The sequence below is a fragment of the Amycolatopsis melonis genome (assembly GCF_040064235.1).
GTDB lineage: Bacteria > Actinomycetota > Actinomycetes > Mycobacteriales > Pseudonocardiaceae > Amycolatopsis > Amycolatopsis melonis.
In genome coordinates this window covers 1-48273 of record NZ_JBDZYD010000016.1, presented here as the reverse complement: position 1 = coordinate 48273, position 48273 = coordinate 1, and the positions used below count along the sequence as shown (strand labels likewise).

47 protein-coding genes and 2 pseudogenes are annotated in these 48273 nt (G+C 71.5%); 36 read left to right on the top strand and 13 right to left on the bottom strand.

Translation table 11 applies throughout. The features are described 5' to 3' along the window. Positions 1 to 307 precede the first annotated feature (307 nt). The 3 genes from galE to ABJI51_RS36390 form a co-directional block, all read right to left on the bottom strand. The gene (gene galE, locus ABJI51_RS36400; RefSeq protein ID WP_348955653.1) at positions 308 to 1288 is read right to left on the bottom strand and encodes a UDP-glucose 4-epimerase GalE; all 981 of its coding nucleotides are present in this window, start codon (positions 1286 to 1288) and stop codon (positions 308 to 310) included. 99 nt (positions 1289 to 1387) lie between these two features. After that, positions 1388 to 2572, bottom strand: a complete 1185-nt coding sequence (galK, locus tag ABJI51_RS36395; RefSeq protein WP_348955652.1) for a galactokinase — start codon at positions 2570 to 2572, stop codon at positions 1388 to 1390. Beyond that, on the bottom strand, positions 2569 to 3285 hold the full coding sequence (locus tag ABJI51_RS36390; RefSeq protein WP_348955651.1) for an iron-dependent transcriptional repressor DtxR: 717 nt from the start codon (positions 3283 to 3285) through the stop codon (positions 2569 to 2571). Before ABJI51_RS36390 ends, galK begins: the two co-directional genes overlap by 4 nt. Positions 3286 to 3398: 113 nt before the next feature. On the opposite strand from ABJI51_RS36390, the gene ABJI51_RS36385 reads away from it, so the two are divergent. The 5 genes from ABJI51_RS36385 to ABJI51_RS36365 all read left to right on the top strand — a co-directional run bounded on the left by ABJI51_RS36385 (position 3399) and on the right by ABJI51_RS36365 (position 10550). Then, positions 3399 to 4244, top strand: a complete 846-nt coding sequence (locus tag ABJI51_RS36385; RefSeq protein WP_348955650.1) for a sulfurtransferase — start codon at positions 3399 to 3401, stop codon at positions 4242 to 4244. Positions 4245 to 4422: 178 nt separating this feature from the next. Then, the gene (locus ABJI51_RS36380) at positions 4423 to 5592 is read left to right on the top strand and encodes an acetoin utilization protein AcuC (RefSeq protein WP_348955649.1); all 1170 of its coding nucleotides are present in this window, start codon (positions 4423 to 4425) and stop codon (positions 5590 to 5592) included. Between the two features lie 2 nt (positions 5593 to 5594). After that, a complete protein-coding gene (locus tag ABJI51_RS36375) occupies positions 5595 to 8273 on the top strand; it encodes a bifunctional acetate--CoA ligase family protein/GNAT family N-acetyltransferase (protein WP_348955648.1) in 2679 nt (892 codons plus the stop codon). 3 nt (positions 8274 to 8276) lie between these two features. Beyond that, positions 8277 to 9410, top strand: a complete 1134-nt coding sequence (locus ABJI51_RS36370) for a serine hydrolase domain-containing protein (RefSeq protein WP_348955647.1) — start codon at positions 8277 to 8279, stop codon at positions 9408 to 9410. Between the two features lie 45 nt (positions 9411 to 9455). Further along, a complete protein-coding gene (locus tag ABJI51_RS36365; RefSeq protein ID WP_348955646.1) occupies positions 9456 to 10550 on the top strand; it encodes a DUF4037 domain-containing protein in 1095 nt (364 codons plus the stop codon). Positions 10551 to 10584: 34 nt separating this feature from the next. On the opposite strand, the gene ABJI51_RS36360 is transcribed toward ABJI51_RS36365, so the two are convergent. Then, positions 10585 to 11604 (bottom strand): acyl-CoA dehydrogenase family protein, encoded by a 1020-nt coding sequence (locus tag ABJI51_RS36360; protein ID WP_348955645.1) that lies wholly within the window; start codon positions 11602 to 11604, stop codon positions 10585 to 10587. A gap of 8 nt (positions 11605 to 11612) precedes the next feature. After that, positions 11613 to 12776 (bottom strand): acyl-CoA dehydrogenase family protein, encoded by a 1164-nt coding sequence (locus tag ABJI51_RS36355; protein WP_348955644.1) that lies wholly within the window; start codon positions 12774 to 12776, stop codon positions 11613 to 11615. 70 nt (positions 12777 to 12846) lie between these two features. On the opposite strand from ABJI51_RS36355, the gene ABJI51_RS36350 reads away from it, so the two are divergent. The 14 genes from ABJI51_RS36350 (at position 12847) to ABJI51_RS36285 (ending at position 25624) form a co-directional block, all read left to right on the top strand. Continuing rightward, positions 12847 to 13038, top strand: a complete 192-nt coding sequence (locus tag ABJI51_RS36350) for a ferredoxin (protein WP_348955643.1) — start codon at positions 12847 to 12849, stop codon at positions 13036 to 13038. 73 nt (positions 13039 to 13111) lie between these two features. Next, entirely contained in the window at positions 13112 to 13969 is an 858-nt protein-coding gene (locus ABJI51_RS36345) for a 3-oxoacyl-ACP reductase (protein ID WP_348955642.1), read from the top strand. Next, positions 13966 to 14727, top strand: a complete 762-nt coding sequence (locus ABJI51_RS36340) for a glucose 1-dehydrogenase (RefSeq protein ID WP_348955641.1) — start codon at positions 13966 to 13968, stop codon at positions 14725 to 14727. Before ABJI51_RS36345 ends, ABJI51_RS36340 begins: the two co-directional genes overlap by 4 nt. Before the next feature lie 70 nt (positions 14728 to 14797). Further along, positions 14798 to 15586, top strand: coding sequence for an MlaE family ABC transporter permease (locus tag ABJI51_RS36335; protein WP_348955640.1), 789 nt, complete (start codon positions 14798 to 14800; stop codon positions 15584 to 15586). Next, positions 15586 to 16428 carry an MlaE family ABC transporter permease gene (locus ABJI51_RS36330; RefSeq protein WP_348955639.1) on the top strand — a complete coding sequence of 281 codons (843 nt, stop codon included), beginning with the start codon at positions 15586 to 15588 and terminating at the stop codon, positions 16426 to 16428. Before ABJI51_RS36335 ends, ABJI51_RS36330 begins: the two co-directional genes overlap by 1 nt. Further along, positions 16425 to 17747, top strand: coding sequence for an MCE family protein (locus ABJI51_RS36325; RefSeq protein ID WP_348955638.1), 1323 nt, complete (start codon positions 16425 to 16427; stop codon positions 17745 to 17747). Before ABJI51_RS36330 ends, ABJI51_RS36325 begins: the two co-directional genes overlap by 4 nt. Next, positions 17744 to 18781, top strand: coding sequence for an MCE family protein (locus ABJI51_RS36320; protein WP_348955637.1), 1038 nt, complete (start codon positions 17744 to 17746; stop codon positions 18779 to 18781). The genes ABJI51_RS36325 and ABJI51_RS36320 overlap by 4 nt, the downstream gene beginning before the upstream one ends. After that, a complete protein-coding gene (locus ABJI51_RS36315; protein ID WP_348955636.1) occupies positions 18778 to 19809 on the top strand; it encodes an MlaD family protein in 1032 nt (343 codons plus the stop codon). The genes ABJI51_RS36320 and ABJI51_RS36315 overlap by 4 nt, the downstream gene beginning before the upstream one ends. Continuing rightward, on the top strand, positions 19806 to 20999 hold the full coding sequence (locus ABJI51_RS36310; RefSeq protein WP_348955635.1) for an MCE family protein: 1194 nt from the start codon (positions 19806 to 19808) through the stop codon (positions 20997 to 20999). The genes ABJI51_RS36315 and ABJI51_RS36310 overlap by 4 nt, the downstream gene beginning before the upstream one ends. Continuing rightward, entirely contained in the window at positions 20996 to 22159 is a 1164-nt protein-coding gene (locus tag ABJI51_RS36305; protein ID WP_348955634.1) for an MCE family protein, read from the top strand. Before ABJI51_RS36310 ends, ABJI51_RS36305 begins: the two co-directional genes overlap by 4 nt. Then, positions 22156 to 23391 (top strand): MCE family protein, encoded by a 1236-nt coding sequence (locus tag ABJI51_RS36300; RefSeq protein WP_348955632.1) that lies wholly within the window; start codon positions 22156 to 22158, stop codon positions 23389 to 23391. Before ABJI51_RS36305 ends, ABJI51_RS36300 begins: the two co-directional genes overlap by 4 nt. A gap of 8 nt (positions 23392 to 23399) precedes the next feature. Continuing rightward, complete coding sequence (locus tag ABJI51_RS36295; RefSeq protein ID WP_348955631.1) at positions 23400 to 23864, top strand: hypothetical protein; 465 nt, start codon at positions 23400 to 23402, stop codon at positions 23862 to 23864. Continuing rightward, positions 23861 to 24343 carry a hypothetical protein gene (locus ABJI51_RS36290; RefSeq protein WP_348955630.1) on the top strand — a complete coding sequence of 161 codons (483 nt, stop codon included), beginning with the start codon at positions 23861 to 23863 and terminating at the stop codon, positions 24341 to 24343. The genes ABJI51_RS36295 and ABJI51_RS36290 overlap by 4 nt, the downstream gene beginning before the upstream one ends. A 123-nt stretch (positions 24344 to 24466) precedes the next feature. Beyond that, positions 24467 to 25624 (top strand): HNH endonuclease signature motif containing protein, encoded by a 1158-nt coding sequence (locus tag ABJI51_RS36285; RefSeq protein WP_348955886.1) that lies wholly within the window; start codon positions 24467 to 24469, stop codon positions 25622 to 25624. A 461-nt stretch (positions 25625 to 26085) separates the two neighbouring features. On the opposite strand, the gene ABJI51_RS36280 is transcribed toward ABJI51_RS36285, so the two are convergent. Further along, positions 26086 to 26565, bottom strand: coding sequence for a hypothetical protein (locus ABJI51_RS36280; protein ID WP_348955629.1), 480 nt, complete (start codon positions 26563 to 26565; stop codon positions 26086 to 26088). Positions 26566 to 26628: 63 nt separating this feature from the next. Here ABJI51_RS36280 and ABJI51_RS36275 point away from each other — a divergent pair, with 63 nt between their 5' ends. The 4 genes and pseudogenes from ABJI51_RS36275 to ABJI51_RS36260 all read left to right on the top strand — a co-directional run bounded on the left by ABJI51_RS36275 (position 26629) and on the right by ABJI51_RS36260 (position 31036). Continuing rightward, on the top strand, positions 26629 to 27870 hold the full coding sequence (locus ABJI51_RS36275) for an aspartate aminotransferase type Ic (RefSeq protein ID WP_348955628.1): 1242 nt from the start codon (positions 26629 to 26631) through the stop codon (positions 27868 to 27870). Between the two features lie 116 nt (positions 27871 to 27986). Then, a complete protein-coding gene (locus ABJI51_RS36270; protein WP_348955885.1) occupies positions 27987 to 28961 on the top strand; it encodes a ferritin-like domain-containing protein in 975 nt (324 codons plus the stop codon). A gap of 66 nt (positions 28962 to 29027) precedes the next feature. After that, the gene (locus ABJI51_RS36265; protein ID WP_348955627.1) at positions 29028 to 30137 is read left to right on the top strand and encodes an FAD-dependent oxidoreductase; all 1110 of its coding nucleotides are present in this window, start codon (positions 29028 to 29030) and stop codon (positions 30135 to 30137) included. Next, a pseudogene (locus tag ABJI51_RS36260) lies at positions 30134 to 31036 on the top strand (aminoglycoside phosphotransferase family protein). Before ABJI51_RS36265 ends, ABJI51_RS36260 begins: the two are co-directional and overlap by 4 nt. A gap of 7 nt (positions 31037 to 31043) precedes the next feature. On the opposite strand, the gene ABJI51_RS36255 reads toward ABJI51_RS36260, so the two are convergent. Both ABJI51_RS36255 and ABJI51_RS36250 read right to left on the bottom strand, forming a co-directional pair. Next, positions 31044 to 31907 (bottom strand): LacI family DNA-binding transcriptional regulator, encoded by an 864-nt coding sequence (locus tag ABJI51_RS36255; RefSeq protein WP_348955884.1) that lies wholly within the window; start codon positions 31905 to 31907, stop codon positions 31044 to 31046. A gap of 45 nt (positions 31908 to 31952) precedes the next feature. After that, positions 31953 to 32093: pseudogene (locus ABJI51_RS36250) on the bottom strand (LacI family DNA-binding transcriptional regulator); the annotation flags it as partial. Positions 32094 to 32249: 156 nt separating this feature from the next. Between ABJI51_RS36250 and ABJI51_RS36245 the strand changes: the two are divergent. The 4 genes from ABJI51_RS36245 to ABJI51_RS36230 are packed head-to-tail and all read left to right on the top strand — an operon-like array spanning position 32250 to position 36728. Further along, entirely contained in the window at positions 32250 to 33524 is a 1275-nt protein-coding gene (locus tag ABJI51_RS36245) for an ABC transporter substrate-binding protein (protein WP_348955626.1), read from the top strand. Beyond that, the gene (locus ABJI51_RS36240) at positions 33524 to 34450 is read left to right on the top strand and encodes a carbohydrate ABC transporter permease (protein ID WP_348955625.1); all 927 of its coding nucleotides are present in this window, start codon (positions 33524 to 33526) and stop codon (positions 34448 to 34450) included. Before ABJI51_RS36245 ends, ABJI51_RS36240 begins: the two co-directional genes overlap by 1 nt. Positions 34451 to 34459: 9 nt before the next feature. Further along, positions 34460 to 35347 (top strand): carbohydrate ABC transporter permease, encoded by an 888-nt coding sequence (locus ABJI51_RS36235; protein ID WP_348955624.1) that lies wholly within the window; start codon positions 34460 to 34462, stop codon positions 35345 to 35347. Between the two features lie 16 nt (positions 35348 to 35363). Then, the gene (locus tag ABJI51_RS36230) at positions 35364 to 36728 is read left to right on the top strand and encodes a GH1 family beta-glucosidase (RefSeq protein WP_348955622.1); all 1365 of its coding nucleotides are present in this window, start codon (positions 35364 to 35366) and stop codon (positions 36726 to 36728) included. 120 nt (positions 36729 to 36848) lie between these two features. On the opposite strand, the gene ABJI51_RS36225 is transcribed toward ABJI51_RS36230, so the two are convergent. Next, on the bottom strand, positions 36849 to 38645 hold the full coding sequence (locus ABJI51_RS36225; protein ID WP_348955621.1) for an AMP-dependent synthetase/ligase: 1797 nt from the start codon (positions 38643 to 38645) through the stop codon (positions 36849 to 36851). A 128-nt stretch (positions 38646 to 38773) separates the two neighbouring features. Here ABJI51_RS36225 and ABJI51_RS36220 point away from each other — a divergent pair, with 128 nt between their 5' ends. From ABJI51_RS36220 to ABJI51_RS36195, 6 genes are read left to right on the top strand one after another with little or no spacing between them, the layout of a single operon-like run. Then, a complete protein-coding gene (locus ABJI51_RS36220; RefSeq protein ID WP_348955620.1) occupies positions 38774 to 39184 on the top strand; it encodes a polyketide cyclase / dehydrase and lipid transport in 411 nt (136 codons plus the stop codon). Between the two features lie 11 nt (positions 39185 to 39195). Continuing rightward, entirely contained in the window at positions 39196 to 39990 is a 795-nt protein-coding gene (locus ABJI51_RS36215; protein WP_348955619.1) for a metallophosphoesterase family protein, read from the top strand. 27 nt (positions 39991 to 40017) lie between these two features. Then, entirely contained in the window at positions 40018 to 40452 is a 435-nt protein-coding gene (locus tag ABJI51_RS36210) for an SRPBCC family protein (RefSeq protein ID WP_348955618.1), read from the top strand. A 1-nt stretch (position 40453) separates the two neighbouring features. Further along, a complete protein-coding gene (locus ABJI51_RS36205; protein WP_348955617.1) occupies positions 40454 to 41581 on the top strand; it encodes an ArsA family ATPase in 1128 nt (375 codons plus the stop codon). Then, positions 41578 to 41973 carry a hypothetical protein gene (locus ABJI51_RS36200; protein WP_348955616.1) on the top strand — a complete coding sequence of 132 codons (396 nt, stop codon included), beginning with the start codon at positions 41578 to 41580 and terminating at the stop codon, positions 41971 to 41973. Before ABJI51_RS36205 ends, ABJI51_RS36200 begins: the two co-directional genes overlap by 4 nt. Before the next feature lie 15 nt (positions 41974 to 41988). Next, positions 41989 to 42927 (top strand): ROK family protein, encoded by a 939-nt coding sequence (locus tag ABJI51_RS36195; protein WP_348955883.1) that lies wholly within the window; start codon positions 41989 to 41991, stop codon positions 42925 to 42927. Positions 42928 to 42952: 25 nt separating this feature from the next. On the opposite strand, the gene ABJI51_RS36190 is transcribed toward ABJI51_RS36195, so the two are convergent. Beyond that, positions 42953 to 43420: an SMI1/KNR4 family protein gene (locus ABJI51_RS36190; protein WP_348955615.1), complete on the bottom strand. Its 468-nt coding sequence runs from the start codon at positions 43418 to 43420 to the stop codon at positions 42953 to 42955. 34 nt (positions 43421 to 43454) lie between these two features. Between ABJI51_RS36190 and ABJI51_RS36185 the strand changes: the two genes are divergently transcribed. Next, positions 43455 to 44297, top strand: a complete 843-nt coding sequence (locus tag ABJI51_RS36185) for an NUDIX domain-containing protein (protein WP_348955614.1) — start codon at positions 43455 to 43457, stop codon at positions 44295 to 44297. Here the strand turns inward: ABJI51_RS36185 and ABJI51_RS36180 are convergent. The 3 genes from ABJI51_RS36180 to ABJI51_RS36170 are packed head-to-tail and all read right to left on the bottom strand — an operon-like array spanning position 44294 to position 46693. Next, positions 44294 to 45433 (bottom strand): glutamate--cysteine ligase, encoded by a 1140-nt coding sequence (locus ABJI51_RS36180; protein WP_348955613.1) that lies wholly within the window; start codon positions 45431 to 45433, stop codon positions 44294 to 44296. The genes ABJI51_RS36185 and ABJI51_RS36180 overlap by 4 nt on opposite strands. A 13-nt stretch (positions 45434 to 45446) precedes the next feature. Next, the gene (locus ABJI51_RS36175) at positions 45447 to 45929 is read right to left on the bottom strand and encodes a hypothetical protein (RefSeq protein ID WP_348955612.1); all 483 of its coding nucleotides are present in this window, start codon (positions 45927 to 45929) and stop codon (positions 45447 to 45449) included. Then, the gene (locus ABJI51_RS36170; protein WP_348955611.1) at positions 45926 to 46693 is read right to left on the bottom strand and encodes an alpha/beta hydrolase; all 768 of its coding nucleotides are present in this window, start codon (positions 46691 to 46693) and stop codon (positions 45926 to 45928) included. The genes ABJI51_RS36175 and ABJI51_RS36170 overlap by 4 nt, the downstream gene beginning before the upstream one ends. A gap of 212 nt (positions 46694 to 46905) precedes the next feature. Between ABJI51_RS36170 and ABJI51_RS36165 the strand changes: the two genes are divergently transcribed. Both ABJI51_RS36165 and ABJI51_RS36160 read left to right on the top strand, forming a co-directional pair. After that, complete coding sequence (locus ABJI51_RS36165) at positions 46906 to 47667, top strand: lysophospholipid acyltransferase family protein (protein WP_348955610.1); 762 nt, start codon at positions 46906 to 46908, stop codon at positions 47665 to 47667. Positions 47668 to 47686: 19 nt separating this feature from the next. Next, positions 47687 to 48175 carry a polyadenylate-specific 3'-exoribonuclease AS gene (locus tag ABJI51_RS36160; RefSeq protein WP_348955609.1) on the top strand — a complete coding sequence of 163 codons (489 nt, stop codon included), beginning with the start codon at positions 47687 to 47689 and terminating at the stop codon, positions 48173 to 48175. Positions 48176 to 48273: the final 98 nt, after the last annotated feature.

The window sequence follows — 48273 nt, the reverse complement described above, 5'->3', positions numbered from 1 at the left end:
CCGCTGTCGTGAGTGGTGACCCGGGTCCTGCCCGGATCACCACTCACGACAGGCGGTCAGCTGCCGGTCAAGTTTCTCGAGCATCGAGGGTCCGCCTGCCCGGGGGCATCGCGTCGCCTTGCGGCAGGTCCGCACCCGGTGGTCAGCCACGGCTGCCGGCCGAGTTCTGTCGAGCATCGAGGGGCCGCCTACCCGGCGGGGCATCGCGTCCCTCGCGGCAGGGCCGCACTCCGTGGTCAGCCGCGGCTGCCGGTCGAGTTCCTCGAGCACCGAGGGGCTGCCTGCCTGCGGCAGGCCACCCCCGTCGTCAGCCGCGCCGGGCCTGGGTGAATTCCCAGGCGTCGCGGACGATTCCGGTCAGTTCGGTGCGTTCCGGCTTCCAGCCCAGCTCTTCCCGGGCCCGGTCGCTGGCCGCGACGAGCACCGACGGGTCGCCCGCCCGGCGCGGGGCCACCGCCGCCGGGATGCTGTGGCCGGTCACCTCGCGGCAGGCCTCGATCACCTCGAGCACCGAGAATCCCGTGCCGTTGCCCAGGTTGTAGATCCGGTGCTGGCCCGCGGTCGCGTGCTTCAGGGCCAGCAGGTGCGCGTCCGCGAGGTCCACCACGTGGATGTAGTCGCGGATCGCGGTGTGGTCCGGCGTCGGGTAGTCGTCGCCGAAGATCTGGATGCGCTCACGGTCGCCCGAGGCGACCTGCAGGACGAGAGGAATCAGATGGGTTTCCGTGGCGTGGCGCTCACCGAACGCGCCGTACGCGCCCGCGACGTTGAAGTAGCGCAGGCTGACCGCGGCCAGCCCGTGCGCGCCGGCGAAGCTGGTGATCGCGTGGTCGATGGCGAGCTTCGTGGCGCCGTAGGTGTTGGTCGGCCGCGTCGGCGCGGACTCCGGGATCGGGGACTGCTCCGGCTCGCCGTAGGTCGCCGCGGTCGAGGAGAACACCAGGCGCGGCGTGCCGTGCTCCTGCATGGCCTCCAGCAGGCGCAGCGAGGTGACGACGTTGCCTTCCCAGTACTTCGACGGCGCCGTCATCGACTCGCCGACCAGCGACTTGGCGGCGAAGTGCAGCACGCCGTCGAAGCCCTCGCGCAGCAGGCTGCCCGCCACCTCCGCGGCGTCGCCTTCGATGAACCGCGCGTCCGGGTGGACGGCGTCGGCGTGCCCAGTGGACAGGTCGTCGACGACGGTGACCTGGTGACCGGCCTCGACCAGCCGGGCGGTGCAGACACTGCCGACGTACCCGGCTCCGCCCGTCACGACCAGTTTCAGGGCGTTGCTCTGCTCCGACACATCCAGGCCTTTCTGTCGAGGGTGACTGTGCTGTTCAGTCTTCCCCCTCGGCGACGCACAGGTCCGCGCGGGGGTTGCCCCGCGCGGACCCGCACGACGTCAGACCTCGTCGCGGCCGGCGCCGCGGGAGGGCACCGCGGTGAACATCCGCGGCCGCCGGTAGCCGGCCTTTTCGTACGCCGCGTCGACGGCCGCCTTGACCCCGTCCAGGTCGGCGTCGCGGACCAGCGCGATCGCCGACCCGCCGAAGCCGCCGCCGGTCATCCGGGCGCCGAGGGCGCCGGCTTCCCGCGCCGAGTCGACCGCGAGGTCCAGCTCGGCCGTGGAGATCCGGTAGTCGTCGCGCATGCTGACGTGCGAGGCGTCCAGGTACGGCCCGATCTCGGCCAGCCGCCCGGCGCGCAGCAGCTCGACCGTCTCCAGCACCCGCTGGTTCTCGGTGACGACGTGCCGCACCAGCGGCACCAGGTCCTCGGGCAGGCGGCCGAGAGCCTCGTCGAGGCCCGCGACGGTGACGTCGCGCAGCGCCTTCACCCCGAGCAGCTCGGCGGCCCGTTCGGTGCCGCGGCGCCGCTCGCCGTACCCGCCTTCGGCGTGCGAGTGCTTGGTGCGGGTGTCCATGATCAGCACCTGCAGCCCGGCCTCGGCCAGGCCGAACGGCACCTGCTCCTGCTCGCCCGAGCGCACGTCCAGGAACAGGACGTGGGACTCGGTGCAGCAGAGCGACGCCGTCTGGTCGAGCAGGCCGGTGGGCGCGCCGACGAAGTCGTTCTCCGAGCGCTGCACCCAGCGCGCCACCTGCGGCCGGGTCGGGACGTCGGCGCGGCTGCCGTCCAGTTCCAGCCCGGCCAGCCCGAGCAGGGCCAGCGACACCGCGCACTCGAGCGCGTGGGAGGAGGACAGCCCGGCCCCCGACGGCACGTCCCCGGCGATGACCAGGTCGGCGCCGGCGGCGAAGCCCTGGTCGCGCAGCACCCAGGCGACGCCCGCCGGGTACGCGGCCCACCCGTCGACCGTGCCCGGCGCCAGGTCGGCGATCTTGAGGTCGCCGGAGTGCTGGAGCTGGCCGTCGTCGCCGAGGGTGGCCACGGACAGGATGCCGTCTTCGCGGGGTGACGCCGCCGCGGCCAGGCGGTGCGGCAGGGCGAACGGCAGCACGAAGCCGTCGTTGTAGTCGGTGTGCTCGCCGATCAGGTTGACGCGGCCGGGCGCCGACCAGACGCCGGCGGGCGCGCGGCCGTGGACCGTGCGGAACGCCGACACGGCCTCCGAAGCGGGGCTCATCGGGCCTGCGCCAGGACGGCGTGCAGCGCGGAGCTGGCGACCTGGGCGGTGGTGTCCGCGCCGGTGACCTCGATGGTGCCGCCGCTGGCCTTGCCGACGGTGACCGTGCCGCCCGGCACGATGCCGACCGACTTGAGCTCGGTCATCAGCGACTCGTCCAGCTGGACGTGCTCGGCGATGCGCCGGATCTCGACGCGGCCGCCGCCGGTGCGGGCGAACTCGTCGAGGCGGACCAGGTCGGCTTCGGCGGGCGGCGCGGGCTCGCCGTCGCCCAGCTTGTCCAGGCCGGGGATCGGGTTGCCGTACGGGGAGGTGGTCGGGTGGTCGAGCAGCTTGACCAGCTTGCGCTCGACGGCCTCGCTCATCACGTGCTCCCAGCGGCAGGCCTCGTTGTGGACGTGCTCCCATTCGAGGCCGATCACGTCGACGAGGAGGCGTTCGGCCAGGCGGTGCTTGCGCATCACCGCGATGGCCAGTTCGCGGCCGTGGTCGGTGAGCTGGAGGTGCCGGTCGTCGGCGACGACCACCAGCCCGTCGCGCTCCATCCGGGCGACGGTCTGGCTGACCGTCGGGCCGCTCTGCTGCAGGCGCTCGGCGATGCGGGCGCGCAGCGGAACGACACCCTCTTCTTCGAGCTCGTAGATCGTACGCAAGTACATCTCGGTGGTGTCGATGAGATCGTTCACGCTGTCCCCTTCGTCCGCGTTGCTCATCGTAGTCGTTGGCACCGGCAGCGGCGGCGGGCCTCGGCGATAACAACTCGCCGGTGGGGGATATGTCCGCACCCCGCCGCGGCCGGGTGGGCGGCGGCGGCAAGATGGGAGGCATGCGTCCGCTGATCAGCACCACCGACCTCGCCGCCGCGCTGGCGGGCCCGGCCGCCGGACGGCCGGTGGTCCTCGACGTCCGCTGGCGGCTCGCCGGCCCGCCCGGCGCGCAGTCCTATCAGGAGGGACACGTGCCGGGCGCGGTGTTCGTCGACCTCGACCGGGCGCTCGCCGGCGAGCCGGGCGAAGGTGGCCGCCACCCGCTGCCCGACCCGGCCGACCTCCAGCGCGACCTGCGCGCGGCGGGCGTGCGGACGGGGGTGCCGGTGGTGGCGTACGACGACGCCGACGGGTCGGTGGCGGCCCGGGCGTGGTGGCTGCTGCGCTGGGCGGGCCACGAAGAGGTGACGGTCCTCGACGGCGGTTACGCAGCGTGGACGGCCGAGGGTCACCCGGTCACCACGGAACCGGCGCGGCCGGAGCCGGGCGACATCGAGGTGAAGCCGGGCGGCATGCCGGTCCTCGACGCGGACGAAGCGGCCGCCCTGGCCCGCGACGGCCTCCTTCTCGACGCCCGCGCGACCCCGCGCTACGCGGGCGAGACGGAACCGATCGACCCGCGCGCGGGCCACATCCCCGGCGCGGTGAACGCCCCGTTCGCGGGCCACATCGCCGAAAACGGCCGCTGGCGCACCCCGCAGGAGCTGGCGGCCCGGTTCGCCGACCTGGGCCTGCGCCCGGGCGAGCCGGTGGGCGCGTACTGCGGCTCCGGCGTGACGGCGAGTTCGGTGGTGCTGGCCCTGGAGCTGGCGGGCCACCCGGGAGCGGGCCTGTACGCGGGCTCGTGGTCCCACTGGTCCCGCGACCCCGAGCGCCCGGTCGCCACGGGTCCCCTGCCCGGCTGACCCGCGGGCAGCCCGCGCCTGGAACCGCCGAAGCCGGGGCCGGTGAAACCTCGGGTGGCGTGGTCTGCCGCGGCTTGTCGTGAGTGAGAAACAGGGTTAGAACGCTGTTTCTCACTCACGACCGCGGACCGGGCCGCGCGGTCCACGGATTCCCGCGATCGGCACTAGAGTCGGGTGCATGTCGCCGGCCGTCGTGTGGGACTCCGCTCTGCTGGGTTATGACCTGGGCGGGGAGCATCCCTTCAACCCCGTCCGGCTGGAGCTGACCGTCCGGCTGGCCACCGAACTGGGCGTGCTCCAGGACGTCGAACTGCTGGTCCCGTCCACCGCCGGGGACGAGGAGCTGCTGCGGATCCACGCCCCCGAATACCTGGCCGCCGTGCGGGACGCTCCGCTCGTCGGGTGGGATGTCGGGCACGGGCTCGGGACCGACGACAACCCCGTCTTCTCCGACATGCACGACGCCTCCGCGCTCGTCGTCGGCTCCACGCTGCTCGCCGCCCGCAAGGTCGCCGAGGGGGAGGCCACCCGCGCGGTCAACATCGCCGGCGGGCTGCACCACGCCATGCGGGACCGGGCCGCCGGGTTCTGCGTCTACAACGACTGCGCCGTCGCCATCTCGTGGCTGCTCGACCACGGTTTCGACCGCATCGCCTACATCGACACCGACGTCCACCACGGCGACGGCGTCCAGGCTGCCTTCTACGACGATCCGCGCGTCCTCACCATCTCGCTGCACCAGCATCCCTTCACGCTCTGGCCGGGCACCGGCTACTCCGCCGAGACCGGCCGCGGGAAGGCCGACGGCACCTCCGTCAACGTGCCGCTGCCGCCGCGCACCCGCGATCCCGGGTGGCTGCGGGCCTTCCACGCCGTCGTCCCCTCGCTGCTGGCCGACTTCGAGCCGCAGCTGCTGTTCACCCAGTGCGGGGTCGACTCCCACGAGGAAGACCCGCTGGCCGACCTCTCCCTGAGCGTCGACGGGCACCGCACGATCTACGCCACCCTGCGCGACCTCGCCGAGACCTACGCCGGCGGCAAGTGGATCGCCGTCGGCGGTGGCGGGTACCAGCTGATCCGGGTCGTCCCGCGGTCGTGGACGCACCTGATCGCCACCGTCCTCGACCGGGACGTCGACCCCGCGACGCCGCTGCCGCCCGGCTGGACCGCCGCCGTCGGCAAGGCCGCGCCGCACGCCGAGCTGCCGCGAACCATGTCCGACGACCGCGACACCGGCTTCAAGCCGTGGGGCGACGGCGAGGACGACCCGGTCGACATCGCCGTCCGGGACACCCGCCGCGCCGTCTTCCCGCTGCACGGCCTGGATCCGGACGACCCGAGGGACTGACCATGGCCGGACGGGACCCCTTCGACTACCCCCGTGACTGGGAGGCCGACGTCGTGCTGTCCGACGGCGGCACCGTCCACCTGCGCCCGATCGTGCCGAGCGACGCCGGCGGCCTGGTCGCCTTCCACGCGAAGCTGTCCGAGCGCACGCGGTACTTCCGCTACTTCGGCGCCTACCCGCGGATCCCGGAGAAGGACCTCAAGCGGTTCTCCACGGTCGACCACCACGACCGGGTGGCGTTCGCCGCCTTCCTGGGCGACGACATCGTCGCCGTCGGCCGGTACGAGCGGCTCGACCACGGCCCGTCGGCCGAGGTCGCCTTCGTCGTCAGCGACGCCCACCAGGGCCGCGGGCTCGGCTCGATCCTGCTGGAACACCTGGCCGCGGCCGCGTCGGAGTGCGGGCTGCGCCGGTTCGTCGCCGAGGTGCTCGCCGAGAACGCCGCCATGGTGCGGGTCTTCCGCGACGCCGGCTACCAGGTCAGCCGCGCGATCGAGGAAGGCGTGCTGCACCTGGAGTTCGACATCGACCCGACCGAGGAGTCACTGGCCGTCGCGCGTTCGCGTGAGCAGGCCGCCGAAGCCCGCAGCGTGCACAACCTGCTGCACCCGTCCTCGGTGGCGGTGATCGGCGCGTCCACCGAGCCCGGCAAGGTCGGCCACGTCGCCTTCGTGAACCTGCTGGCCGCCGGCTTCACCGGCACCGTCTACCCGGTGAACCCCGAGCATCGCTCGGTCCGCGGCGTCCGCGCGTACCCGTCGGTGCTGGACATCCCGGACCCGGTGGACCTGGCCGTCGTCGCGGTGCCCGCCGAGTCCGTCGAGTCCGTTTTGGACGCTTGCCTGGCGAAGGGCGTGAAGACGCTGCTGATCCTGTCCAGCGGGTTCGCCGAAGCCGGGCCGCACGGCCTGCACGCCGAGCTGAGGCTGGTCGGGGAGGCGCGGGCGCACGGCATGCGCGTGGTCGGCCCGAACGCGCTCGGCGTGCTGAACACCGCGCCGGGAATCCGGCTGAACGCCACCCTTGCGCCGCGGCTGCCGGGCCGGGGCCGCACCGGGTTCTTCTGCCAGTCCGGCGCGCTGGGCACCGCGATCCTCGCCGACGCCGAAGCCCGCGGCCTCGGCCTCTCGACGTTCGTCTCGGCGGGCAACCGCGCCGACGTCTCGGGCAACGACCTGCTCCAGTACTGGGAAACCGACCCGGACACCGATCTCGTGCTGCTCTACCTCGAGTCGTTCGGCAACCCGCGCAAGTTCGCGAGGCTGGCCCGGCGGCTCGCGCGGACGAAGCCGATCGTCGCGGTGAAGTCGGGGCGGCACGCGGTCCGGCCGCAGCTGGCCGCGACGTCCACCGAGATCGACGAAGCCAGCGTGCAAGCCCTGTTCGAGCAGGCCGGGGTCGTGCGGGTGGAGTCGCTGGCGCAGCTGTTCGACACCGCGCTCGTGTTCGCCCACCAGCCGCTGCCCGCCGGGCCGCGGATCGGGATCGTCGGCAACTCCAGCGCGATCGGGCTGCTGGCCGCCGACACCGCGCGGATGCAGGGGCTGCGGCTGGCGGCCGATCCGGTGGACGTCGGCCCGCAGGCCGCGCCGGAGGAGTTCGCCAAGGCCGTCCGCGAGGCGCTCACCTCGCCGGAGACCGACGCGCTGGTCGTCGTGTTCGCGCCGCCGATCGCCATCCCCGGCACCGCGTACGCGCGCGCCCTGCGGGAGACGGTCGTCGAGCTGGGGCAGCACAAGCCGATCGTGTCGACGTTCCTGGCCGCCGAGGGCGTCCCGGACGAACTGGCCGTGTTCACCGCCGACGGCGTGCCGACGCGGGGATCGATCCCGTCGTACCCCAGCCCGGAACGCGCGGTGAACGCGCTCGCGCGGGTCGTCCGGTACGCGGCGTGGCGGCAGCGCCCGCAGGGCACGCTGGTGCGGCCGGCGGGCATCCACACCGAGCAGGCGCAGGGGCTGGTGCGTGAACTGCTGGAGGCCGAGGGCGGCAAGACGACGCTGCTGTCGGACACCGACGTCGTGCGGCTGCTGGGCTGCTACGGCGTCGACGTCGTGCCGTTCCGCATCGTGTCCACTGTGGACCAGGCGGTCGCCGCGGCGGGCGAGCTGGGCTACCCGGTGACGCTCAAGGCGGTCGACGAACGGCTGCGCGGGCGTCCCGACCTGGCCGGGGTGCGGCTGGACCTGGCGTCCGAAGACGCCGTGCGCACCGCGTACGAAACGCTGCGGGAGATCTCCGGCGACGACGAGGTCTACGTCCAGCGGATGGCCCCGAAGGGCCTGTCGTGCGTGATCGGGCTCCAGGACGACCCGTCGTTCGGCACGCTCGTGTCGTTCGGGCTGTCCGGGCTGGTCAGCACGCTGCTGGGCGACCGCGCCTACCGGGCGGTGCCGCTCACCGACGTCGACGCCGCGACGCTGCTGCGCGAGCCGCGGACCGCGCCGCTGCTCACCGGCTACCGCGGCGACGAGCCCGCCGACCTCGCCGCGCTGCAGGACATGGTGCTGCGCGTGGCGGCGCTGGCCGAGGACAACCCGGAGGTGCGGTCGCTGGTGCTGGACCCGATCCTGGCGTCGCCGGACGGCGCGTTCGTCGCCAACGCGCGCCTGGTCCTGGGCGCGCCGCCGAGCCGCCCGGACACCGGCCCGCGGCGGCTGCGCGCGATCCCGGTGGACTGACGCGTGCGCACCCTCACCGAGCTGCTGGCCGCACACGCCGGGGACGTGCCGGGCGCGGTGGCGCTCGTCGCGCACGGCGAGCAGGTCGAGGCCGCGGCGGTGGGCTCGGCCGACGCGGGCGGCACCGTGCCGATGGCGCGCGATTCGCTGTTCCGCATCGCGTCGCTCACCAAGCCGATCACCGCCGCGGCGGTGCTGCTGCTCGCCGACGAGGGCGCGCTGGCGCTGGACGACCCGGTGGCGCGCTGGCTGCCGGAGCTGGCGGCGCCGGTGGTCGTCCGGACCCCGGACGGGCCGGTCGACGACGTGGTGCCGGCCCGCCGCCCGATCACGGTGGAGGACCTGCTGACCTTCCGCTGCGGCTACGGCCTCGCCGCGGACATGACGCTGCCCGCGGTCGACCTGCTGCTCCAGGTGGTGGGGCACCCGGCGGCGTCGCCACGCGCGGTGGCCCCGGACGAGTGGCTGGCGGCGCTGGCCCAGGTGCCGCTGCTGCACCAGCCGGGGGAGGGCTGGCTCTACGACACCGCGTCCGACCTCCAGGGCGTGCTGATCGCGCGGGTGTCGGGACGGCCGCTGCCGGAATTCCTGGCGGAGCGGCTGTTCGAGCCGCTCGGCATGGCCGACACGGGGTTCTTCGTGCCGACGCCGGAGCTGGGCCGGTTCACCAGCGCGTACCGCCGCGCCGAGGAGGGGCTGCGGCTGATCGACTCGCCGGAGGGCCGCTGGAGCAGCCCGCCGCCGTTCCCGTCGGGCGCGGGCGGGCTGGTCTCGACAGCCGACGACCTGCTGACGTTCGCCCGGTTCCTGCTGGCCGAGGGCACGGCGGACGGCCACCGCCTGCTGACGCCCGCGTCGGTGCACCGCATGACGGCGAACCACCTGACGCCCGCCCAGCGCGAAGCGGGCCGCGTGTTCCTGCACGGCCAGGGCTGGGGCTACGGCGGCTCGGTGGACGTCGAGCCGAGCACGCCATGGGAGGTCCCGGGCCGCTACGGCTGGGTCGGCGGCGCGGGCACGGCCTGGCACCTGGTCCCGGCGACGGGCGCGGTGTCGATCCTGCTGACCCAGGTGGAGCTGACCAGCCCGGACCCGACCCCGCTGATGCGCGAGTTCTGGACCTACGCGGCGGGGTAGAAAACCGGTCGCCGCCCGCATGCTTCGCGCGGCACCATGCGGTCCATGGCTGCCGTGTTCCTGCCGGGGCTCGAACTGTCGCGCCGCTTCTACGACGAGGCGGTCCGGCCGCTGCTGCACAGGCATTTCGGCGATCTGCCCCACGCGGCCGCGCGCATCGGCACCGGCTCGGAAGTGCTCGGGTTCGACACCGCCCGGTCCGCCGACCACGAATGGGGGCCGCGCCTGCAGCTGTTCCTGCGCGACGACGACGCCGGACTCGCCGGCGACGTGGTCGCGATGCTGAGCGGCGAGCTGCCCAAGACGTTCCTCGGGTATCCCACGCACTTCGTCCCCACCGCGGACGCGCACGTCGGCCGCATGGCGGTCACCGACGGGCCGGTCTGCCACCGGGTGGACGTCGCCACCTTCGCCGGATGGTGCCGCGGGCGGCTGGGCTTCGACCCGCGGCGGGACCTGACCGTCGACGACTGGCTGGCCACGCCCACCCAGAGCCTGGCGGAGCTCACCGCGGGCGCGGTGTTCGGCGACCCCATCGGGGAACTGACGGCGGTTCGTGCCCGCCTCGCCTGGTACCCGGAGCAGGTCTGGCGCTATGTCCTGGCCTGCCAGTGGCAGCGGATCGCGCAGGAGGAGGCGTTCGTCGGCCGGTGCGGCGAAGTCGGCGACGAGCTGGGCTCGGCGGTCGTCGCCGCCCGCCTGGTGCGTGACCTCATGCGCCTGAGCCTGCTCATGCACCGCCGCTACCCGCCGTACGCCAAGTGGCTCGGCAGCGCCTTCGCCCGGCTGCCCGCCGCGGCGACCGTCACCCCGGCACTGACCGCGGCGCTCGCCGCCACGACGTGGCAGGACCGCGAAGCCGGTCTCGCGGAGGCGTACTCGGCGATCGCCGCGTGGCACAACCGGCTCGGGCTGACCGAGCCGCTCGATCCCGGCACCCGGCCCTACCACGACCGCCCGTTCCGGGTCCTGCACGCCGGACGGTTCAGCCGGGCCCTCGCCGGCGGCATCACCGACCCCGGGCTCCGCGCTCGTCCGCTCACCGGCGCCGTGGACCAGTTCGCCGACAACGCTGATCTGCTGACGGATCCGGCCGCGGCCCGCGCCGTGACCGCAGCGCTGCAGCGGAGGCGGACCTAGAGTCGCGCTGCCGACGAACCCCGGACGCACGAACCTAGCCGCGCGCGAGCAGGTCTCCCAGGGTCAGCAGCTGCGCGGTCGCCGGGCCGAGCTGGAACTCCAGACGCTTGGCCGTCGCGAAGTAGCGGTGGGCCTCGTGGTCGACGTCGATGCCGACGCCGCCGTGGATGTGGACCGTCGTGTGGGCCACCCGGTGTCCCGCTTCCGCGGCCCAGAACTTGGCCGTCGCCACCGCTTCCGCCGCCGGGACGCCCGAGGCCAGCTGCCACGCCGCCTGCAGGGTCGTCAGGCGGACCGCCTCGACGTCGAGGTGGGCATCCGCGAGGCGCTGGCGGACCGCCTGGAAGCCGCCGATGACGTGGTCGAACTGCTTGCGCTCGGCCGCGTAGGCCGCCGTCAGCTCCAGTGCCCGCTCGACCACGCCCAGCTGCTGCGCGCAGACCCCGGCCGTTCCGCGCAGCCGCAGCCACTCGCCGATGTCGCCCAGGGACACGCCGGGGACGTCCGACAGCTCCAGCAGGCACGCGTCGGCGTGGTCGGTCGTCGCCTGCGGCCGGACCGACACGCCCGACGCGGCCGCGTCGACGAGGAACACCGCGCCCGGTGCGGCGACCAGGAAGCCGTGGGCGAACGCGCCGTACGGCACCGCGGACGCCGTGCCCGACACCCGGCCGTCCGCCGCCGTGAAGCCCGACAGCGCCACCGCGAGCACGCGCTCGCCGCGCAGTACCGGCAGCACCCAGCGGTCCACCAGCTCCGGGGTGCCGAACTCCGCCAGTGCCGAGGCCGCCATCGTGATCGACGGCAGGTACGGCACGGCCGCCACCGCGCGGCCGATCTCGGTCAGCACCGCGCACTGCTCCGGCAGCCCGAACCCGCCGCCGCCCAAGGACGACGGCAGTGCCGCGTCCAGCACACCCGCCTGGGCCAGGGCCGTCCACAAGGGAGCGTCGAAGCCGCCGGTGCCGTGTGGTTCGTGGGTGGCCTTGCCGGCGAGGATCCGGCGGGTGAGCGCGGCGAGGTCCACCGACGCTTCGGAAGGGGTGAAGTCCATGGACGCTCCTAGCGCGTGACGGGCAGGCCGAGTGCGGTCGCGGCGATCATGTCCCGCTGGATCTCGTTGGTGCCGCCGCCGAAGGTGAGGATCAGCGCCGACCGGTGCAGCCGCTCGATCCGCCCGGCCAGCAGCGCACCCGGCGAGCCGTCGCGGACGACGGCCGCCTCGCCGAGGACCTCCATCAGCAGCCGGTACGCCTCGATCGCGAACTCCGTGCCGAACACCTTCGTCGCCGACGCCTCCGCCGGGCCCAGCTCGCTCGCCGCGGCCGCCCAGGCGATCCGCCAGTTCCGCAGCTTCAGGTACTCCGCGCCCGCGTGCACCCGCGCCAGGTGCAGCCGCACCCATTCGTGGTCGATGGCGCCGGTCTCCTTCGCCCACGCCACGACGTCGGCGAGGGCCTTGCGGATCGGCGCCGACGACGTCAGCGCGACGCGTTCGTGGTTGAGCTGGTTGGTGATCAGCGGCCAGCCCGCGTTCTCCCCGGCCACGCGCGCCGACACCGGCACGCGCACGCCGTCGTAGTAGGTCGCGCTCGTGCCCGCGCCCGCGACGGTGTGCACCTTGGTCCACGAGAACCCGGGCGCCGACGTCGGCACGATGAGGATCGACAGCCCGCGGTGCTTCTTCGCCGCCGGATCGGTCCGGACGGCGAGCCAGACGTAGTCGGCGTACTCGATCAGGCTGGTCCACATCTTCTGCCCGGTGACGACGTACTCGTCGCCGTCGCGCTCGGCGCGGGTGCGCAGCGACGCCAGGTCGGTGCCCGCCTCCGGCTCGGAGTAGCCGATCGAGAAGTGCAGCTCGCCCGCGGCGATCTTCGGCAGGTAGAACGCCTTCTGCTCGTCGGTGCCGTACCGCATGATGGTCGGGCCGACCGTGTTCACCGTCAGGAACGGCACCGGCACCCCGGCGATCGCGGCCTCGTCGGTGAAGATGAGCTGGTCGAGCATCGGACGGCCCTGGCCGCCGTACTCGCGTGGCCAGCCGAGCGCCAGCCAGCCGTCCTTGCCCAGCTGGCGGACGATTTCCTTGTAGGCAACGCCGTCGCCGTACTCGCCGCCGCCCGAGCGCAGCCCGGCGCGCCGTTCGGGCGTCATCAGCTCGGCGAAGTACTCCCGCAGCTCGGCCGCCAGCGCTCGCTGCTGGGGCGTGTAGTCGATCCGCACCCGTCACCCCGATCCGGCGTTATACTAGAACCTGTTCTAGTTGTACCAGGACTCACGCGGCGGAGGAAGCATGGAGATCGGCGTCGATCGTTCGCTCTGCGAAGCGAACGCGGTGTGCGTGGGGTTCGCGCCGGACGTCTTCGACCTCGACGACGACGAGGAACTCGTCATCCGGCCGGGCGCGGTCCCGGAAGACCAGATAGAACGTGTTTCCGATGCGGTGAAGAGCTGTCCCAAGAATGCCCTGTTCATTGCGGGTTGATCTGGGTCTTGCCTATGGCGAGAACAGATTCTAGTCTGGGCGCGAGATCCGGGACTCGATGAGGAGGCCTCGCGTGAGCCTGACCGGCAGGACGGCGATCGTCACGGGTGCGGCCGCGGGGCTGGGACGGGCCGAAGCGCTCGCCCTGGCCGGTCGCGGAGCCACTGTAGTCGTCAACGACCTCAGCGAGCCGAAGGACGTCGTCGCCGAGATCGAAGCGGCGGGCGGCAAGGCCGTCGCGGTCGCCGGCGACATCGGCGACCGCGCCACCGCCGACGCGCTGACGCAGGCCGCGCTCGACCTCGGCGGGCTCGACATCGTGGTGAACAACGCGGGCGTGCTGCGCGACCGGATGCTGTTCTCGATGTCCGACGACGACTGGGACACCGTGCTGCGGGTCCACCTGCGCGGCCACTTCCTGTTGTCCCGCAACGCCGCCAGGCACTGGCGCGAGACGTCGAAAGCGGCCGGGAAGCCGGTGTACGGGCGGCTGGTGAACACGGCGTCGGAGGCGTTCCTCATCGGCTCGCCCGGTCAGCCGAACTACGCCGCGGCGAAGGCGGGCATCACCGCGCTGACCATGTCGGCCGCCCGCGGCCTGGCCAAGTACGGCGTCCGCGCCAACGTGATCTGCCCCCGCGCGCGCACGGCGATGACCGAAGGCGTGTTCGGGGCCGCGCCCGCCGAGGGAACCGACCCGCTGTCGGTCGAGCACGTCGCCCCGTTCGTCGCCTACCTCGCCTCGCCCGCGGCCGAGCACGTCAACGGCCAGGTGTTCGTGGTCCACGGCGGCACGGTCGCGCTGGTCGGGGCGCCCCGGATCGAGCAGCGCTGGAGCCTCGGCGAGCTCGAGACGTCCGTCAGCGCGTTCTTCGACGGCCGCGACCCCGGCCGGATGTTCGCCGCCACCGAGATCCTGGAGGAGTCGTGAGGCTGGACGGGAAGATCGCCATCGTCACCGGGGCCGCGCGCGGCCAGGGCGAGGCCGCGGCGCGGGCGTTCGTCGCCGAAGGCGCGAAGGTGGTGATCGCCGACATCCTCGACGACGAAGGCAAGCAGCTGGCCGCCGACCTCGGGGAGCACGCGGTCTACCAGCACCTCGACGTCGGCAGCGAGGACGACTGGGCCGCCGCCGTCGCCCGCGCCGCGACCGAGTTCGGCGCGCCGAACGTGCTGGTCAACAACGCGGGCATCCTCCATTTCTCGGAGCTGGCGACGACGACGCTGGCCGACTACGAACGCGTGATCCGGGTGAACCAGATCGGGGCGTTTCTCGGGATGCGCTCGGTCGTTGAACCGATGACCGCCGCCGGCGGTGGCTCCATCGTCAACGTGTCCTCTGTGGAGGGTCTGGCCGGGATGCCCTACCTCGTCGCCTACACCGCGAGCAAGTTCGCGATCCGCGGGATGACCAAGGTCGCGGCCATGGAGCTGGGCCGCAAGCGGATCCGGGTCAACTCGGTGCACCCCGGCGCGATCGACACCAAGATGGTCGAGACGGCGGCGGGCGGCCAGAAAGTCGACATGTCGTACGTCGGGAAGAAGGTCGCCCTGCGGCGGGTCGGGCAGCCCGAAGACGTCGCGAAGCTGGTGCTGTTCCTGGCCAGCGACGAAAGCGCGTACTGCACGGGAGCGGAGTTCGTGGCCGACGGCGGGGCGACGGCGACGCATGCGCTCAATTTCCAGTGAACACCGCTAACAAAACCGGGCACCGGGTGTGGGAGTAAGACTCGGGGGTGACTGACTACTGGGAGGTGTGGTGAGCGACAGCGTTGGCGCGCTCCCGGGAACCGCGGCCCTGACCCAGGTCGGCCGGCTCGCGACGCTCTCCTGGGAAGTTCTCCGCGCGATCTTCAAGCGCCCCTTCCAGGCCCGCGAGTGGATCCAGCAGTGCTGGTTCTTCGCCAGCGTCACGATCCTGCCGACCGCGCTGGTGGCCATCCCGTTCGGCGCGGTGATCGCCCTGCAGCTCGGCTCGCTGACCGCGCAGATCGGCGCCCAGTCGTTCACCGGCGCGGCCAGTGCGCTGGCCATCGTCCAGCAGGCCAGCCCGCTGATCACCGCGCTGCTGGTGGCGGGCGCCGGCGGCAGCGCGGTCTGCGCGGACATCGGCGCGCGCAAGATCCGCGAAGAGATCGACGCGATGGAAGTCCTCGGCGTCAACCCGATCCAGCGCCTCATCGTGCCGCGCGTGCTCGCCGCGATGGTGGTTTCGGTGCTGCTGAACGGCTTGGTCAGCGTCGTCGGCGTCCTGGGCGGCTACTTCTTCAACGTCGTCCTCCAGGGCGGCACGCCCGGCGCGTACCTGGCCAGCTTCAACGCGCTCGCGCAGGTGCCGGACCTGTGGATCAGCGAGATCAAGGCATTGCTGTACGGCTTCGTCGCCGGGGTCGTCGCGGCGTTCCGCGGGCTGAACCCGGCGGGCGGGCCGAAGGGCGTCGGCGACGCGGTCAACCAGGCCGTCGTCATCACGTTCCTGCTGCTGTTCCTCATCAACGTCGTGCTCACCGCGATCTACCTGCGGATCGTCCCGCCGAAGGCCATGTGATGACCGCCGTCGACGCCGACCGCACCCTCGAGTACCTCGCGCGCCCGGGCCAGAGCCTGGAAGGCCTGGGCAAGCAGCTCGCGTTCGCCGCGAAAGCGCTCGCCTGGTCGCCGCGCACGATCCGCCGGTACAGCCGGGAAACGCTGCGGCTGCTGACCGAGGTCTGCTTCGGCACCGGCGGGCTCGCCGTCATCGGCGGGACGCTCGGCGTGATGATCGGGATGACGCTGTTCACCGGCCTGATCGTCGGCCTGCAGGGCTATTCCGCGCTGAACCAGCTCGGCACGGCCGCGCTGACCGGGTTCATCTCCGCCTACTTCAACACGCGCGAAGTCGCACCGCTGTCCGCCGGACTCGCGTTGAGCGCGACCGTCGGCTGCGGGTTCACCGCCCAGCTCGGCGCCATGCGCATCTCCGAGGAGATCGACGCGCTGGAAGTCATGGGCGTGCCGAGCATGCCGTACCTGGTCACGACGCGGGTGCTGGCCGGGGTCGCCGCGGTGATCCCGCTGTACGCGGTCGGCCTGCTGTCGAGCTACCTCGCGTCGCGGCAGATCACCATCTGGCTCTACGGCCAGTCCGCGGGCACCTACGACCACTACTTCACGCTCTTCCTGCCACCCGGCGACGTCCTGTGGTCGTTCGGGAAGGTGATCGTGTTCAGCGTGCTCGTGATCCTGTCCCACTGCTACTACGGCTTCAACGCCAGCGGCGGCCCGGCCGGGGTCGGCGTCGCCGTCGGCCGCGCGGTACGGACGTCGATCGTGCTGATCTCGGTGCTGGACTTCTTCCTGTCCCTGGCGATCTGGGGCGCGAACACGACGGTGAGGATTTCCGGATGAGGCGCGAGCTGTGGCAGCGGCTCCGGTACCAGGTGCTGGGGCTCGCCTTCCTGCTCGTCGCCGCGGTGTTCGTCGCGTTCACCCTCGCCGTCTACAACAAGGCGTTCACGCCGGTGACGCTGGTGAAGCTGGAAACCGACCGCGTCGGCAGCCAGCTGCGCACCGGCGGGGACGTCAAGGTCCGCGGCATGCTCGTCGGCGAAGTCCGGTCGGTGCAGGCGAAGGGTGACCACGCCGAGCTGGAACTGGCCCTGGACCCGGACAAGACGTCCGTCATCCCGAAGAACGTCTCCGCGCGGCTGCTGCCGAAGACGCTCTTCGGCGAGCGGTACGTCGCCCTGCAGCTGCCGGAGAAGAAGGAACGGCCGATCGAAGCCGGCGACGTCATCCCGCAGGACCGCAGCAGCGCCGCGATCGAGCTGCAGAAGGTCCTCGACGACGTCATGCCGCTGCTGCAGGCGGTCCAGCCCGAAAAGCTGTCGAGCACGCTCACCGCGGTGGCCACCGCGCTCGACGGCCGCGGCAAGCAGCTCGGCCAGACGCTCGCGCAGCTGTCGGACTACCTCGGCAAGCTGAACCCGTCGCTGCCGGACGTCAAGGCCGACATCACCGGCCTGGCCAACGTCGCGAACACCTACACCCAGGCGGCGCCGGACCTGCTGCAGGCACTGTCGGACCTCACCACGACCAGCCGGACGATCGTGGACCAGCGCGCCCGGCTGAGCGACCTCTACGCCACCGTGGCGGCAGCGTCCATTGACCTGACGAACTTCCTGCAGGTGAACAAGGACAACCTGATCCGGCTCACCACGGCGGTCCAGCCGACGCTGGACGTCCTCGCGAAGTACGCGCCCGAGTACCCGTGCCTGCTGCGGCAGCTGGCGGAGTCCGTGCCGCGCGCGGAACTCGCCTTCGGCAAGGGCACCGCGCATCCCGAGGTCAGCCGGGTCACCATCGAGTTCGCCGCCAGCCGCGGCAAGTACCTGCCCGGCGTCGACGAGCCGAAGTACGAGGACAAGCGCGGCCCGCGCTGCTACCCGAGCGTCCCGCATCCCGGGGTGTGGCCGCAGTACCCGCCGGACGGCGCCATCAAGGACGGCTCCAGCAAGCCGCCGCCGCCGAAGTACCCGCCCGAGGAGCTGCCCGCCGGGGGCGGGGCCGTCGGCGGCGACGGCACGATCGTCGGCTCGGCCTACGAAAAGGACCTGATCGACCTGCTCGCCTCGCCCGCGCTCGGCACCTCGCCCGGCGACGTGCCCGGCTGGGCGGGCCTGCTCGTCGGTCCGCTCTACCGCGGGGCGGAGGTGGAACTGAAGTGAGGAGTTTCGTCCCGTCCCTGATCAAGCTCGGGGTGTTCGCCGTCGTCACGGTGCTGCTCACCGGGATTCTCGCGGCGACGATCGCGAACACGAACTTCGGCGAGACTTCCGGGTACCTGGCGAAGTTCACCGACGCGTCCGGGCTCAAGGAAGGCGACGACGTCCGCATCGCCGGGGTCAAGGTCGGCCAGGTAGACTCGATCGCGGTGGTCGAGGGCGAGCGGAACCTCGCCGAGGTGCGGTTCGAGGTCGAGCACACCTACCGGCTGCCGGAGACGGTGACCGCGACGATCAAGTACCGCAACCTGGTCGGCCAGCGCTACCTCGCGCTCGGCACCGACGTCCCGGGGGACAAGACGCTGCCCGACGGCGGCACGATCCCGCCCGAGCGCACGAAACCCGCGTTGAACCTCACCGTGCTGTTCAACGGGTTCAAGCCGCTGTTCAAGGCATTGAGCCCGAAGGACGTCAACCAGCTCTCGGCCGAGATCATCAGCGTGTTCCAGGGCGAGGGCGGCACGATCACCAGCCTGCTGCAGCACACCGCGTCCCTGACCAGCGCGATCGCGAGCAAGGACCAGGTGATCGGCCAGGTCATCGCCAACCTCAACACCGTCCTCGGCACGGTCAACGCGCACGGCCCGCAGCTGGGCGACCTCATCGAGCAGACGCAGAAGCTGGTCAGCGGCCTGGCCGAGCAGCGCAAGCCGATCGGCGACGCGGTCAGCGCGCTCGGCGACCTCGCCGTGTCCACCACCGGGCTCTTGGCCGACGCGCGCCCGGTGCTGAAGGACGACGTCGCCCAGCTGGGCACGCTGTCGCAGAACCTCGGCGACTCCGGCCAGCTGCTCAACCACCTCCTCGAGGTGCTGCCGGGCAATCTGCAGAAGTTCACCCGGACGCTGTCCTACGGCAGCTGGTTCAACTACTACCTGTGCGGGATCACCGGCACCATCGGCATTTCCTCGCTCGACATCACCCTGCCGATCGTCCCCATTCCCGGTACGCAGCGCGCGGAGAGGTGTGGTCCGTGAAGCCGCTGAAGGAACGCAACCAGGCCGGAGTGGGCGCGGTCGCGCTGGTGCTGATCGTGCTCGTCACGGCCACGACGTACTTCTCCGACCAGCTCCCGTTCTTCGGCAACGGCACGACGTACTCGGCCTACTTCGGCGAATCGGCGGGACTGGCGCCGGACAACGAGGTCGAGGTCGCCGGGGTCAAGGTCGGCACCGTGTCCTCGGTGACCTTGAAGGGCAAGCAGGTCCTGGTCCGCTTCCGCGTCAAGGACATCCGGGTCGGCGACGCGACGACGGCGTCCATCGAGATCAAGACGCTGCTGGGGGAGAAGTACCTCGCCCTCGACCCGAAGGGCAGCGGCGCGCAGGAACCGAACGACACCATCCCGCAGGCGCGCACGCGTACGCCGTTCCAGCTGCAGGACGCCTTCGAGCAGCTGTCGACGACCGTCGGCGACATCGACACCCAGCAGCTCGCCGACAGCTTCACCGTCCTCTCCGACAGCCTCAAGGACAGCCCGCAGTACCTCAAGGACACGCTGAACGGACTGTCGTCACTGGCTAAGACAGTGTCCTCAAGAGACAGTGACCTGCACACGCTGCTGGCCAACACCAGCAAGGTGTCCAAGACGCTGTCCGACCGCAACGCCCAGCTGCAACGCGTGATCAGCGACGGCAACCTGCTGCTCACCGAGCTGCAGAACCGCAAGGCCGCGATCCACGCCCTGCTCACCGGCACCCAGCAGCTGTCGCAGCAGCTGACCGGGCTCGTCCAGGACAACCGCGCGCAACTGAAACCGACGCTGGAGAAACTCGGGAAGGTGACTGACATCCTGCAGCGCAACCAGGGCAACCTCGACAAGAGCCTGCAGCTGATGGCGCCGTTCGCCCGCGTCGGCGCCAACGCCACCGGCAACGGCCGCTGGTTCGAGGGCTACCTGTGCGGCCTGCTGCCGCCGACCATCAACGCCGGCGTCGTCACCATCAACCCCGAAGGCTGCACGCCGCCGATCGCGGCGCCGAACCAGGGGGTGGGCGGCCGATGACCATCCGCACCTACCGCGGCCGCAGCCTGGTGACGTGGCTGGGCTTCGCGTGCGTGCTCGCGTTGCTCGTCACCGCCGGGCTGTGGCTGGTGTTCCGCACCACCACCGGCACGACGCTGTCGGCCTACTTCGGAAAGACCGTCGGACTCTACGCGGGGTCGTCGGTGCGGGTGCTGGGCGTGCCGGTCGGCCGCGTCACCGGTGTCACGCCCCAGGGCGACGCGGTGCGCGTGGACATGCGCGTCGACGACGTCTCGCTGCCCGCGGACGTCGGCGCGGTCGTCGTCGCGCCCAGCCTGGTCAGCGACCGGTACGTCCAGCTGACCCCGGCCTACGACAGCGGTCCCGTGCTCGCGTCGGGCACGGTGCTGCCGCGGGAGCGCACGGCCACGCCGGTGGAGCTGGACGACCTGTATTCGAGCCTGGACAAGCTGTCGACGGCGCTGGGACCCAACGGCGCCAACAAGAACGGCGCCCTGTCCGGCGTGCTCGACACCGCCGCGAACACGTTGAAGGGCAACGGTACCGCGCTGAACTCGACGGTCGGGCGGCTCGCCGAGCTGGCCAAGACCCTCGACGGCTCGAAGGACGACCTGTTCGCCACCGTGCAGAACCTGAACTCGTTCACCGGCGCGCTGGCCCAGAGCGACCAGCAGCTCAACGAGTTCTACGGCCGCGTCGCCGACGTCAGCCAGTTCCTCGCCGCGGACTCGTCCGAAGTCGGTGCGGCTTTGCAGTCCCTCGGCGGCGCGCTCGGCGACGTCCAGCAGTTCGTCAACGACAACAAGGCCGCCCTGGAGTCCAATGTGGACAAGCTGGCGTCGCTGTCGAAGGTCCTGGTCGACCAACGCGCGGCGCTGGCCGAGGTCCTCGACATCGCGCCGACCGGCGCGACCAACTTCATCAACTCCTATGACGCCGCGTCCGGCACCATCGCCGTGCGCGACAACCTCAACGAGCTGACCCACCCGCCGATCCTCACCGTGTGCCGCCTGATCAGCTCGTTCACGCCGAAGGAAGTCCCGGACACGCTGGGGAACATCTGCAAGCAGCTGGCGCCGATCCTCGACGGCGCCCTGAAACTGCCGAGTATCCCGCAGGTGCTCAACTCGCTGCAGAACGGGACGCTCCCGCCGTTGCCGCTCCCGCTGGTCGACGTGATGGAACAGCTGTCCGGCGGTGCGAAGTGAACGGGCGCAGACGGATCGCCGGAGCGCTGGCCGGGGTGCTCGTGCTGGCCGGCTGCAGCGACGGCGGGTTCAACGGCCTCTACGGCACGCCGCTGCCGGGCGGCGCCGACGTCGGCGACCACCCGTACCACGTCACCGCGCTGTTCACCGACGTGCTCGACCTGGTGCCGCAGTCGAGCGTGAAGGTCAACGACGTCGCGGTCGGGCGCGTCGACAAGATCACCCTGACCCCGGACACGCGCTCGGCGCTGGTGTCCATGACGGTCAACGGGGACATCGCGCTGCCCGCGAACGCGCGTGCCGAGCTGAAGCAGTCTTCGCTGCTGGGCGAGAAGTTCGTCGAGCTGAGCGTGCCGTCGGCCGAACCGGCCACCGGTCATCTGGGTGACGGCGCGCAGATCCCGCTCGGGCGCACCAACCGCAACCCCGAGGTCGAAGAGGTGCTGGGCGCGCTGTCGCTGCTGCTCAACGGCGGCGGCGTCGAGCAGATCCAGAAGATCAGCCACGAGCTGAACGACGCGTTGTCGGGCAACGAGCCGGAAATCCGTGCGCTGCTGTCCCGAGTGGACGAACTGGCCACCCAGCTGGACGGCCACCGCACGGAAATCCTCCGCGCGATCGACGGGCTCGACAAGCTGTCGCACACCCTGACCGGCCAGACACAGAACCTGACCAACGCGCTGGACAACCTCGCGCCGGGCCTGAAGATCGTCACCGACCAGCGTGACCAGCTCGTCGCCATGCTGAGCGCGCTGAACACGCTGTCCGGCGTCGCCGTGGACACCGTGTCCAAGAGCCGGGACCAGCTCGTCGCGAACCTCAAGGCGTTGCAGCCGACACTGACGAAACTCGGCGAAGCCGGGTCGAATCTGCCGAAGGCGCTGCAGATCCTGCTCACCTACCCGTTCCCGGACTACGCGGGCAACGTGATCAAGGGCGACTACGCGAACGTCGAGGCGAACGTCAACCTCGACCTGGACGTGCTGATCTCGAACTTCGCGAACTCGTCGCAGCCGCCGATCCAGCTGCCGTCCGGCATCGGCGGGCAGCAGCAGCCTGCCGCGCCGCCGTTGCCGCTGCCCGACCTCGGCCCCGGCCCGCAGGCGGCCGGGCCGGACCTGCTGGGCGGGCTGCTCGGGCTGCTCGGAGGTGGCCGGTGACCACGCGCAAGGTCCGCGTCCAGCTGTTCGCGTTCGTCGTCATCGCGGTGGTGTCGGTGGTCTACGCCGGCGGCCGGTACGCGGGACTGGACCGGCTCTTCGGCAGCCGCGGGTACGTCGTCACGGCGCAGCTGACCGACTCCGGCGGCATCTTCGTCAACTCCGAGGTGGCCTACCGCGGGGTCACGGTCGGCCGGGTGTCGGGCCTGACGCTGACCGAGCACGGCGTCGACGTGGCGCTCGACATCGACGCAGGAGCCCCGGACATCCCGGCCGACGCGCACGCGCAGGTGGCGAACCGGTCGGCGGTGGGGGAGCAGTTCGTCGACCTCCTCCCGCAGCACGACGGCGGCCCGTACCTCGAGGACGGCTCGGTGATCACGGCCGACAAGACGTCGCTGCCGCCCTCACCGGACACGGTGCTCGCGCACCTGGACGATCTCGTCGCGAGCGTGCACCCGGAGTCGCTGCGGACGGTCGTCGACGAGACGTACGACGCGTTCGCGGGTACCGGCCCGCAGCTGCAGCAGCTGCTGGACAGCACGGGTTCGCTGACCGCCGTCGCGGCCCAGTACGTCCCGCAGACACAGGGCCTGCTGGCGAACTCCCGCATCGTGCTGGACACCCAGCAACGCCAGGCGGCGAACATCACCGACTTCGCTTCGGGTCTGCGCACGATTGCCGGGCAGCTCAAGAAGTCCGACCCGGACCTGCGGCGGGTGATCGCCGAGGCACCGCAGCTGAGCAGGCAGATCAGCGACGTCCTCGCGGCATCGGGAACGGACCTGGGCGTGCTGTTCGCGAACCTGCTGACCACGGCCCAGATCACGACGTCCCGCAAGGACTCGATCGAGGAACTCCTGGTGGCGTACCCGATCATTTCGGCGTTCTCACCGTCGACGTCCCCGGACGGCACGGGTCACCTCGGCGTGGTGTTCAACTTCTTCGACCCGGTCTCCTGCACGAAGGGTTACGAAGGAACCAAACAGCGTCCGGCGAACGACACGTCCGAGGCACCGGTGAACATGAACGCGTACTGCGCGGAGCCACCGGGAAGTCCGACCGGGGTCCGAGGGGCGCAGAACGCGCCGTACGCGGGCAAACCGCCGTCGATTCCCGCGGCGCCTTCGGCCACGGCGTCGGTGCCGGCCCAGGCACAGCTGCCGGGCATGCTGAGCCTGCTGAGCGGTCCGTCGGCGGGCGGGCTGGGCAAGCTGCTGGGTGCACCGTGAAACTCCTGGTGGCAGCGGCAGTCCTGGCCGTGCTGGCGGCGGGTGTCACAGGCTGGTCCTGGTGGCAAGCCGCGTCCGATGACTCTCTTGCCCGAGGCCGCGACCGCGACGCGGTTCTGGCGGCAGCGGGCCCCGAGCTGGTCACGTTGAACACCATCGACTACCGCACGGCGGCGGCGGACGTGGACCGCTGGCTGGCGGCCACGGCGGGCCAGTACGGAAAGGACCTGTCGGGTGACCGCCAGCTGCAGATCGACCGCGCGGTATCGGCCCGAACGGTATCGTCGGCCTCGCTGGTCCAGGCGGCGGTAACGGAGATTTCCCCTGACTCGGCAAGGTTGCTGGCGGTGCTGGACGTCCGTGTCTCAACCGGCGGCGCCCCCGCCACGCCTCGCATGAACCGGCTGACGGTGGACGTCCTGCGGTCGCCGTCGGGCTGGAAGGTCTCGGGCGTCCAGGCGGCCGGGTCGTGAAGCGGGTCCTGCTGGCTGTCGTGGTGCTGGCGCTGGGGTGTGCCATGTGGTTCGGCATCGAAGCGGCTTCGTTGTCCCCAGGGGACAATCAGGCTTTGGTGGATCTTCCGGCCACGGCTTCGGTGTCTGCCGAGGTAAGCGATGCGGTCAAGGCGGTGTTTTCCTACGACTACGCGAATCTGTCCCGCACCGAGCGCGCGGCCTCGGAAGTCCTGACGGGCGACGCGGTCCGTCAGTACCAGACCCAGTTCGCTTCGGCACGTACCCGTGCTGTGGCCGAGAAGGTGGTCCGGACCACGACGGTCCGTGCGGTCGGCGTGCGTTCCCTGCACGGTGATTCGGCTTCGCTGTTGCTGTTCCTGGACCAGCAGACCGTGAGTGCGGCCGGGGGAGCACCGGCGTCATCGGTGGCCCAGCTCAGCGTTACCGCGCAACGAATCGACGGGCGCTGGAAGATCTCCGGGTTGACGGCACTGTGAATCACCTCGTCGAGTGATGACGGGTGTTCGAAGATGGGGCAACCTGGGTTTGTGGACAGAACCTTCGCCCTGCACGCCGATGCGGTCGCCATCGCCGACCGCATCGGTGAGCTGGTCGCGACCATGCGGTCCTGTGAAGCCGCGCTCGGTGCTCTTCTCGTGGGTGTGGAGCAGCGCGGGGTCATGGATCTCTTCGGATACCGTTCTGTGGCGCGGCTTCTGGAGCACCTTGCCGATGTTCCCCGGCAGGCTGCTGAAGTCCTGATCAAGCGTTCCCGGCATCTCCATCCCGGTCTTGCCCTCGACGGCACGCCGCTTCCCGCTTTGGCTCCCGAGGTTGCTGTCGTGGCGCGGGAGGGGCGGTTGAGCAACCCGATGATCGACACCATCGTTGGTGTGCTGCGGGATACTCCTCTTGAGCACCGGGATCGGGTCGAGCAGGACCTGCTGGGGTTTGCTGCCGATGCCGGGCACAAGCAGGTCGCCGTTCTCTGCTCCCGCATCCTGGCCCACCTTCATCCCGACGGCCAGCCTCCTCAGGACACCGAACCCGCCCGGCCGGACCGCGAACTGTCCTTGCGACGCAAGAGATCCGGAGTTTGGGAGCTGCACGGACGGTTCGATGACGAGACCGGGACACGGGCCAGCGCGGTCCTGGATGCCCTCGCCCAGCGGCGCTCCACCGACGAAGGTCCCGACCTGCGTTCCCCGCTGGAACGCTACGGCGACGCCTTCTCTGACGCCATCGACCTCGCCGCCAACTCCCCGGAGCTGCCGATGCAGGCCGGGGAACGCGCGCACGTGATGGTCGCGATCTCCCTCGAGGACTTGAAGACCGGCATCGGCAAGGCGCTCCTCGGTGATACCGGCACCATCTCCGCCGCCGAAGCGCGGCTGCACGCCTGCGACTGCATGATCATCCCCGCGGTGCTGGGCAGCCACAGCGAACCCCTCGACGTCGGACGCCTCCGACGCCTCGTCCCACCCGGCATCCGCCGGGCCCTGTACCTGCGCGACCGTGGATGCGCCTTCCCCGGCTGCCATCGACCGCCCCGGCATTGCCAGGGCCACCACATCCGGCACTGGTCCGAAGGCGGCCCCACCGAACTGGGGAACCTGGTGCTGATGTGCGCCCACCACCACCGGCTGCTACACCGCTCCGGATGGGAAGTCCGGATCGCCGCCGACGGGTTACCGGAGTTCCTGCCACCGGTGTGGCTGGACAAACGCCGAAAACCCCGGCGCAACAACCTCCACGAACCGCTGCCATTCGCGGCGTGACGGGGGCAGGCCCGCAGCCACACGGCTACGGGCCTACACCCACGCCCAAACCACAAGCGGTCTTCGCAGCAGGGATCGGCTCGGTCAGTGAAGTTTCACTACCGCGAATCAGTTTGCCGGCTGCCACCACAGCCATTGAGCGGCGGAACCGGCTGAGCATCTGTCCACACGGGTCACTCCTCGGATAGGAGCGCCTCGGCGAGTTCTGCCTTCCGAATCCGTCGGGCGTCCGAATGTGCTGAGCATCTGGCCGCGTCGGCGTGAGGTTCCGAGCCCTGCGTTCCAACCTCCCTCGGGCGACTGAACGCGCCGAGCATCTGGCCGTCTCGGCGAGGGGTACCGAGCCTCCCCGGGCGTCCGAATGCGCCAAGCACCTGCCGAGCCGAACGGCATCCCGTCCGGCCGCAACGCGGAGGTTCCAGCAGACCGAACCCACCAAAACCACCCGGCAGAAACCCCGGCTAACCGTCCCAGACAGCCGCGCCCTGGCGGAGCACCTCGACCCCGGACGAAGACGTCACCGGCCAAAGCTCCACCACATACCGGTAATGCTCCCCGAACTCGTGCTCGTTCCACGTCACCGAAGGCGGCCCAGCAGGCACATAGGACACCCGCACCCGGTAAACCCCCGGCTCCACCGCAAAGACCTTCTCCTGCGACGGATAGTCCGCAGGCCCGGAGACCACCACGGACCCGCTCGGCACCGGCACCGACGCCTCCACGACGTGCTCGGCCGAAGCCACCAGCTCAGGAGGCGAAGGCAGCACCGTCACCGAGACCTCGACCACATCCGACCGCGCCGTCGCGATCGCGACGCCGCCCCGCTCCACCCCGATCCGGTGACTTTCCACCGCCTCCGGGGTCCACCCGCTGCCGTCCAGCCGGGCCAAGGAGTCGCGGAGGGAGAACTGCCGCTGGTCGGCGTGGACTACGAGATGCACACGAACCACCCTAGCCAGGACCCGCCCCGAAATGGTATCGACGCCGGGGTTAGCGTTGACGGCATGACCACTGCTTCCGTCGACGCCGACACGGCCCGCAGCGACTACGCCGCGCTGGTCGGCCGAGGCCTCTCCCTGGACATCACCCGCGGCAAGCCCTCGCCCGAGCAGCTCGCCCTCTCGAACGGGCTGCTGAGCCTCCCCGGCGATGGCGACTTCAAGGCCGAGGACGGCACCGACGTCCGCAACTACGGCGGCCTCAAGGGCCTGCCCGAGCTGCGCCGCATCTTCGCCGGCGCGCTGCAGGTGCCCGTCGAGCAGCTGCTCGCCGCCGGGAACTCCAGCCTCGAGCTGATGCACGACGCCGTCGTGCAGGCGATGCTCAGCAAGCTGCCCGGGGCCGAGCGGCGGTGGGCCGACGAGCCGAAGGTCAAGTTCCTCGCCCCCGTGCCCGGCTACGACCGGCACTTCACGCTTACCGAGCGCTTCGGCATCGAGCTGGTCCCCGTCGCCATGACCGACGAGGGCCCGGACATGGACGCCGTCGAGACGCTGGTCGCCGAGGACCCGGCCGTCAAGGGCATCTGGTGCGTGCCGAAGTACAGCAACCCCACCGGGGTCACGTTCAGTGACGACGTCGTCCAGCGGCTCGCCACCATGCGGACCGCGGCGCCGGACTTCCGGATCTTCTGGGACAACGCCTACGCCGTGCACCACCTCACCGACGACGAGCCCGCCCTCGCCGACCTGCTGGCCCTGGCCACCGAGGCCGGGAACGCCGACCGCGTGTTCGTCTTCGGCTCCACCTCGAAGATCACCCTCGCGGGGGCCGGCGTCGCCTTCTTCGGCGCCTCCGAGGCCAACCTCGACTGGTGGACCGGCAACATCGCCAAGCGCACCATCGGCCCGGACAAGGTCAACCAGCTGCGCCACGCCCGCTTCCTCAAGGACGAGGACGGCGTCCGCGCCCACATGCGCAAGCACGCCGAGATCATCGGGCCGAAGTTCGCCGCCGTCGACCGGATCCTCAGCGAGGAGCTCACCGGCCTCGCGTCCTGGACCAAGCCGGCCGGCGGGTACTTCATCACGCTGACCGTGCCGCAGGGCACCGCGAAGGAGGTCGTGCGGCTGGCCAAGGAGGCCGGTGTCGCGCTGACCCCCGCCGGGGCGACCCACCCGCACGGGAACGACCCCGCCGACGCCGTCATCCGGATCGCGCCGACCTTCCCGAAGCTCGCCGAGCTCGAAGAGGCCGCCCGCGCGCTGGCCGTCTGCGTCCGGCTCGCCGTCGCGGAACGCGGCTGACCTGCGCAAACAGAATCGGGAAGAACTTTTTCCCGATTTGACCGAGCCGGGGGCCGTCCAGGTACGTATCACCGTTGGGTGAGGTGGACGAACTCGTCACGAGAGGACGTCCCCCGGTGTTCGGAAAACGCTACACACGGCAGCTGATCGAGCGCAGCGCGGAGAACGCGACCGACCGCCGCCGCTTCCTCAAGGCTGCGGGAGCGGCGGGGCTCGGCGTCGCGGGCGCCGGTGCGCTCGGTACAGCGCTGTCGCTGGGCCTCGGCTCGGCAGGGGCCACACAGCAGTACGGCCAGCAGGGCGGTGACGCGGCGAAGGAGGCGGCGAGCGACGCCGCCGTGCTGAACTTCGCGCTGAACCTGGAGTACCTCGAGGCCAACCTGTACTCGTTCGCCGTCTACGGCTACGGGCTGAACGAGAAGTACGTCAACGGCGTCGGCAACCTCGGCAAGGTCTCCGGCGGGCACGCGGTGAAGTTCAAGAGCGAGCACGTCAAGCAGATCTGCCAGGAGATCGCCGGCGACGAGGTCGCGCACGTGAACTTCCTGCGCAAGGCGCTGAACAAGGCCGCCGTCGCGCAGCCGGAAATCGACTTCCAGAACAGCTTCACCGCGGCCATGCAGGCCGCGGGCGTGATCAAGCAGGGCCAGACCTTCGACCCGTTCGCGAGCGAGAACAACTTCCTCCTCGCCGCCTACCTGTTCGAGGACGTCGGCGTGTCCGCCTACAAGGGCGCCGCGCCGCTGGTGAACAACAAGACGTTCCTCGACGCGGCCGCCGGCATCATGGCCGTCGAGGCCTACCACGCCGGCATCGTCCGGTCGGCCCTGTTCGAACGCGGCCTCGGCGACGTCACCAACAAGATGTCCGACGCCCGCGACAGCCTCGACGGCAAGGCCGACGACGACGAAGGCGTCCTCAAGGACGGCAAGGCGAACCTCGTTCCCGCGGACGCCAACGGCATCGCGTTCGGCCGGTCGGCCGACCGGGTGCTCAACATCGCCTACCTCAACCCGGACAAGGTGTCCTCGGGCGGGTTCTTCCCCCGCGGCCTCAACGGCGACATCGCCACCAGTGGTGCGAAAGAATGACGCCCGCGTGCCGCCGTCGCGGTAACGTCGACGACGGCGGCACGCGAGGTCACGAGGGGGCACGGGGTGCGGGTACTGGTCGCCGGGGGCGGGATCTCCGGCACGGTCACGGCAATGGCGCTGAAACGGGCCGGGCACGAGCCGGTCGTCTACGAGGCCTACCCGGCGGGCGGGGACGACATCGGCGCGTTCCTGACGATCATGCACAACGGCATGGACGCCCTGCGCGCGATCGGCGCCGACGGGCCGGTGATCGACGCTTCCTTCGCCGCCTGCGGGGTCGAGCTGGTCGCGCCGACCGGGGAAACCGTGGGGCGGCGGGAGTTCGACACCGAAGGCCTCGACGGACCGCGCACCCTCACCCGCGCGACGCTCTACCGCGTCCTGCAGGAGGAGGCCGCGCGCCGGGGTGTGCCGCTGGAACGCGGCAAACGGCTCGTCGGCGCGAAACCGGGCCCGGGCGGCATCACGGCCGAGTTCGCCGACGGCACCACCGCGACCGGCGACGTCCTCGTCGGCGCCGACGGCCTGCGCTCGGTCGTCCGGCGCCTGATCGACCCGGCCGCGGACGAACCGCGCTTCACCGGGCTGACCGTCGTCTACGGCTACACGCGGGCGCCCGGCCTGCCCGCGGCGCCCGGGATCTACCGGATGATCCGCGGCAGCCGGGCCGCGTTCGGCTTCACGACCGCCCCGGACGGCGCGACCTTCTGGTTCGCCCGCATCCCGGACTTCGAGCGGCCCCGCGCCGAGATCGCGGCGGTGACCCCGGCGGGCTGGCGCGAGTTCGCGCACGCGGCCTTCGACGGCGATCCCTTGCCGTGTACCGGAATCGTCGCGGCCACCGGGGACGAGGTCTTCGGTGGGCACTCCTACGACGTGCCCGAGACGCGCGTCTGGTGGACCCCGGAGATGGTGCTGGCCGGGGACGCCGCCCACGCCGCGTCGCCGGCGGCCGGGCAGGGCGCGTCGATGGCGCTGGAGGACAGTGTCGTGCTGGCGCAGTGTCTGCGCGACTTCCCGGATCCGCCGTCGGCTTTCGCCGCGTACGAAGGGCTGCGGCGCGAGCGCGTCGAGAAGCTGGTCGCCGCGAGCGCGGGCGGGGACGTCGGCGAGGAACGCGGCTGGCTCTACTCCCACCACATCGACTGGGACGCGAAGGTCACCGCCCGATGAGCCTCGGCCCGCCGCCTCAACGCGTCACCGCCGACGCCGGGCTCGTGCGCCGGCTGGTCGCCGAGCAGTTCCCGCAGTGGGCGGACCTGCCGGTGCGGCCGGTCGCCGACGGCGGCTGGGACAACTTCACGTTCCACCTCGGCGACGGCATGACGGCCCGGCTGCCCAGCGCGGCCGAGTACGCCCTGGCGGTCGCCAAGGAACAGCACTGGCTGCCGCTGCTGGCGGCCCGGCTGCCATTGCCGATTCCCGTCCCGCTGGCGGAAGGCAAGCCCGGCGCGGACTATCCGTTCCCGTGGTCGGTCTACCCGTGGCTGGCCGGCGAACCGGCGAGCACCGGCCGGATCGCCGACCCGGTCCGGTTCGCGCTCGACCTCGCCGGATTCCTGGCCGCCCTGCAGGACATCGACGTCACCGTCGCGCCCGGGCCCGGAAAGCACAACTGGTTCCGGGGCGGTCCGCTGAGCACCTACGACGAGGTGGCCCAGCGGGCACTGGTGAAGCTCGACGGCGTCGTCGACACCGGCCCGGCCCGCGAGATCTGGGCGGCCGCGCTGGCCGCACCCTGGGACGGGGCGGGGAAGTGGTTCCACGGCGACATGGCCGAAGGAAATCTCCTGCTCCGCAACGGCGAACTGGCGGCGGTCATCGACTTCGGGACCTGCGGTGCCGGGGATCCGTCCTGTGACCTGGCCATCGCGTGAACGCTGCTGACCGGCGAAGCCCGCCAGGCGTTCCGCGAGCGGCTGGCCGTCGACGACGCGAGCTGGGCGCGCGGCCGCGGCTGGGCGCTGTGGAAGACCCTCGCCACCTGCGCCCGCACCCAGGGCGGCACCGACCGCGAAGCCGTGAACGCCCGGCGCGTCCTCGACGAGATCTGCGGCGGGCAGCTCGCTTGAGGCGGTCTCACGACCGGGAGCCGCAGGAATCGCGGATCACCAGTTTCGTCGGCAGCAGCACCGGTTCCGGTGCGCCCGCGTTCTCGATCATGGCCAGCAGCGCGCCCGCCGCAGCCGTGCCGAAGCCCGGCTTGTCCTGGGCCACCGTGGTGAGCGCGGGATCCACCAGGGACGCCACCTCGATGTCGTCGAAGCCCACCACGGCCAGGTCCGCGGGCACCCGCAGCCCGGCCGCGCGCGCGGCCAGCAGCGCGCCGACCGCCATCTCGTCGCTGGCCGCGAACACCGCGGTCGGCGGGTCCTTGCGGGCCAGCAGCCGCCGCATGCCGACGAACCCGCTCTCGCGGTAGAAGTCGCCGGTGACCACGAGTTCGTCGCGCACCGGCAGCCCGGCTTCGGCCAGCCCGCGCAGGTAGCCCTCGGTGCGGTCGGCGGCGGGCGCGTTGCCGCGCGGGCCGGTGATGGTCGCGATCCGGGTGTGCCCCAGCGCCACCAGATGCCGGACGGCCTCCGCCGCGCCACCGGCGTTGTCCGAGGTCACGTACGTCGCCCGCGGCCCGGACAGCGCCACGTCGAGCGCGACGCACGGCAGGCCGGACTGGGCGAACGTGGTGAACGCGTCGGCGTCGGTCCCGCTGTCGATGAGCACCAGCCCGGCCAGGTGGTGCCGCCGGGTCATGCTCACGTACGCGATCGGGTCGGCCAGTGACACGCCGGGACGGCGGTCGCGGGCGTCGTCGCTCGTGGCGAGCAGCAGCAGGTGGTAGCCGTGCGAGCTGAGCGCGGATTTCAAGCCCAGCAACAGGTCCTGCAGGAACGGGTGCCGCCAGCCGGGGCGGCGGTGGTCGGTGTCCCAGACCAGCCCGACCATCGCCGACTGCTGCCGCGACAGCGCGCGTGCCGACTCGTTCGGCGAGAAATCCAGCTCCCGCGCCACGCGCTCGACGCGTTCGCGCGTCGCCGCGCTGACCGCGGCGGGCCGGTTGAAGACCCGCGACACGGTGGCGACGGAAACCCCGCACAGCTGGGCGACCTCGCGGGCGGTGACCATCCTTGACCTCCGTGCTTGTAACCGGTTACATCTCTAGCAGACAGGCACAGACTGCATAAACGCCAGTCCCCGTTATTGCTTCGTTACTTGACGAAGGTCACGTGGGAGCGCTCTCATGGGGACCGCGTTTTCCGACCGGCCCCGCAGAACAACGGAGATCTCATGCGCCCGAAGACGAGAAACCGCTCCATTGCCGCGTTGTGTGCCGCCCTGACCGCCGCTGCCGTGCTGAGCGCGTGCGGCAGCGGCGGGGCCGGCGGCGGCAAGGTCAAGCTGAGCCTCGGCCTGTTCGGCAACTTCGGCTACACCGACCTGATCAAGGAGTACCAGGCGGCTCACCCGGACATCGAGATCACCGAGCGCACCGCGGCCTACTCCGACCACCACAAGAACCTCGCCGCGCACCTGGCCACCGGCGCCGGTGCCGCGGACGTCGAAGCCATCGACACCGGCTACGTCGCCCAGTTCAAGGCGACGCCGGACAAGTTCGTCGACCTCAACACCGTCGGCGGCGACAAGCTCAAGGACCGCTGGCTGGGCTGGAAGTGGGCGGCCTCGCTGGCCAAGGGCGGCCAGCAGATCGGCTACGGCACCGACGTCGGCGGCCTGGCCATCTGCTACCGCCGCGACATGTTCAAGGCCGCCGGGCTGCCCGAGGACCGGGCCGCCGTCGCCGCGCTCTGGCCGACCTGGCAGGCGTTCTTCGACACCGGCCGCCGGTTCCAGGCGCACGCGCCGAACGGCGTCAAGTTCATGGACGGCGGCCCGACCGTGCTCAACGCGATCGTCGGCCAGGCCCCGGTCGGCTACTACGACCAGAACGACAAGCTCGTCGTGGACAGCAACCCGGCGCTGCGGCAGGGCTGGGACCTCGTGGTCGCCGCGGTCAAGGACAACCTCTCCGCCGGTCTGCTCTACAGCACGCCTGCCTGGAACACCGGCTTCACCCAGGGCCAGTTCGCCACCGTCACCTGCCCGGCCTGGATGATGACGAAGATCAAGGACCAGGCGCCGGACACCGCGGGCAAGTGGGACGTCGCGGCCGTGCCCGGCGGGGGCGGCAACTGGGGCGGCTCGTACCTGACGGTGCCCAAGCAGGGCAAGCACACCAAGGAAGCCGCCGAGCTGGCCGCGTGGCTGACCGCGCCCGAGCAGCAGGCGAAGGTGTTCACCAGCAAGGGATTGCTGCCTTCGACGCCGTCGCTCTACGACGACCCGAAGATCACCAGCTACACCAACCCGTTCTTCTCGGGCGCTCCGGTCGGCAAGCTCTTCACCGACGCGGCGAAGAAGCTGAACCCGCAGTACCAGGGCCCGAAGGCCGGCGACGTCCAGACCGAGTTCGGCAACGCGATGCAGCGCGTCGAGCAGGGCAAGCAGGACGGCGCGGCGGCGTGGCAGCAGCTGGTCGGTGACGTCTCGAAGCTGCAGAGCTGATGGCTCCGGCGAAAACCTTCGCCGAACGGCGGCACAAGTGGGACGTCAAGCTGTCGCCGTTCGGCTTCATCAGCCCGTACTTCCTGATCTTCGGCGTCTTCGGGCTGTTCCCGCTGCTGTACACGGCGTTCGTGTCGCTGCAGAAGCGCAACCTGCTCGACGCCGACGGCGCGACGTTCATCGGGTTCGGCAACTACGAACGGCTGCTGTTCCACGACCCGTACTTCTGGAACGCGATGGGGAACACGGTCAGCCTGTGGCTGCTGACCACGATCCCGCAGATCCTCTTCGCGCTCGGCATCGCGCACCTGCTCAACCGCAGGCTGCGCGGGCGGACGCTGTTCCGGATGGGCATGATCCTGCCGAACATCACCTCGGTGGCGGCGGTGACGATCATCTTCGCGCAGCTGTTCGGCCGGGACTTCGGCCTGGTGAACTGGGTGCTGAGCTGGTTCGGGGCCGGCCAGGTCGACTGGCAGGCAGGCACCGCGACGTCGCACACGGCCATCGCGGCGATGGTGGTGTGGCGCTGGACCGGCTACCACGCGCTGATCTTCCTGGCCTCGATGCAGGCGATCCCGGCCAGCATGTACGAGGCGGCCACCCTCGACGGCGCCCGTGGGTGGCAGCAGTTCTGGCGGATCACCGTGCCGCTGCTGCGGCCGCAGATCATCTTCTCGACGGTGATCGCGACGACCGGGAACATGCGGCTGCTCGCCGAGCCGCTGCTGTTCAACCCGGGCACGGCCGCCGCCACGGGTGGTTCGGACCGGCAGTTCCAGACCGCCGCGCTCTACCTCTACGAGCAGGGCTTCACCAAGTACGACTTCGGCTACAGCTCGGCGATCGCGCTGGTGCTGGCGGTGGCCACGATGCTCGTCGCGGGCGTGTCCTACCTGGTGACCCGGCGCATCCAAACGGATTGAGGAGCGGACATGACTTCCGTGCTGACCCCGGCCGCGCCGGCGCCGCCCGCGGCCTCGCCCGGCCGGATCCGGCGCCTCGGCAGACGGGTCGCGAGCCCCTGGACCTACGCCGCGCTGATCGCGATCCTGGCCGGTTCGGCGTTCCCGGTGTACTGGTCGTTCGTCGTCTCGTCGCAGACGACGGAGGCGGTGGGCAAGGTGCCGCCGGTCCTGGTGCCCGGCGGGCACCTGTTCGAGAACATCGCCCGCGTCTTCGACGAGACGGACTTCGCGCTGGCGCTGGGGAACTCGCTCATCGTGGCGGGCACGATCACCGTGTCGGTCGTGCTGTTCTCGACGCTGGCCGGGTTCGCCTTCGCCAAGCTGCGCTTCCGCGGGCGGACGGCGCTGCTGCTCGTCGTGGTCGCCACCCAGGCGATCCCGACCGAGCTGGGGGTCGTGCCGCTGTACATGATGATGGCCGACTTCGGGTGGGCCGGGCAGCTGCAGGCGGTGATCGTGCCCGGCCTGGTCACCGCGTTCGGCGTCTTCTTCATGCGCCAGTACTTCGAGCGGGCGCTGCCGCTGGAGCTGCTGGAGGCCGGGCGGATGGACGGCTGCGGCTCGCTGCGGCTGTTCTGGCACGTCGCGCTGCCCGCGGCGCGGCCGGCCGCCGCCGTGCTCGGGCTGTTCACCTTCATGCAGGCCTGGAACGACTTCTTCTGGCCGCTGGTGGTGCTCGTGCCGGAGAACCCGACCGTCCAAACCGCACTGTCCACATTGGCCAGTGGCTACACCACCGACTACACCCTCGTGCTCACCGCCGCGACCATCGGCACCGTCCCCGTCCTGATCGTGTTCCTGCTGTTCGGCCGCCAGATCGTCGGCGGCATCATGCAGGGCGCGCTCAAGGGCTGACCTCCCGGAGCTCAAAGTGACATCCAGCTTCCCGCCCGGCTTCCGCTGGGGTGTGGCCACCTCGGCGTTCCAGATCGAGGGCGCCACCACCGCCGACGGCCGCGGACCGTCCATCTGGGACACCTTCGCGGCGGTGCCCGGCGCGGTGGCAGGCGGCGACACCGGCGAACCGGCGGCCGACCACTACCACCGCTGGCCGCAGGACCTGGCCCTGCTCGCCGGCCTCGGCGTGGACGCCTACCGGTTCTCGGTGTCGTGGCCCCGGGTCCAGCCGTCCGGCCGCGGCCGCGTCGAACGCCGGGGCCTGGACTTCTACCGCAGGCTCGTGGAAGGCCTGCGGGAGAAGGGGATCGAGCCGTTCCTGACGCTGTACCACTGGGACCTCCCGCAGGCACTGGAGGACGAAGGCGGCTGGCGGTCGCGCGACACGGCGTTGCGCTTCGCCGAGTACGCGGCGCTGGTGCACGAAGAACTCGGCGACGTCGTCGACCACTGGACGACGCTCAACGAGCCGTACCCGTGCGCGGTCGCGGGCTACGGCGAAGGACGGCACGCGCCGGGCGCGCGGGAAGGACACGGCGCCCTGGCCGCCGCCCACCACCTGCTGCTGGGCCACGGGCTGGCGGTGCGGGCGATGCGCGCGCAGGCGTCGCTGCCGCACCAGTTCGGCATCGTGCTCAACCAGTCGCCGGTGGTGCCGGTGACGTCGTCGGCGGCGGACACGGCCGCGGCGGCCCGCCAGGACACGCTGCTGCGCCGCCAGTTCACCGACCCGTTGTTCGGCGGCCGGTACGCCCCGGGCCTGACGGCGATGTTCGACGGCGTGTCGGACTTCTCGTTCCGCCACGACGACGACCTGGCGATCATCGGCGAGCGCCTGGACTACCTCGGCGTGAACTACTACTACCGCCTGCACGTCGCGGACGCGCCGTACCGCGAGCCGGACCCGGCCCTGCGCACGGCGGCCGACATCGGCGTGGACACCTCGCGCCTGCCGGACGTCCCGCGCACGGGCATGGGCTGGCCGGTGGAGCCGGAAGGCCTCACCGAAGCACTGGTGGGGCTGCACAACCGCTACCCGGGCCTGCCCCCGATGTACGTCACGGAGAACGGCTGCGTGTACCCGGACCGCAGCGGCTTCGCCGACTACGAGCGCATCACGTACCTGAGCGAGCACCTGACGGCGGCCCGCACGGCCCTCGCGGCGGGCGTGGACCTGCGGGGTTACTTCTGCTGGTCCCTGCTGGACAACTTCGAGTGGGCGCACGGGTACAAGCACCGCTTCGGCCTGGTCCACGTGGACTACACGACCCAGCAGCGCACCCCGCGGGCCAGCTACCACTGGTACCGCGACCAGATCGCCGCCCAGCGCGGCCGGTAAAGCGCGGGTCCCACGGACTCCGCCTTGCCCAGCCGGTCGTGAGTGAGAAACAGCGTTAGAACACTGTTTCTCACTCACGACAAGCCACGGCAGACCAAGACACCCGGCGCTGCTTCCCGCCTACTTCTTGTAGAGACTCTCGATCGCGTCCGCGTAGTTCTTCGACACCACGTTGCGCTTCAGCTTCAGGCTCGGCGTGATCTCGCCGCCTGCCTCGGTGAAGTCGTTGGTCAGCACGGTGAACTTCTTGATCGCCTCGGCCTTGGACACCGACTTGTTCGCCTCGTCGACCGCGGCCTGGATCTCGGCCAGCAGGTCCGGGTCCGACGCCAGGTCCGCGACGGTCGCCGACTCGGGCTTGCCGTGCTGGGACTTCCACGACGGGAAGTACTCCTCGTCCACCGTCACCAGTGCCGCGATGAACGGGCGCTGGTCGCCGACCACCATCGCCTGGCTCACCAGCGGGGACGCCTTGATCGTGTCCTCGAGGCCGGACGGGGCGACGTTCTTGCCGCCCGCGGTCACGATGATCTCCTTCTTGCGGCCGGTGATCTTGAGGAAGCCGTCGGCGTCCAGCTCGCCGAGGTCGCCGGTGTGGAACCAGCCGTCGGTCAGCGCTTCCTTCGTCGCCTGCGGGTTGTTGTAGTACGCCCGGAACACGACGTCGCCCTTGAGCAGGACCTCGCCGTCGTCGGCGATGCGGACCGACGTGCCGCTGACCGGCTTGCCGACCGTGCCGACGCGGAACGCCGTCTGCGTGTTGACGTTCGCCGCCGCCGACGTCTCGGTGAGGCCGTAGCCCTCGAACACCGGGACGCCGATGCCGCGGAAGAAGTGCGCCAGCCGGGCACCCAGCGGCGCGCCGCCGGACACCGCCGCCACGCACCGGCCGCCCAGCGCCGCGCGCAGCTTGCCGTAGACCAGCTTGTCGAACGCCAGGTGCTTGAGCTTCAGGCCCAGCCCGGCGCCGCCGGTGTCCTGCGCTTCGCTGTAGGCGACGGCCACCGCCTCGGCGGCGTCGAAGATCTTGCCCTTGCCCTCGCTGTGGGCCTTCTGCTTCGCCGAGTTGTAGACCTTCTCGAACACGCGCGGCACGGCGACGACGAACGTCGGCCGGAACGTGCCGAGGTCGGCGACCAGGTTCTTGACGTCCGGGGTGTGCCCGAGGGTGACGCGGGCGGTCAGCGCCGTCACCGCGATCGCGCGGGCCAGCACGTGCGCCAGCGGCAGGAAGCACAGCAGCGAGTTGCCCTGCTCCATCAGCTGCGGGAACGCCTCGATGTCGGCGCGGATCTCGGCCAGCAGGTTGCGGTGGGTCAGCTCGACGCCCTTGGGCCGCCCGGTGGTGCCCGAGGTGTAGACGATCGTGGCGAGGTCGTTCGCGGTCACCTCGCGGCGCCGGTCGTGCAGCTCGTCGTCGGACAGGTCGGCGCCGAGCGCGGCGAGCATCTCGACGGCGGGGGTGTCGCCCTCGATCTGCCAGGTGTTCTGCAGGTCGGTGAGCCGGTCGCGGACCTCCTCGACCGCGCGGGCGTGCGCGGTCGTCTCGACGAACACGGCCTTGGCGGCCGAGTCGGAGAGGATCCAGTGCACCTGCTCGGGGGAGGAGGTGTCGTAGATCGGGACGGTGACCGCCCCGGCGGCCCAGATCGCGAAGTCGATCAGCGTCCACTCGTAGCGCGTCTTCGACATGAGCGCGACGCGGTCACCGCGGCCGATGCCTGCCTTCGCCATGCCCTTGGCCACGGCCAGCACCTCGGCCGCGAACTCCTTGGCGGTCACGTCGAGCCAGCTGCCCTCGACCTGGCGGCGGAAGCTCACCACGTCGGAGAACCGCTCGGCGTTCGCCCAGACGACGTCGGACATGTTCTCGTCGTCGGCCACCGGCTTCCCGGCGGGAGCGCTGTATTCGCGCACGTGGACCTCCGTGTTCAACGCGTGCGGTAGGTGACACCGCTGTTACCCGCCAGTCAACTTAGCGTGGTGAGCACCTTAAGACCATGCTGATCGTCCGTGCAGAGCGAGGCCGTGACATTCTTCGCACCGTGAACGCGCCACCCGCCCTCGACATCGTCGACGAGACGTTCCTCGCGGTCCCGCCGTCCACCGTGGCCGCCGTCTTCGCCGACCCCGCCTCCTGGCCGCGCTACTGGCCGGACCTGGTCCTGCAGGTCTACACCGACCGGGGCGACAAGGGCCTGCGCTGGACCGTGCGCGGCGCCCTCGTCGGTACGATGGAGGTCTGGCTCGAGCCGGTGCTCGACGGCACCCTGCTGCACTACTTCCTGCGGGCGACGCCCGCGGACGCGGCGGGGACGCCGCGGGCGCTGGCGCCGCGCAAGCTGCGCCGGGAGTTCGACCGGCGGGCGCGGGCGGCGAAGGCGATCGCCCTCGGGCTCAAGGAGATCCTGGAGGACGGGCGCGAGCCCGGCGTGCCTCCGCGGGGCGAGGGCTAAGGGGACCAGGGGTGCGGGTACACGTCGTCTCGGACGTGCACGGCAACGCCGACGCGCTGAAGCGGGCGGGGGACGGGGCCGACGCCCTGGTCGTGCTGGGCGACCTGATCGACTTCGTCGACTACCGCGACCACGACAAGGGCATCATGGGCGCCCTGTTCGGCGGGGAGAAGGTCGGCGAGTTCGCGCGGCTGCGCCGCGAGGGCACCCGTGACGAAACCGTTGCCTACTCGCGCACGCTCTGGGCGAGCCTCGACGACCCGGCCGCCGCGGTCGACGAGGCCATCCACGCCCAGTACGAGACGCTCTTCGCGGCGATGACCGCGCCCACGTACGCCACCCCCGGCAACGTCGACACCCCGGCGCTGTGGCCCGAGTTCGCCGGCGAGGGCATCGAAATCCTCGACGGCGCCGTGGCCGAGATCGGTGGCCTGCGGTTCGGGTTCGTCGGCGGCGCGCTGCTGCCCGACGGCGTCGTCCCGCGGCCCCGCAAGGGCGCCGCCTGGCGCCCCTACCTGCGGGAGCGCGCGGACTACGAGCGCAGCGTCGCCGCGCTCACCGACGTCGACGTGCTCTGCACGCACGCCCCGCCCGCGCTGCCCGAGCTGACCTACGACGTCGTGGCCCGCCGCAGCGAGCTGGGCTCGGCGGCCCTGCTGGAGCTGATCCGCACGCAGCGGCCGCGCTGGTCGGTGTTCGGGCACGTGCACCAGCCCCTCGCCCCGCGCGCCCGGGTCGGCCTGACCGAGTGCCGTAACGTGGGTCACTTCAAGGAGACCGGGCAGCCCTACGTGCTGCGCTGGTGACCAACCGCGGCGGCTACGCTTCGACCCATGGCCGAGCAGTCCACACAGTCCATCGAGGTCGACGCCGAGCCCAGCCGGGTGATGGCCGTGATCGCCGACTTCCCCGCCTACCCGGAATGGGCCAAGGCCGTCCGGCAGACCGAGGTCCTCGAAACCGGTGGTGACGGGCGGGCCAGGCAGGTCAAGCTCACCCTCGACGCGGGCCCGATCAAGGACGTCTACACCCTCGAATACGACTGGGACGAAGACGGCCTCGGCGTCAGCTGGCACCTGGTCAAGGGCCAGATGCAGAAGGCGCAGAACGGCCGGTACGCGCTGGAGGACCTCGGCGGCCGGACGCGGGTCACCTACACGCTGTCGGTCGAGCTGGCGCTGCCGATGATCGGGCTGCTGCGCCGCAAGGCCGAGAAGATGGTCATGGACACCGCGCTGAAGGAGCTCAAGAAGCGGGCCGAGGCCTAGCGTGCGGATCCTGCTGTTCACCGGCAAGGGGGGTGTCGGGAAGACCACGCTGGCCGCGGCCACCGGCGCCGCCCTCGCCGCCCGCGGCAGGAAGACCCTGGTCGTCTCGACCGACCCGGCGCACTCGCTCGCCGACGCCTACGGCCGCGCCCTCGGCGCCGAGCCGTCCGAAGTGGACACCCTCCTCTCCGCGGGGCAGATCGACTCGCGCACCCTGGTCGACAGCAGCTGGCACCGGCTGCGGGCCGAGCTGCAGCAAACGCTGTCCGGCGCGGGCCTGGACACATTGGACGCCGAAGAGCTGACCGTGCTGCCGGGCGTCGACGAGCTGCTCGCCCTCACCGAGGTCCGCCGCCTGGCCGAGGACGGCCCGTGGGAGACCGTCGTCGTCGACTGCGGGCCGACGGCCGAGACACTGCGGCTGCTGGCGCTGCCCGAAGCCGTCGCCGGCTATCTGAGCCGGGTGTTCGGCCGCCGCGTCACCGATTCCGTGCGCAAGCTCGGCACCCACCTCGACGGCCTGCGCGCGCTGCTGACCGAGCCGTCGGTGACCACGGTCCGGCTGGTCCTGACGCCCGAGCGGGTCGTCGTCGCCGAGGCGCGGCGCACCCTCAGTTCCCTGGCCCTGCGCGGCATCGCCGTCGACGGCCTGATCGCCAACCGGCTGATGCCCGCGCCCGGGTTCTGGCGCGGCGGCGCGGCGACGTGGCTGCGGACGCGCCGCGCGCAGCAGGACGCCGTGCTCGCCGAGCTGGCCGCGGCCGGGATCGCGCCGGTCGCGCGGGTCGAGCACCGGGCCGCCGAGCCGGTCGGGCTGCCCGCGCTGCTGGAGATCGCCGCCGAGCTGTACCGCGGCGAAGACCCCCTGGACGGCAACGGCACCCCGGTCACCCCGCTGCTGCGGGTGCGGCCCGCCACCGGCGGGTACACGCTGCGCATCGCGATCCCGCTCGCGCGGGACGCCGAGGTCGACCTCGCCCGCGTCGACGACGACCTGGCGATCACCGTGGACGGCTTCCGCAGGCTGATCGCCCTGCCGGAGTCGCTGCGGGCGTGCCGGATCACCGGCGCGGAATCCGACGCCGACGGCCTGCTGGTGAGCCTGGCCGGGAACCGGGGACGCGGGTGAGCGAAGAGGAACACGGGCCGCGCCTGGCGGAGGAGATCCGGCTGCTGGCCGAGCTGGTCGCGGAGAAGGCGGCGCCGTGGCTCGAAGGCGTCGTCGCGGCAGGCCACGGCAGCACGGAAGAGCCCCGGCAGGATGGCTCGGCGTGCGGCTGGTGCCCCCTGTGTGCGATCGTCGCCGTGGTGCGGGGTGAACGTCCCGAGCTGGTGACGCGGCTGGTCGAGCAGCTGGCGCAGCTGGTCGCCCTGCTGCGCGCGGTGCTCGCCGACCGCTGGGAGCCGGACGAGGGCGTGCACATGCCAGGGTTCCGGCCGGCACCGCGGCCGGACCGGCCGCGCGAGTCGCCGCGGGTGCAGCACATCACCGTCCGCCGGCGCGACGAGTGGGAGAGCTGAGTGCGGACGATAGGGGTGGACGTCGGCGGGACGAGCATCCGCGCGGGCGTGGTGGACGAGCGCGGCTCCCTGCTCGACACGGCACGCGTCGCGACACCGACCGAGGAGGGCGCCCTCGAGGACGCCATCGCGGGCGTGGTCGAGGATCTCCGCAACCGCCACGACGTGGCCGGGGTGGGCCTGGCGGTGGCGGGTTTCGTGGCCCGCGACCGCCGCTCGGTGATGTTCGCCCCCCACCTGGCCTGGCGCGGCGCCCCGGTGGCGGACCGCATCGAGAAGCGCGTGGGCCTGCCGGTCCTGCTGGAACACGACGTCAATTCGGCCATCGTGGGCGAGCACCGCTTCGGCGCGGCCCGCGGCGCCCAGGTGGCGGCCCTGGTGGCACTGGGCACGGGCATCGGCGCAGGCCTGCTGCTGGACGGAAAGCTGTACCGCGGAGCGTACGGAGTGGCCCCCGAGCTGGGCCACCTGACGGTGGTCCGCGGCGGCCGGCCGTGTCCGTGCGGCAAGTACGGCTGCTGGGAGCGCTACTGCAGCGGAACGGCCTTGGCGGCGACGGCGGTGGAGCTGCTGGCCCGCCACCCGGGCCGCTCGACGGTCCTGGCCCCCCAGGTGGCAGGCGACCCGGGCTCGGTGACGGGCAGGCGAGTGGCCGGAGCGGCCCGCGACGGCGACCCGATCGCCCAGCTGGCGATGGCCGAGCTGGCCAAGTGGCTCGGCGAGGGCCTGGCCCTGGTGGCGGACGTGTTCGACCCGGAGATCATCGTGATCGGCGGAGGGGTGTCGGAGTCGGCCCCGCTGTTCCTGGACGAAGCCCGCGAACACTACGCGGGCGCGATCACGGGAGCCAGGCACCGCCCGCTGGCCCGCATCAGGACGGCCCACCTGGGCGACGACACGGCGATCGTGGGCGCGGCTGCCCTGGCCCTGGAGGCGGCAAAGGCCCCGGTCTGACCCCGGCCCCAACGCGCCGGACCGGTCAGGCCAGGGGAAAGCTCGCCGAGGGAACGAGCCCTTCGGCGAACTCGCGGAACGTCGGGGCCAGCGCCAGCTCGGTGCCGAAGTCCGCGTCGAACCACGTCACCGCCGGGACCGGCGACCGGCGGTAGTCGAGGCCGATCCACGTGGGCCCGTCGCCCGACAGCAGCACGAGCCGCTCCGGCAGGTCCCACTCGCCGATCAGGTAGGCCGAGTCGAGCAGCGAAGCGATTCCGTTGAGCAGCTCGAACGGGACATGTGTCTCGCTCCACGACGTCGGCTCGCGTGTCGGGAAGGCGTCGCAGTGCGCGGCGACGGTTCCGCCGTCCCGCAGGCGCAGCAGCTCGGCCAGCTCCGCGGGCAACCGCACTCCCAGCTCCCGCTCGGCGGCGGCGAGCGTGTCGTCCGTCGCGGCTTCGCCGGGTCCGTCCTCCCAGAACGTGGGCTTGAGCCGGTCGAAGCGGGTCATGCCGCCCAGCGTAGGACTGTGCCAGGCTGGACGGGTGAGTTCCCTGTCCGCGAGCGTGTTCGTCCGCTGTTCCTGCGGACGGCTGCACTGGGGCCGCTACGGTGCCGCCGGGTTGCTGCTCGTCGATCCCGCGCGCGGGGTGCTGCTGCAGCGCCGCGCCTGGTGGGTGCATCACGGCCGGACCTGGGCGCTGCCCGGTGGGGCCATCGAAGCCGGGGAGACCGCCGTCACCGCCGCTGCCCGGGAGGCCTTCGAAGAGGCCTCCGTGCCCGCCGAGGCCTTCCGGACCGTCTCGGCCTCCGTGGTGGATCATGGGGACTGGAGCTACACCACCGTGCTCGCCGTCGCCGAGGGCGCCGAGGCGCGGGTGGCCAACACCGAAAGTGCGGAGGTGCGCTGGGTGGATCCCGACGACGTCCCCGGCTACCCGCTGCACCGCGACTTCGCCGCCGCCTGGCCGGACCTGCGGCAACGCGTCGGGCAGGAGCTGGTCCTGGTCGTCGACGCCGCCAACGTCGTCGGCTCGCGGCCGGACGGCTGGTGGCGTGACCGGCACGGGGCCGCCGAACGCCTGCGCGACCAGCTCGCCAAGCTGCCCGCCGCCGGACTGGCCGATCCGGACGACCCCGCGCTGACCTGGTGGCCGCGCGTGATCCTCGTCGTCGAAGGGCAGGCCAAGCACGTCCAGGCCGTGCCCGGGGTCGAGGTCGTCGCCGCCGACAGCGACGGGGACTCGAAGATCGTCGAGGTCGTGGCGCGGCAGCAGGCCCGGATTCTCGTCGCGACAGCCGACCGGGAGCTGAAACGGCGGGTCGAAGCACTCGGCGCGTCGATCCTCGGCCCCGGCACGCTGCGGACCCGGCTGGACCGGCTCTAGTCGCGGGCGATCCCGTCGCGCATCTCGGCGACCAGCGACGCCATCACGGCCTTGAGGCTGCCCTTGTGCCGCTCGGCCACCGCCCGCTGCCGCTGGTAGCTCGGCCCGTACCGCAGGATCGTCTCGACGTCGCGCAGCTCCGCCACGCAGTCCAGGCGCCGCGCCACCGGCTCCAGCCGGTCGAGCAGGTCCACGATGTCGTCGGTGACCAGCCGCTCGTGCCCGGCCGCGTCCAGGATGACGATCGCGTCGGTGCCGTAGCGGGCCGCGCGCCACTTGTTCTCCTGGACGTGCCACGGCGGCAGCGACGGCAGGATCTCGCCGTCGTCGAGGCGCTCGCTGAAGTCGTCGACCAGGCACTGCGTCAGCGCCGCGATCGCGCCGACCTCCTCCAGCGTCGGCAGCCCGTCGCAGACGCGCATCTCGATCGTGCCCAGCTTCGGCGACGGCCGGATGTCCCAGCGGATCTCCGAAAAGTGGTCGATGACGCCGGTGGTGAACATGTCCTCGACGTAGCTTTCCAGCTCCGCCCACTTCCGGAACTGGAACGGCAGCCCGGCCGTCGGCAGCTGCTGGAACATCAGCGCCCGGTTCGACGCGTACCCGGTGTCCTCGGCGCCCCAGTACGGCGACGACGCCGACAACGCCTGCAGGTGCGGCGCGTAGTTCAGCAGCGCGTCGAGGATCGGCAGCACCTTGTCGCGGTGGTCGATGCCGACGTGGATGTGGACGCCGTAGATCAGCATCTGCCGTCCCCACCACTGGGTCCGGTCGATCAGCTTGGCGTAGCGCTCCTTGTCGGTGACCTTCTGCTGGTACCAGTTCGAGAACGGGTGCGTCCCGGCCGAGAACATCTCCACGCCCAGCGGGTCGGCGACGCGGTGCACGACGTCGAGCGAGTCGTTCAGGTCGGCCTTGATCTCGGCGATCGTATCGCAGACGCCGGTGATGATCTCGATGGTGTTGAGCAGCAGCTCCTGCTTGATCTTCGGGTGCTCGGCCTGCCCGTCCGGGCGGACCGCCTCGAGGATCCGCTCGGCCACCGAGGACAGCTCGCCGCTGCGCCGGTCGACCAGGCCCAGCTCCCATTCCGCGCCGACGGTCGATCGCCGCGAAGGGCTGAACTCGATGTGCATCGCCGTCGGCGGATCAGACCTGGGCGCCGTTGCTGGGGTCCGCGCCGGGCGGCGGCCCCTGCCGGACGCGGAGCAGCAGCAGGGCGATCGACGTCGCCAGCGCGAGGATGCCCAGCGGCGTCGCCACCGTCGGGCCCACGCCGATCGCGCCGGGCAGGATCAGCAGGAACAGCCCGGCCAGGAACAGCAGCAGGATGAGGAACGCGCCCAGCCTCGGCCGGGGCAGCGGCGGCGGCTCCGGCGGGACGTAGTGCTCGTCGTCGCCGGCGGGGTCGTCGGAGAACATCGTCGTGTCCCACGACGTGCCCCCGGACCGCCAGCCCGGCTCCGGCGGGGTGTCCACCGGCGGCGGCTCGGGCGCCCGCTCCGGCGTCTTCCGCGACTCGCTCTCGGCGACGTCCTCCTCGGGCAGCCCGAACCCGCCTGCCCGCAGGTCGGCGACGATCTCGGCGAACGTCGCGTCGACGTCCTCCGGCCCGTCCTTCCCCCGGCTCATGCGGTCTCCTCGGGTTGTCCGGCGTGCGCCTTCGCGAACTCCACGCTGCGCGTGAAGATCACCTCCGCGTCGTTGTCCTGCGTCGCCACGTGGTAACTGTTCTCCAGCACCACCTCGGTGACGTCGGTGCTCGAAACGCCACGGAGCACCAGCTGGGAGTTGACCGGCTCGACGACGTGGTCGACCGACGAGTGCAGCAGCAGCACCGGCTGGGTCACCTTCGCCAGGTCCGCGCGCACGATCGCCCACAGCCGCGCCAGGCTCGCCGCCGCGCGCACCGGCGTCCGCGGGTAGGCCAGCTCGGTCTCGCCCGGCTTCTTGATGTCGTTCGCGATCGCCGGCACCGACGGGACCACCCGGCCCAGCACCGGCAGCAGCCGCGTGTCCCACTTCAGCCGCGTCACCGACGGGTTGACCAGGACGATCCCGGCGATCCGGTCGCCGAACTCCTCGGCGAGGCGCAGGGTGAGCGTGCCGCCCATGGACAGGCCGCCGACGAACACGGTCCGGCACGTCGCCAGCAGCGCGAGCAGCGCCTCGCGGACGGCGCCGTACCAGTCCTCCCACGTCGTGCGGTTGAGGTCCTGCCAGCGGGTGCCGTGGCCCGGCAGCAGCGGGCAGCGCACCGTGAACCCGGCCCCGGCCAGGTGGTCACCCCAGGCCCGCATGCTCGCCGGGGTGCCGGTGAACCCGTGGCAGAGCAGGAACCCGGTTTCGGCCGAACCGGTGTGGCCGAACGGTTCCGCGCCGGCGAGCACGCCCATGCGATCGCCTTCCGTGTGAGCGGTGCAGTCCCTCCATGCTCTCACGCCCGGCGAGCGTTGTGGGGCTCCGCCCGGGCCCGGAATTCGCTGTGAGTTCGATCGCTGCCACGTGGTAACCGGGTGGTCTCCGTTGTGCCGCGGGTGCCGGGGTTCGTAGGCTGTCCGACGCGGGTGGTCAGGGGATTGAGCTGCGATGGAGGACTGAGGCACCGGTGCTGTACTGGCTCATGAAGTGGGTGTTCCTCGGACCGCTGCTCAAGGCGCTCTGGCCGACCAAGGTCGTCGGCGCCGAGAACATCCCCGAGACCGGTGGCGCGATCCTGGCGGGCAACCACCTGGCGGTCGCGGACTCGTTCTTCATGCCGCTGCGGGTCAAGCGCAAGGTCACCTTCCCGGCCAAGTCCGAGTACTTCACCGAGCCCGGCTTCAAGGGCACGCTCAAGAAGTGGTTCTTCACCGGCGTCGGCCAGTTCCCGATCGACCGCTCCGGCGGCAACGCCGCGCAGGCCGCGCTCGACACGGCGATCCGGCTGGTGAAGTCCGGGCACCTGCTCGGCATCTACCCCGAGGGCACCCGCTCCCCGGACGGCAGGCTGTACAAGGGCAAGACGGGCGTCGCCCGCATCGCGCTGGAGTCCGGCGGCGTGGTGATCCCGGTGGCGATGATCGGCACCGACAAGGTCAACCCCATCGGCTCGAAGATGTGGTGGCCGCGCCGCCTCGAGGTCCGCTTCGGCAAGCCGCTGGACTTCTCCCGCTACGAAGGACTGGCGGGCGACCGGTTCATCGAGCGGTCGATCACCGACGAGATCATGTACGCGCTGATGGAGCTGTCGGGCCAGGAGTACGTCGACATCTACGCGGCGAAGGCCAAGGAGCTGATGGCGGCCGAGGCGGCAGGCGTCAAGCCGGAGGTCCCGTCCCAGCCGGCGGCCCGCGACGCGGCCCGGGTACCGGATTCGAAGGTCGGCTGACTTCTACTAGTGTTCACCGGTGCGGTTTTTCTACGACACCGAATTCATCGAGGACGGCGTGACGATCGATCTGGTGTCGATCGGTGTCGTTGACGAGCGCGGCCGCGAGTTCTACGCGGTCTCGACGGAGTTCGACCCGGCACGCGCGGGAGCATGGGTCCGCGACAACGTGCTGGACAAGCTGCCCTCACCCGCGGACCCGGCGTGGCGAAGCCGCGAGAAGATCCGCAACGACCTCCTGGAGTTCTTCGGCAAGCCCCCGGGCGGCATCGAGCTGTGGGCCTGGTTCGCGGCGTACGACCACGTGGCACTGGCCCAGCTGTGGGGCCCGATGCCGGCGTTGCCACGCCAGCTGCCCCGCTTCACGCGCGACCTGCGCCAGCGCTGGGAGGACGCGGGCAAGCCAAAGCTCCCGGCGGCCCCGACCGACCAGCACGACGCCCTGGCCGACGCCCGGCACAACCTGGCTCGGTGGGAAGTGATCGAGGAGTACTTCCGGCGCCGCTGAGCCCCGGGTGTCTTGAATGACTCATTCAGGACCTCCGAAGACCTGAATGAGTCATTCAAGACACCACAGCGGCGCGACCACCCGGCCCCGGCAGCTCG

Coding starts and splice junctions, on each gene's coding strand:
- galK (WP_348955652.1), bottom strand. CDS start 2,572: ATGAGCCCCGCTTCGGAGGCCGTGTCGGCGTTCCGCACGGTCCACGGC.
- ABJI51_RS36390 (WP_348955651.1), bottom strand. CDS start 3,285: ATGAGCAACGCGGACGAAGGGGACAGCGTGAACGATCTCATCGACACC.
- ABJI51_RS36385 (WP_348955650.1), top strand. CDS start 3,399: ATGCGTCCGCTGATCAGCACCACCGACCTCGCCGCCGCGCTGGCGGGC.
- ABJI51_RS36380 (WP_348955649.1), top strand. CDS start 4,423: ATGTCGCCGGCCGTCGTGTGGGACTCCGCTCTGCTGGGTTATGACCTG.
- ABJI51_RS36375 (WP_348955648.1), top strand. CDS start 5,595: ATGGCCGGACGGGACCCCTTCGACTACCCCCGTGACTGGGAGGCCGAC.
- ABJI51_RS36365 (WP_348955646.1), top strand. CDS start 9,456: ATGGCTGCCGTGTTCCTGCCGGGGCTCGAACTGTCGCGCCGCTTCTAC.
- ABJI51_RS36360 (WP_348955645.1), bottom strand. CDS start 11,604: ATGGACTTCACCCCTTCCGAAGCGTCGGTGGACCTCGCCGCGCTCACC.
- ABJI51_RS36350 (WP_348955643.1), top strand. CDS start 12,847: ATGGAGATCGGCGTCGATCGTTCGCTCTGCGAAGCGAACGCGGTGTGC.
- ABJI51_RS36330 (WP_348955639.1), top strand. CDS start 15,586: ATGACCGCCGTCGACGCCGACCGCACCCTCGAGTACCTCGCGCGCCCG.
- ABJI51_RS36325 (WP_348955638.1), top strand. CDS start 16,425: ATGAGGCGCGAGCTGTGGCAGCGGCTCCGGTACCAGGTGCTGGGGCTC.
- ABJI51_RS36310 (WP_348955635.1), top strand. CDS start 19,806: ATGACCATCCGCACCTACCGCGGCCGCAGCCTGGTGACGTGGCTGGGC.
- ABJI51_RS36285 (WP_348955886.1), top strand. CDS start 24,467: ATGCGGTCCTGTGAAGCCGCGCTCGGTGCTCTTCTCGTGGGTGTGGAG.
- ABJI51_RS36275 (WP_348955628.1), top strand. CDS start 26,629: ATGACCACTGCTTCCGTCGACGCCGACACGGCCCGCAGCGACTACGCC.
- ABJI51_RS36255 (WP_348955884.1), bottom strand. CDS start 31,907: ATGGTCGGGCTGGTCTGGGACACCGACCACCGCCGCCCCGGCTGGCGG.
- ABJI51_RS36245 (WP_348955626.1), top strand. CDS start 32,250: ATGCGCCCGAAGACGAGAAACCGCTCCATTGCCGCGTTGTGTGCCGCC.
- ABJI51_RS36240 (WP_348955625.1), top strand. CDS start 33,524: ATGGCTCCGGCGAAAACCTTCGCCGAACGGCGGCACAAGTGGGACGTC.
- ABJI51_RS36235 (WP_348955624.1), top strand. CDS start 34,460: ATGACTTCCGTGCTGACCCCGGCCGCGCCGGCGCCGCCCGCGGCCTCG.
- ABJI51_RS36210 (WP_348955618.1), top strand. CDS start 40,018: ATGGCCGAGCAGTCCACACAGTCCATCGAGGTCGACGCCGAGCCCAGC.
- ABJI51_RS36190 (WP_348955615.1), bottom strand. CDS start 43,420: ATGACCCGCTTCGACCGGCTCAAGCCCACGTTCTGGGAGGACGGACCC.
- ABJI51_RS36180 (WP_348955613.1), bottom strand. CDS start 45,433: ATGCACATCGAGTTCAGCCCTTCGCGGCGATCGACCGTCGGCGCGGAA.
- ABJI51_RS36175 (WP_348955612.1), bottom strand. CDS start 45,929: ATGAGCCGGGGGAAGGACGGGCCGGAGGACGTCGACGCGACGTTCGCC.
- ABJI51_RS36170 (WP_348955611.1), bottom strand. CDS start 46,693: ATGGGCGTGCTCGCCGGCGCGGAACCGTTCGGCCACACCGGTTCGGCC.